The organism is Lysobacter olei (genome assembly GCF_054777355.1).
On the sequence record NZ_BAAHAT010000010.1, the window covers coordinates 1 to 50,452 of the forward strand.

Here is a 50,452-nt window from a genome sequence, read left to right on the forward strand (position 1 = left end):
GAGAGAGCGGCACCCTTGCAACCCACCCATCGAGCGATAAGCTCGCAACCTTGGACTCTACGAAGTAGCTCGTGGCCCTAACAGCGGGGGCAGGTCAATGTCTCTGGGCTGCCTGAGCGGCTGATTCTATTTATGGGAGGTGCGAACCTGCTGTACGGAGCCTATTCGGTCTCGCTACTAATTCCAGGCCGCGCCACCTCCCGAGCAGTTGCAATGCTTGTGGCAGCGAATCTGTGCTGGGCCGCCGTGTGCGGTACTTTAGCGGCGTCGTACGGCGGTTTAGCGTCGCCGCTGGGTATAGTCTGGCTAATTCTGGAAGGGGTGTTTCTCGCGGTGCTAGCCTTTCTGCAATGGCGCCATCGCCGCCAAATCGTGGCCTTCGGCTCTGCAGGGCGTTGCGTCGGAGCCTAACAGTTCGGCCAAGCCGACGCGTCTTCGCGGCGCGGCTTAACTCAGGTGTTATGGCCCCTCACGCACCTCCAGTGAGACGTCCGAAAGCGGCGAGAAACCCCAGATCGGACTCGCCAAGATTTGGCTACTCGATTGGGAGCCGCACGATGTCCTCATTTCAGCTGGTTGGTATCGATGCAGAACAGTTCGCCTCACTGTTCGACCTTTCAGATGAGCAACTTCGGCAAAGGGGCATAGTGCGGCTCGTGGCCGACAAGACTCCTGGCTTCCCGTGCCGCGTCAGCCTTGAGGACGCGAAGATCGGTGAGGAGCTCCTCCTGCTGCCATACGTCCACCAACCGGCCTCATCGCCCTATCGGGCATCCGGCCCCATCTTCGTCAGCCGTTCTCGCAAGCGGGCCAAACTTGCCGTCGGGGATGTGCCGCTATACGTAGCGCGTCGCGTGATTTCGGTTCGGGCCTACGACACACGTGACATGATGGTAAGCGCCGCTGTCTGTGATGGAACCGCCGTCGCGGCCCAGATCGATGAGTTCTTCCGTAATTCGGACATCCGCTACATTCACCTGCACAATGCCAAGCAGGGCTGCTTTTCGTGCCAGGTCAATCGAGTTTGAGAATTTCTCCGAGCGCCTCGTCGCGAACGTCAAGCAGCATGACTGCCTCGGCTAGGCTGCTATCGCGCGAGACAAGGCGAAGAATGCAAAAGGCAGTGGTGACTTCAACGTTGCCTGGGGCTTTTGTCAGGAGATGAAGGGGCACTATCTCGAACACGCCCTCCGGGAGCGATTCACTCCGGCATAGACGTTGGCACTCGACTCTTGTGTGAGCCAACCGCTTGCTGACATTCTTCGGCTAGAGGGAAAGCACCACGGTTCCTTGGTTCACATCGTCTACTGGGCCGCCCGCGATCCAAGTCCATTGAGAATCCAGCAACAAAGCTCACGCGAGTACACCGATGCCTTCAAGGCGACGGCCGTCCGACTCAGCGAGGTGCCAGGCGTGTCGGTCCAGGACGTCGCCGCGTTGCTCTACATCCATCCCTTCATGTTGTCTCGTTGGCGCAGGCCGGCGCGCTCGCAAGATAATGCGATTCGCTGTTCCTTAGGGTATCTTTTCATCGCTCAATCGAGCGAGCCTTGCCTTGGTCAACGGGGAAGTTGACGAGAACCGGGGCAGGTTCCATCACAACTGGGGGATGTGTATGTATTGGTTTGCCATTGCTGCGCTGACTATTGGTCTTGTTGCGCTTGTGCTCGGCTACCGAAAGAACAACCGCAACGTGCTGGCCGCCGCGGCTGTACTCCTGCTGGTCGCCGGCGGTGCCGAAGACTTCGTTGCCGGATTCCAGGAAGGCGCGTCAGGCGGGCAAACGGCTGTGGAAGCTACCGCCGGCCAGGTCTAAAAATTCGTCCAAGCCGGCGCCGCTTTGCGGCGCGGCTTAAATCAGGTGCAAGACCTACAAAAGGATTTACTTGAAATCATGAAAAGGCTTTCCCAATTCGCATCTGTCACGCTTGCTCTCGCCTTCGTTGCATCGGCATTCGCCAGAAGTGACGCATACAACGAGGGCTACGACTTAGGGCAGCAGATCGGCCGCTTCGTCAAGCAGTACACACCGAGTCTTGGCGTGACTTTGGCCGTGGCTGCAATTGGCTTTGCGTGCTGGCTTGTTGCCAGACGGCGCCGCTCGTGAGTAGAGCTAACAGAGCGTTCAAGTCGAAGCCGCTTTGCGGCTCGACTTCACCCTGATGTTGGGCGGCTAACAAGCAATGCTGGTGCTTGCTGCATTCCTAATCGTTGCTTTAGGTCTGGCTCACTCAGTTCTTGGTGAGCGTTTCATTCTTACCCGCCTGTTTCGGCGTTCAGATCTTCCGAAGATTCGTGGCAGCGTGGATTTCACCGTCCAGACGCTTCGATTCGCCTGGCACATCACCACCGTCGCGTGGTTTGGCCTTGCCGCGTTGGTGTTGGTTGCGAGTGAAGGACAACTCGACTCGCGAAGCGCCGTGCAGATCGTTGGCTACACCGCCATCGCCTCCGCCCTATTGCCGCTGTACGTCACCCGCGGCAAGCATCTCTCGTGGCTGGTCCTGTTCGTCATTGGCGGTCTCGCGCTTAGGTCGAGCGCCGCCTAACAAATCATTCAATTCGAAGCCGCATTTCGGCCCAACGTAGTTCAAGCGTTAGGGCTATCACTACAAGTTCCGGAGAATCGAATGAAAGCGCTTATGGTCCTATTGGTCGCCATGTCCAGCGGCGCATCCGGCACTGAGGCCCCAGGGGCTTCACCCGGCGAATCACTTCACGCAACGGTTGCGGCCTTGGACTCGGCGGTGTTTGATGCATTCAACCGCTGCAGCGACCCAGCACAACTGGAAAGGCACGCGGGATATTTTGCCGACGACGTTGAGTTCTATCACGACACGGGTGGAGTCACGTGGACCCGCGAAGAAATGCTGGCAAACACAAGGAAGTACGTATGCGGAAACTTCAGCCGGGAGCTGGTGCCTGGCACGCTCCAAGTCCACCCCATCAAAGACTTTGGAGCAATCTCGCAGGGCTCGCACCGCTTCTGCCAGTTTGCTGGCGGAAAGTGCGAGGGCTTGGCTGACTTCACCATGATCTGGCGGTATAAGGACGGGGCATGGCAGGTAACTCGCGTGCTGAGTTACGGTCATCGGACTGCTGACGGTGGGTCCTGATCGTTTGCTCAGCCCGGCCCCGCTCCGTTGCGGCATTGGGCAGCGCTGATATCCGTGCCGCCTTTCGCTTCTGCTACGCGTCGCGACTTAACACGTACTCCCAAATGCCACCCGCGCCGCTGCCTCGATACTTGTCGAAATTCTGGTGTTGACTGCCTCAGGAGGTCGCATGAAGTCTGGAAGTTGTCACTGCGGTGCCGTCCGGTTCACCGTCGAAGGCGAGATCGATCAGGCCATTGAGTGCAATTGTTCGCATTGCAGTCGAAAGGGCTTCCTGTTGTGGTTCGTCCCCCGTCCCGCACTGACCCTTGAATCAGGTGCAGATCGGCTCACCACGTACACGTTCAACAAGCACGTGATCCAGCACCAGTTCTGCTCGGTCTGTGGCGTGCAACCCTTTGGACTGGGCAGCATGCCGGATGGTACGCAGATGGCCGCTATCAACATCCGTTGCCTTGAGGACGTAGACCTTGATGCAGTCCCGCGCATCCCGGTCAATGGACGCGAGTCCTGATCGGGTCGCTGCTCGCAGTTCGCTCAAGCAACGCCGCTCGGCACGGCGGCTTGATAGCCGCCGACATCTACAAGGAAAGTACCCATGAAGGCCACAGTGCTACTTCTAAAGGCGGTCCTGGTTGCAGTGCTTTTGTTGCATGTCCCAACCTCCCTCTCGCGGCAAGTCACTGTAAATGACATGCCGGCAAGGCCTGACGACGTAAGCACCCTGGATGGGCTGATGCGTGCGTTCTATGAGGCTGTGAACATAGGTCCGGATGACGCCAGGCAATGGGACCGGGACAGGACGCTCTACGTTCCGTGGATCCGGTTCGTGGCGACGTCCGTCGACAGCAAGGGACAGGTCAAGGTTCGTAGCTGGACGCATCAGCAATACGTCGAGGCAACCGAGCCTCTGGTCGCACATGGTTTCAAAGAGTGGGAAGTTTCGAGAAAGACGCAGACCTACGGAAACATCGCGCACATCGATTCGGTCTATGCCGGTGAGGCCACTGAAGATGGAAAAGTGGAGCGTTTCCGGGGGGTGAACAGCATCGAGGCCTACTTTGATGGCACGCGATGGTGGATCAGCAGCGTCATGTGGATGTCGGAGTCACCCAATCACCCCATCCCTCCGATGTACCTTGAGAAGCATTAGCGCCGGCCTGGGGATCTAGCCGATCCTCCAGGTCGCAGTTGCGTGTCAGCGCGCCATTGTCCTGGTCTCAACTCGGGCGGCGGTAAAAATTACGGACCCTTTGAAGGAATGACATGGAAAGCCGAATGGCGTCGCGTCTCCCCTCTTACGGGCTGACGCTTGCACTGCTGGTCGCGGTCGCTCAGCTCGCCTGGGAACAGACCCATGGCGGCGTGCAAAGCCACCATCTGCTGAACCGAGACGACCTTCCAGCCATTTCCAACTTGTGGGGTTTGGTGGTGCTTCCCGCGCTGGGGTGGCTCGCGTCTGTGGTCGTTGCCTGCCGCGTTGCCTCCGGGAAAGGCGCGATTGACCAGGCGCTCGTCGCTTTCGTCGGGGCGCTGATTCTCGGCGCCTCATTGTCAGTGGCTTTTGCTGCTGGCTACGACTCGGTGACCTCAGGACTGTTCTTTGGTGCCTTGTTGGCGGGTCTGGTGCTGCGTACCTACAGGGCCGAGTATGCGTTCGGCTTCGTTTTGGGCATGACGTTCGTGTTTGGCGCGGTGCTGCCCACGATGGTCGCCACGGTGGCGGCGGCCATTTCGGCCGTGGCGCATCTGCTGGTGCGCCCCCTGGTCGCTGTGGCCGTTCGGCGCGCGCGGGCCTGAGGCTGCCCTATGTTCCGAGCGCGCACGCTCAAGATCCTCGGGCTGCTCCTGCTGGCGTATGGACTCTTGTGGCTGCCTGCGGCCTTCTGGCCGCCGTACCTGGACTCCCCGATAGGCGTGCTGTTGGCGGCGCCCCTGCTATCGGTCTACCTGTTCCATAAGGTCGGGGTCCCAGGCCTGTTGGAGCACAACGGGCTGTGTGGCTGGGGGTGGTGCGCGCCCACGACGTTCGGGTGGCTGTTCGTTGCGTTCGTTTTGCTGGTGGCGGTGTGGCTAGTGGCGTGGGGCATCGCTGCGCTGACAGCGAGCGGAACGTCACGATAAGCTCGGTGCTTATGCCGCACGGCGAGCGCCCGGCAGTTGCATCAAGCCGGAGCCGCCCGGCGCCTTCGCCCATCACTGGCGTCATCCCGCATGGACCGATTGATTCAGCCCTTGGCGTTTGGACACGAGGCGGTAGCGCTGCTTGCCGCTTGCGGATTGCCCACCTCGGATCTGGTCGATTCGCCGGAGGTGCGCCTGTTTGGCCACAGGGCGGGTCAAACCTTGACCGGGATTGTTGGCCTGGAACTCCTGGGCGAGGACGCGCTGCTCCGCTCGCTTGCCGTAGCGCCACAGGAGCGCGGCACCGGCTTGGGCGCCGCGCTGGTGTCCTTCGCTGAGAAGCAGGCGTCCGAGCGTGGCGCGCGTTCGATCTACCTGCTCACCACCACTGCCCGCGCGTTCTTTGAGCGTCTGGGCTATGCGTGCGCCACGCGGGGGGAGGCGCCCCCCGCAATGGCGGCTACTCGCCAATTCGCAGGCGTGTGCCCGTCTTCGGCGACCTTCATGGTCAAGCGACTTACTCTTCTTCGTCCGGCCCGCGGGGAGCCGTCCGGCTAGCGTCCTTTTTCTGCAGCTGCTCGCCCTGCTCGGCATCCGCCTGCGCGTATTCGCGCTTCGCCTTTTCGAAGTCCTGCTTCTGGCGCAGTTCATCGGGTTGGTAGGGCTTGTTCATATTCGCCTCCGTTGGGTTGTAGGCGTGAGCCTGCACCGGCGGGTGGCAAGGGGCCGTGAGTGTGGGGCGGCGCGGCGGGGGACCCTTGGGGCCCGGGGATCACTTGCGCCGTCGTGCCGTCGCCCGTGTCGGCAACTGCAACCCCGCCTTGACCACGTCGAACACCATCCGCGTTTCGTAGCGCCGGATGGTGCCTTCGTCCACGAACAGGCGCTCAGCGACTTCGCGGCAGTGGGCCAGGCCGGTGGTGGCCAGGATCACCAGGTAGTCCCAGTCGCCGGCCAGCACGTAGCACTGCTGCACCTCCGGCGCGGCGCGCATGCGAGCGGTAAACGCGGCGTGGCGCTTGGCGCCTTCGCGCTCCATCGCCACCAGCACCGAGGCCAGGGTGACACTGGGCAACTGGCGGGCATCCAGCACGCCGACCTGCCGCAGCAGGCCGCTGGTGCGGTAGCGGGTGATGCGTCGCTGCACGGCGCTGGCCGACAGGCCCACCGCCTCGCCCAGCGCGGTCAGGGTGGTGTCGGCGTCGCGCTGCAGCAGCTCGAGTAGACGATGGTCGAATTCGTCGAGCGAGGGCAGGGAGTCCATGCAAGATTTTTGCGTGATGGCGCATTAATTTTCAACCGACGTGCGTGGGCAGCGGCTACGCTGATGGCACTCGTCGCCTGATCGGCGCCGGGGGACGGCTCGCAGGAGCGACCGCCCCGGCGCGTTTGGCGTGCGCGAGATTCCGCCCCTGACCGCGGGCCGCCGCCATGGCGGACGGTCTGGCAACGACTTCCCCCCGAGTCCCCACTGCATGAGCCACGCCGCTTCCGCCCGCCCCGCATCACCCGCCGCCATCGCTTTCGCGCTGGGGTCGGTGTACGTGCTGTGGGGCTCCACCTATCTGGCGATCCGCTTCGCGCTGGAGAGCTACCCGCCGTTCCTGCTGGGGGCCATCCGCATGGCGCTGGCGGGCGCGATCATGTACGCGCTGCTGCGCGCGCGCGGCGAGGCCCGGCCCACCGGCCGGCAGTGGCGCACGCTGTGGGTGCTGTCGATCTGGATGGTGCTGCTGTCCAACGGCCTGGTGAACCTGGCCGAGACCGAGGTCGGGTCCGGACTGGCCGCCATTGCGGTGGCGTCGATGCCGCTGTTTGCGGGCGTGTTCGCGATGCTGCGTGGGCGCCACCCGTCGAAGATCGAGTGGGTGGGCCTGGTGGTCGGTTTCCTGGGTGTGCTGTGGCTCAACGCGGGCAGTGCGTTGTCGTCGTCGATGCTGGGGCTGGTGTGCCTGGTGATCGCGCCCATTGCGTGGGCGTGGGGCTCGATCTGGAGCCGCGACCAGGACCTGCCGGGGCCCTTCATGTCGGCGGCCGGCCAGATGCTGACGGGCAGCATCTGGATGCTGCTGGCGGCGCTGGTCACCGGTGAGCGCTTCGACGGCATGCCGTCGGGCGGCGCGACCGCGGCGCTGCTGTACCTGGTGGTGGCCGGCTCGATCTTTGGCTTCACCGCCTACATCTGGTTGCTGCATCACGTGCGGCCGGCGCTGGCGACCAGCTACGCCTACGTCAATCCGCCGATTGCGGTGCTGTTCGGCGCGCTGCTGGCGGGCGAGCGCTTCACCGCGCATGACCTGGGCGCGATGGCGGTGATCCTGGCCGGCGTGGTGATCATCACCCTGGCCAAGGCACGCGCCGCCAAGCCGGTGGAGCCGCCTGCCGAATCCGAGCCCGCGGCATGAACGCCGGCACCCGAATCGACCGCGCCGGCTTGTGGGGCGCGGTGGCGTCGTTCGTGCTGTGGGGGCTGATGCCGCTGTACTGGCACCTGCTCAAGGTGGTGCCGTCGCTGCAGATCGTGCTGCACCGGATCGTTTGGAGCGCGTTGCTGGTGTCGCTGTGGCTGGTGGTGACGCAGGGCGGCGGCTGGTGGCGCAAGGTGAAGGCGCGCCCGCGCGCCGCGGCGATGCTGGGCGTCACCAGCGTGCTCATCACCTTCAACTGGGGCCTGTACATCTGGGCGGTGAATGCCGGCCACGTGATCGAAGGCAGCCTAGGTTATTACATCAATCCGCTGGTCAACGTGGTGCTGGGCGTGCTGGTGCTGCGCGAGCGCCTGAACGTGGCGCAGTGGGTGGCCGTCGGTCTGGCCGGTGTTGGCGTGCTGTGGCTGACGTTCGCGCTGGGGCAAGTGCCATGGATCGCGCTCGGGTTGGCGCTGTCGTTCGGCGCGTATGGCCTGCTGCGCAAGATCCTCGCGGTGGATGCTGTGATCGGGCTGGGCGTGGAAGGGGCGTACCTGTTCCTGCCGGCGCTGGTGGCGCTGGTCTGGTTCGAGGTGGCGGGGCAGGGCCATTTCACCTCTGGCTGGGGGCCGGGCATCGACCTGCTGCTGGTGTTTGGTGGGGCGCTGACCGCGTTGCCGCTGATCGGTTTTGCGTTCGCGGTGCGCCGCGTGCCGTACACCATCGTCGGCATGCTGCAGTACATCTCGCCGACGCTGCAATTGGTGCTCGGCGCGCTGGTCTTCGGCGAGGCCTTCCCACGCGAGCGGATGCTGGGCTTCGCGTTGATCTGGGTGGGGTTGGCGGTGTTTGCGGTTGACGGCTGGCGGCAATCGCGGCGCCGGGCACCGCTCGCAAAGACGCCATTGGAGCAGTAGGGCCCGACGTCGCGTACAGCGCGGCGCGGGCGCGCATGACGCTGCGGCGCGGCTACCGATTCACTGGGGGCGGGGCGATCAGGTCGCCCGCAACGCCTCGGTCACCGGAATCCGCGCCGCACGCAGAGCGGGCATCAAACCGCCCAGGAAGCCGATTAAGAGTGCCCACGCCAGCCCCTGCGCGAGCAGCGCCGGGGTCACCGCGAAGTTGAACGCCACCTGCGTGAACGAGCCGGGGCTCAGCGTGGACACGCTGTAACCGTTGAACATCAGGTAGGCCAGCAACGCGCCGAGCAGGCCGCCGGCCACCGCCAGCACCAGCGCCTCGGCCATCACCGAGGCGATCACCGGCAGACGGCCAAAGCCGAGTGCGCGCAGCGTGCCGATCTCGCGCGTGCGTGCCGACACCGCCGAGTACATGGTGTTGAGCGCGCCGAACAGCGCGCCGATCGCCATGATCACGGTGATCACATTGGTCAGCAGGCCGATCAGGAAGGTCAGCGTCTCCGACTGCTTGCTGAAGTACTCCAGCTCCGGCTCCACGTCCACGGTGAGCTGCGGGTCGTTCTTCAGCCGCTCGCGGAAGCCGTCGAAGGCGGCGACGCTGGTCATCTGCGCGAGCACCGAGGAATAGCCGCTGCGGTCGAAGGCGTTCTGTACCGATTCGGTGTCGGCCCACAGTTCGGACTCGTGGCCATCGCCGTCGGATTCGAACACGCCGACGATGCGCCAGTCCGAGCCCTTGAAGCGCAGCGTGCGCCCCACGTCCAGACCGTCGAACTGGCGCTGCGCGGCCACGCCCACCACCAGCTCCTGCAGCCCGGGACGCATGCGCCGGCCCTGCACGACAGTCAGCTCGGGGCGCAGCTCGAACGCGTTGGGCTCCACGCCGCGCAACGTGACGTTGGTGCCGCCGCTCTGGCCTTTGCGCGCCACTTCGGTGATCACGATGATCTCGCCCGACGCCAGTGGCAGCCCGTCACGGCCGCGCGCGATGGCCGGGTCCTGCTTGATCAGGGTGACCAGGGCGCGGTCGAGGAAGCTGGACAGCTCCGCCGTGCTGCCGCCACGCAGGACCACCGCGCGGTCCATGCGCCCGGTGGTGCCCAGCGTGCGGGTGAGGCCGGCGGACATCGACAGCATCGCCACCAGCACCGCCACCACGCCGGCGATGCCGACCACGATCACCAGCGAGGCGCCCCAGCGTTGCGGGATGCTCTGCAGGTTCATCCACACGATCTCGCGGATCTGGCGCAGGGGGTTCATGTCAGCGCCCCGCCAGTGCATCGACAATCTTCAGCCGCATTGCATACAGCGCGGGCGGCAGACCGACCGCAGCGGTCAGCACCAGTACCGCCGCGGTCACGAACAGCCACACGCGCCGATCCGGCTGCAGCGGCGGGAACTCCGGCGGCAGGTGTGCGGTGATCACCGCAGCCAAGCCCATGCCCAGTCCCGCACCCAGCGCGCACAGCAGGAACGCTTCGGCCAGCACCAGCCACAGCACGATGCGGTCGGTGAAGCCCAGGCACTTGAGCACCGCCAACTCGGGCACGCGCTCGCGCACGGCCTGGCTCATGGTGAACCCGGTGAGGATCAGGATGGTGAAGAACACCGCGCCGGAGATGGCATTCATGATGAAGCCGATGTCGCCGAACTGGCGCAGGAAATTGAGCTGGAAGTCCTGCTCGTTCTGGGTCTTGGTCTCGTCGGCGGAATTGGCGAAGCGGCGGTCGATCTCCGCGGCGACGCGCGGCGAATCCAGCGGGTCCGCCACGCGCACGATGAACACGCCGGCCAGGCCTTTCGCGCGTTCGCTGCGTGCCTCGTCGAACTGGCCGTAGTTGAGGTACATGATGCCGGCCTGGTCCTGCCACTTCTGGTCGCGGCCGTCGAAGATGCCGACGACGCGCCACTCCCAGATGCGGCTGCCATCGGCCTTGGTCCAGATGAAGCTGTTGAGCGGCACGATGTCGCCCAGCTTCCAGCCGTATTTGTCGGCAAGGTTGCGGCCGACGATGGCGCCGTCCTGGGTGGAGACGAAGGCGCGCCACTGGTCCTCGGGCATGACCCATTCGGGGTAGGTGTCACGCAGGCGCTGCGGGATCACCGCGAACTGCGGGAAGCCCGCGCGCTCATCGCGGTACTGGCCGCCGAAGAACTGCGAGGTAGCCACGCGCTCCACGCCAGGCACCGCTTCCAGCTGCGGCATCCGCCGCATCGGCAATGGCTGGGTGAAGCTGGTCTTGGCCTGCACGATCAGCCGGTTGGCGCCGAGGAAATCCGCGCCGGAATTGAACAGCGAGTTCACCGCCTGCAGCAGCCCCAGCAGCAGGAACGCCGCAGTCAGCGAGGCCAGCGTGAACCCGGTCCGCGTCTTCTTGCGGAACAGCGAGCCCCACACCAGTGGCAGGTATTTGCGCAGCATGGGTCAGTGCCCGACATCCAGCGGCTCGTCGACCAGCGTGCCCTTGTCCAGGTGCACGGTGCGCTGGGCGTATTCGGCGGCCTTGGGGTCGTGGGTGACCATGACGATGGTCTTGCCGAAGTCGCGGTTGAGCTGCTGCAGCAGCGTCAGCACCTCGTCGGCAGTCTTGCGGTCCAGGTCGCCGGTGGGCTCGTCGCAGATCAATAGCAGCGGGTCGGACACCAGCGCGCGCGCGATGGCGACGCGCTGCTGCTGGCCGCCGGACAATTCGTTGGGCTTGTGCCTGGCGCGATCGCCCAGGCCGACCAGTTCCAAGGCCACGCTGGCGCGGCGCGCGCGCTCGGCCGTGCCCATGTCGGTCAGCAGCAGCGGCAACTCCACGTTCTTCTGCGCGGTCAGCACCGGCATCAGGTTGTAGCTCTGGAAGATGAAGCCGACGGTGTCGGCGCGCCACGCGGCCAGCGCGTCGCCGTCCAGGTCGTCGATGGCCACACCGTCCACGCGCAGCTCGCCGTCGGTGGGCGAGTCCAGCCCGCCGATCAGGTTGAGCAGGGTGGTCTTGCCCGAGCCCGACGGCCCCATCAGCGCGACGAAATCGCCATGCGGGATGTCGAGGTTGATGTGGTGCAACACCTCGATGCGTTCCTTGCCGCGCTCGTAGGTCTTGGTCAGGTCGCGGATCTGCACCAGGGGGCGCGGGTCGCCTGCCTCCATGTCCGTGTCCGCTTGTGACGACGGTGAAGTGGAATGTGCGTGCATGGGCTCACCGCTTGTCAGCGGCGGTGGTCACGCGCTGGCCATCGCGGAGCTTGGCCGGCTCCAGCGCCACCGCTTCGTCCGGCTTGAGCCCGGCGATGACGTGGCGGTCGGCGTCGCGCACTTCGGCCAGTTGCACCTCGCGCTGCGTGGCCTTGCCGTCGGCCACGACGAAAACATGGCCGGTCTTCGCGCGTTCGGCGGCCTTGGCGTCGGTGCCCTCGGGCAACACGATGGCCTTCGACGGAATCCACACACCCACCGGCTTGGGCGCATTGGCCCCGGCCTTCTCCAGGAAACTCACGCGCACGCCCATGTCCGGCACGATGCGCGGGTCCTTCTGTGCCAGCGCGATGCGCACCTTGACCGTGGCCTTGGTGCGATCTGCGGTGGGGATGATGGCGATGACCGCGCCGGGGATGCGCCAGTCCGGATACGCGTTGAGCACGGCTTCGATCGGCATGCCCGGCTGCACGCGGCCGATGTAGGCCTCGTTGACGTCGACCTGCACTTCCAGCGAATCCATGTCGACGATGGTGCCGATGCCGGTGCGGGTGAAACCGCCGCCAGCCGAAATCGGCGACACGATCTCACCCGGCTGCGCGGCCTTGGCGGTGACCACGCCAGCGAACGGCGCGCGCACCACGGTGTTGTCCACGCCAATCTCGGCCACCTGCAGCTGGCGGCCGGCGACGGTGGCGTTGCGCTGCACGCTGGCCAACTGTGCGCGCAAGGCGTCGCGCTGGGCGACGGCCTGGTCGTACTGTGCGCGCGCGACCAGCTTGTCGCGCACGAGCGCCTGCAGGCGCGTGGCTTGGGCTTCGGCTTCGCGCAGTTGCGCCTGCACCTGCGCGGCCTGGCTGCGGGCGGCGGCGAGCTGCGCGCCGGCCAGTTCGCGTTGCGCATCAGCGTCCAAGGGGTCGAGGCGGGCCAGCACCTGGCCTTCCTCCACCTTCTGGCCTTCCTCGATCAGCACCTCTCGCACCTTGCCGGTGACCTTGGACGACACCGTGGCGATGCGCCGCGCGACGATATAACCGGAGGCGTCCAGCACGGAGGCGTTGGCGGGGTCGGCGGCGTCGCGCGCCGGTGCGGTCTCGACCGGGACGGGGCGGTTCATGCCCATCGCCACCAACACACCCAGCAACACCACGCCCGTGCCGACGACCCAGGGCCACTTGCGGCGCTTGGCGCCCTTGGCGCCAGGGCGGCGCTCGATACGCAGCTGCTTGAGCATCTCTTGCGGGCGGTTCATGCGGTCGTCCGTTACGGGCATGGTGCGCAGTGTGACGGCGATCGCGTGGCGTCGCCATCCTGCCGGAAGTCAGCAGTTGCGTCGCGCATCTGCGACGGTGTCACGCCGAAGGCGGGCTGGCCTCGGCGATGACACTCTGCAGGGCACGCAGGTGGCGATCGAGTGCGGCGCGGCCGCTGTCGGTCAGCGAATACCACGTCACCGGCTTGCGGTCGGCGAAGTCGCGCCGCAGGTCGAGGTAGCCCACGTCTTCCAGCTTGCGCAGCTGCGCGCCGAGGTTGCCATCGGTGAGCTCCAGCTGCTGCTTGAAGCGGGCGAAGCTGATCTCGCCATGCCGCGCCAGCAGCACGGCGATGGCCAGCCGCACCCGGTGCTCAAGCGCGGCGTCCAAGCTGTCCAGCGCCTTCACTGCAGCGCCCCGGCCTTGCGCTGGCGCTGCGCCGACAGGCCGGCCCAGGCCAGCGACGCCGCAATCACGACGCCGCTGACGGTCCACGCATAGGGTGGGCGTGCGACCACCATCACCCCGTACGCGGCCAGCATCAGCAACCCGCTCCACAGGATCGGGCGATTGAGGTGCAGGCCAGCGTAGGCATAGGCCAGGCCGGTCACCAGCATGAAGGTGGCGACGGTGGTTTCGGCCGAGGCCCGGCCCAGCACCAGCGGCAGCGCGACGAGCAGGAACCCGACGCCGGCGATCAGCCAGTGATAGCCGTAGCGCTTGCCCAGCTCAGGGTCGTTGACGCCGGTAATGCGTGCATCGCGGGCGCCCAACCACCAGCTGAGCAGACCGCCGCCGATGCCGGCGACAAACCAGTAGGCGCCGGCACCGTGCGGGGCGAAGTCGGGCAAGGCGAAGCCGACCACCACGATCAGCGCCCACAGGAAGTAGATGGCAGGGGTGCCCACCGGGCGCTCGTGGTGGCGAACGGCGCGGGAGAGGTAGTCCAGATCCTGCTGGAGGCGGTCGGCGTGCGTCATGGCGGGCTCCTTGCGTGTGAATCGGTTGGCGAGTTAGCAGAGTACTCTGAAATGCAGGGTTGTCAATCGACCCGATAGGGGCCACGCGTCGGTGGCCGCCCAAGGGAGTCCGCTCAGCCGCAGTGGCCTAGATCTGTGCCTTCAACAGGGCGTAGGCAGCGCGCAGGCCCTGCGCCTCGCCGCCGGCGGGGCGACCGGGGCGGTCGGCGTCGTTCCAGCTGTACACGTCGAGGTGGGCCCACTTCTGCCCGGCGGGCACGAAGCGCTCCAGGTACAGCGCGGCGGTGACGCTGCCGGCCATCTTCGACGGGCCGCCGTTGGCGATGTCAGCGATGCCGCTGGTGAGGTAGCGCCAGTACGGGCGCCACAGCGGCATGCGCCACAGCGGGTCGCGCAGCTGCACGCCGGCATCGAGCCATTGCTGCGCCAACGCATCGTCGTTGCTGAACAGTGCCGGCAGGTCGGGGCCCAGCGCGATGCGCGCGGCGCCGGTGAGCGTGGCGAAGTCGAGCAGCAGCGCCGGCTTCTGCTCGCCGGCGTAGGTCAGTGCATCGCACAGCACCACGCGGCCTTCGGCGTCGGTGTTGTCGATCTCCACGCTGAGGCCGGCGCGGGTGGCGATCACTTCGCCCGGGCGGTAGCTGTTGGGGCCGACGGCATTCTCGACCGCCGGCACCAGCAGGGTCATGCGCAGGGGTAGCTTGCGCGCCATCACCAGCTCGGCCAGCGCGATCGCATGCGCGGCGCCGCCCATGTCCTTCTTCATGTTGCGCATGCCATCGGCGGGCTTGAGGTCCAGGCCGCCGGTGTCGAAGCACACGCCCTTGCCGACGATGGTGACGTGCGGGTGCGATGCATCGCCCCAGGTCAGCGCGATCAGGCGCGGCGCGCGGTGGCTGGCGCGGCCGACGGCGTGAATCGCCGGGAAGTTCTTCGCCAGCAGGTCGTCGCCGCTGATGACTTCGATCTGCGCGCCGTGGCGCTCGGCAATTTCGCAGGCCACCTGCTCCAGCTGGTCGGGGCCCATGTGCTCGGTGGGGGTGTTGATCAGGTCGCGCGTGCGCAGGCAGGCGGCGAGCACGTCAGTCAGCTCGGCGGTGTCGCCATCCAGCACCAGTTGCGCCGGCTGGCGCAGCGGCTGCTTGTAGCGGCTGAAGCGATAGCTGCCCAGGCCCCAGCCCAGCTGCAGCGCGGCGCGCTGCTCGGGCACCAGCGCGGTGGCCAGCGCCCACGCGCGCGCCGGCAGCGCAGTCGGCGCGTGGCCGTACGCGTACGGGTCCAGCGCATCGCCGACGCCGATCACCGCCCCGGCCAGCGCACCGTCGGCGCCGGGCAGGGTCAGCGCGCTGCCGGCGCTGCCGTCGAAGCCCTGCGCCTGCGTCCATGCGGCCACGTGTGCGGGCTGCGCGTCGCGCCAGGCGGCAAAGTCGGTGCGGCTGACCACGTGCAGCGGCAGGGCGGAGGCGGAAGCATCGGTGAAGCCGGTCGGCAGGGGCATGGGGTCAGCTCGTCGGTTGCGCCGCGTCCAGCCAGTCGGCCAGCGCCGCGAGGTTGGTGAATTGCAGGTCGGGTTGCACGTCGTGGCGCGTCCAGCGCCGGGACTCGCGGTTGATCCAACAGGTGCGCAGGCCGGCGCGGTGCGCGCCCACCACGTCGGCTTCGGGGTCGTCGCCCACGTGCAGCACGTGCTTCGGGTCGACGTCGAGTTGCGCGCAGGCGGCGTGGAAGATGCACGGCGAAGGCTTGGCCTTGCCATGCTCGCGGGCGCCCAACTGGAAGCGGAACAGGTGCATCAGGCCGATGCGCTCCAGGTCTGCGTTGCCGTTGCTGACCGCGGCCAGCGGCACGCGCGCAGCCATGCGGTCCAGCGCGGGCACGCTGTCGCCGTAATGCTTCACGTCGCAGCGGCCGGCGAAATAGGCCTCGTAGGCGGCGGGCATCAGTGCGACGTCATCGCCGGCCTCGGCCAGCATGCGCTCCAGCATCCACTGGCGCTGCACGGTCATGTCATGCGCCAGATGCGGACGTTCGCGATCAACCTGCTCACGCAGCTTGCGGCGCTTGGCCTGCGGCCAGCGGGCGAAGCTGCGCGGGGCGTGCCGCTTCATCCACGCGTCCAGTTGCTCCTCGGCGCGGTTGATCGCGGGGCCGATGGGCCAGAGGGTGTCGTCGAGGTCGAGGGTGATGGCAAGTACGGGGAAGCTCACCTCGTTATTTTACCCGTTGGCTCCTGGCCCTGCCGGAACCGGGGGTGACCCGTGGCCGGCGGCATTCGGGCGACTTGGCCCTTCCAAACGGAAGCGTGCCAGTGCCGTGAGGGGAGCCCCATTCAGGAGGTGCGGTGCCGGCAGGATCGGCCTGGGGCAGGGACCCTCACTCGAGCAAGCGGGCCCAGCCGTTCAAGCCCTCACTCCAGCAAGCGCGCCCAGCCCTCCAGGCCCTCGATCCGCTCCAGCACCAGCTTCACGCACACCAGCATCGGCACCGCCAGCAGCAGGCCGATGATGCCCCACAGCCAGCCAAACACCATCAGCGCCAGGATCAGCATCAGTGGCGAGATGGCCATGCGCTTGCCGAGCACGATGGGCGTGATGATCTGCCCTTCCAGCGTGTGCAGCAGCAGGTAGATGCCGGCCGGCAGCAGCGACTGCCAGACGTCGTCGAAGGTGACGAAGCCCATCAGCAGCATCACGATGATGCCGATCAGCGGCCCCACGTACGGGGCGAAGTTGAGCAGCGCGGCCATCGTGCCCCACATCAGCGCCTCCGCCATGGGCACGTCGAGCAGCATCAACGCGCCGGCGAACACCAGGCCGACCACGATGTTGATCAGGGTGATGGTCAGCACGTAGCGCGAGATCTCGTGCTCAATGGATTGCAGGATCTCCACGGTCAGCTTCTGCTGCTGGCGCCCGGGCAGCAGGGCCAACGCCTTCTTCTGCAGGTTCTGGCCGTAGACCATGAAGAAGAACGTGAGCAGTACCACCGCCAGCACCGACGCGGCCATGCGTGGCGTGGTGGTCAGGACCTTGTACGGGTCGTTGGCCTCGGTCTTGACCACTTGCACCGGCTTGCTGGTGCTCTCGCCACCGGCGGCGCGGGCGATGTTCTCGGCGGCCTTGTTGGCCTCCTGCACCGGCTTGACCATGCGTTGCAGCTTCGGCGCGACGCTGCGCATCTCGCGCGGCACCTCGCGCATCCAGTCGCCCACCGGCTCCACCAGCTGGCTGCCCAGCAGCACCGTGATGGCGATGCCGCCGCACAGCACGGCCAGTGCACCAAGGAACCGTGGGAAATGCAGCCGTTGCAGCCCGCGGATGATCGGGTTGCCGATCAGCGCGAAGAACATCGCCAGCAGGATCGGCAGCAGCAGGCCCTGCGTGGCCCACACGGTGAAGCCCACCGCCAGGGTCGCCAGGACGACCGCGGCCGTGCTGGAGCGGGGGCGCGGGGGGAGGTCGGCGTGGCTGGCGTGGGGTGTGCCCGAGCCGAGGGTGTTGGCGGACGGAGCGGCGCTATCGGAGCTGGTGGGAGCAGAAGGGGGCATGTGGTCGAGCGGCCAATCAGGCTTCAGGGGGACGCGGCGTTCCGGACGCTGCGCCGGGGGTGCCATGCACGGCGCGGGGAGCCGTATCCGTGACCGCCACAGCGGCGGTGTGCGCAGGGGCCGTCGGGCTACCCGTGACGGCTTCCGGCGAGACGGCAGCCGCTGCCTGACTGGCTTCGCTGGCGGCCTCGTCGGCGCTTTCGGCCGCGACCTGTGCGCTGCCGCTGGCCAGCATCCCCGACAGCGCGGTCAACATCTGCAGCCATTGCCCGCCGTTGCCGGCATTGCGCAGCGGACGTGCGCGACCGACCAGGAAGCCACTGACCAGCCCCGCCGTCACGATGCGCCCGGGTGTCCACGCCGTGCGCCAGGACGCCTTCAGCTGTGCCGTGTGGGCGACAACCGCGCGTTCGCGCGCTTCCAGCGCATCTTCCGCCTGGTGCACCTTTTCGATCAGTTGCTCGAATCCCATGGGCGTTGCTCAGGGCGGGGTGATGTCGACGCCACGCTGGTCCTTCACCGGGTCGCCCGCGGGGGTCTCCGGTGGCGCGACCTCGGTGGCCTGGCGCGTCGATTGCGGCGAGCCGGGGGTGGGGGTGAAATCCGCGAGCTCGCCGATGCCCAGCCGGGCCAACTGGCGGCGCGTGGCCTGCAGGCGGGTGTGCTCGAAGTAGCGGATCGCGCTCCAGGCGCCAAAACCGGTGACGAGCAGGCTGAGCCCCGCGGTGAGCAGCAGTGACCACGCCCACGGCCATCCGAGCCCGTTGCTGAGGAACACGATCAGCGTCGCCATCAGCAGCAACCATGCCGATGCGCCGAACACAATCGCCACGCCGGTGAACGCCAGCGCTCGGCCAAACGCACTGCGCGCCAACGAGATGTCGGCCAGCACCAGCGTGCGGAACGCCTTCGCCGCATCGACGGATGCCTTCAGGGTGGCCTTGCCGGTGTCGCCGATGTCGCGCAGCGCATCGTCCAGGCCGGGCGCAGGGCCCGTCCCGGAATCATTGGGCGTGTCGCGGTCGTCCCCCATCCCGCTGGCGCCCATGTTTACTTGTCGCCGCTGCGGGCCAGCTTGGCGATGATCCAGCCTGCGGCGAACGCGACGCCGAACGAGGCCAGCGGGCGCTCGCGGATCAGTTCGGCAGCGCTGTCGATCAGGTCGCGGCCCTTGTCCATCAGGGCGTCGACCTGCTCGCGCGCGGCGCCACCGGCCTGTTCGGCGGCCGCGATACCCGCCAGCGCGCTGTCGGCCAGGTCAGCGGTGACGTTGGCCTTGCCCACCTTCAACTCGGCGCCGGCCGCACTCGCGGCGTCCTTGATCGCGCTGCCGGCGTCAGCCGCGGCCTGCCGCAACTGGCCGCCAGCCTCGCTGAGGTTGGACTTCATCGAATCGGTCGCATTGGGGCTCATCCTGTCCGCTCCTTCGTGGGGTGTGGGTCAGCGCATCGGCAGGTCGCCGCGTTGGTTGCCTCGCACGACGCGCAGCACCAACTGTGCCGGGGCGCGTGTGAAGCCGGCGCGGAAGCCCGGCAAGTCGTCGAACTCGCCGGTGCTGGCCGCGACGATCCGGTCGCCGGCCTGCAGCCCATTCTGCGCCGCGCGGCTGCCGCGGGCCACCGCTTCCACCAGCACGCCCTGCTCGCCGGCCTGGCGCAGGCGCTCGGGCAGTTCGGCCAACGTGGCGCCGGCCAGGCGCTCGTCCAGTTCCGCGCCCGGCAGCGAGCGCGGGTGCTCGCGCAGCGTGGTGGTGAGCTTCACCGGCTTGCCGTCACGCAGCACGTCCAGCGTGACGCGGCTGCCCACGGCCTGCAGGCCTTCGAAGTTGCGCAGGGCATCGCGGCCGTCCACGCGCTCGCCATTGGCGGCCGTGATCACGTCACCTGCGCGCAGGCCCGCCGCCGCAGCCGCGCCGCCGCTGAAGACCCGCGTCACCACCGCGCCGCGGGTGTCGGCCACGCCCAGGCCGGTGGCCAGTTGCGCGTCCAGGTCCTGCGTGTCCATGCCCAGCGTGCCGCGGCGCACCTCGCCGGTCGCCACCAGCTGGTTCATCACGTTGCGCACGAGGCTGGTGGGGATAGCGAAGCTGAGGCCGATGTTGCCCGCCATGCTGCCGCGCGGGTTGAAGCTCGCGGTGTTGATGCCGACCAGCTCGCCGTTGAGGTTGACCAGCGCGCCGCCGGAGTTGCCCGGGTTGATCGACGCATCGGTCTGGATGAAGTTCTGGAAGCCCAGCCCGCGCAGCCCGCTGCGGCCCACTGCCGAGACGATGCCCGAGGTGACCGTCTGGCCGATGCCGAACGGGTTGCCCACCGCCACCACGAAATCGCCCACGCGCAGCGCGTTGGAATCGCCCAGCGGCAGCGCCTGCAGCTTGTCGGCGGTGATCCGCATCACCGCGATGTCGGTGTCGGCGTCGGAGCCGATGAAATCGGCCTTGAGCGTGCGCCCGTCCGCCAGCGTCACCGACACCGCATCCGCGCCTTCGATCACGTGGTGGTTGGTCAGCACCAGCCCGCGCTGCGCGTCGACGATCACGCCCGAACCCAGCGACTCGTTGATCCGCTCCTGCGTCAGCTCGGGGAACATGCGGCGGAAGATCGGGTCGGCGCCAAACGGGCTGACGCGCACGCGCTGCTTGGTGTGCACGCTGACCACGGCCGGGGTGACGCGCTCCAGCATGGGGGCCAGCGAGGGCAGGGCCTGGCCGCCGACGGCCGCCGGCAGCGCGGCGCTCATGGGGGTGGCGGCGGAAAGCGGTTCGGCCTGGGCCGGGGCCTGCAGGGCCTCGCGCAGGGCGGTGGCAGCGAAGCCGCCGAAGGCGGCGGCCAGGGAAAGGGCGAGCAGCGTCTTGGTCGAGGTTTTCATCGGCGTTGCATCGGAAGGGGGTGGGCGCGCAGCGCAATTCGCCCACGATACGGGGTTGTGGTTCAGTTTCGAGGTGAACGCTGCAATCGGGGCTGAAGCCGTCCGCTTCAAGCGGCCCGTGGGCCCGCCGGGAGCCGGGCGGGCAGCGCGACGACGGGCGGGGCCGTGCCGGCGGGACCGATCCTGTGACGCGGTGCACCACGCGTTCGTCGGATGGGAAAAATCCGCTGTCACGCTGTAACCCGCGCCGTGTCTGCATGGCAGCGAAGTCAATATGCGACTGCCATCAAAAAGCCGTTGACACCGCCCGGGGTGGGGGGTAGTTTCGACTGCCGTCGCGGCACACTACATCTTGTGGTCGTGCCGACGGGGAATCCCAGTCTTAGGGGTTCGCTTGGATCGGTAAGGCGGCCATGGGGAGTGGCGCATGAACGAAGCAAGCATGGCCTTCGGCCCTGAAAAACAGCAACAAACGCGGCGCGGATGACGCAGCCGCGGGCATGCGCGTCTGCGGGATTCCGCCGGCGCGGGAACAACAAGAAACCATGGTTGTGGACACCCTCCACAGCCACAATCACGGAGACAGGACAGGCATGAGCACCGTGCGCCTCGAGGCGGTAAAGATGGTCACCACAGCCAAAGACATCCCGATGCAGCCCGCGTCCACGGACATCTGGGACAAGAAGTACCGGCTGAAGACCAAGACCGGCGAGGCCCTGGATGCCGACATCGACGGCACCTACCAGCGCGTGGCCAAGGCGCTGGCCGAGGCCGAGCCGACCGCCGAGAAGCAGCAGTACTGGCAGGAGCGCTTCACCTGGGCGCTGCGCCGCGGTGCCATCCCCGCCGGCCGCATCACCTCCAACGCCGGCGCGCTGGAGCACAAGCCTGCGACTTCCACCATCAACTGCACCGTGTCCGGCACCATCGAGGACTCGATGGACGGCATCCTGGAGAAGGTGCATGAGGCCGGCCTGACCCTGAAGGCCGGCTGCGGCATCGGCTACGAGTTCAGCACGCTGCGCCCGCGCGGCGCGTTCGTCGCCGGCGCCGGTGCGTATACCTCCGGCCCGATGTCCTTCATGGATATCTTCGACAAGATGTGCTTCACCGTGTCCTCGGCCGGTGGCCGTCGCGGCGCGCAGATGGGCACCTTCGACGTGTCGCACCCGGACGTGAAAGACTTCATCCGCGCCAAGCGCGAGGACGGCCGCCTGCGCCAGTTCAACCTGTCGCTGCTGATCACCGACGGCTTCATGGACGCGGTGCACAACGACGCCGACTGGCCGCTGGTGTTCCCGGTCAACATCAAGGAAAAGAACGACCTGGACCTGGCCGACGCCAGCCAGGTGGTCTGGCGCGACTGGCCCGCGCACCGCAACTACATCACCCGCGATGATGGCCTGGTGGCCTGCAAGATCTACGGCCACATCCGTGCCCGCCACCTGTGGGACATGATCATGGTCTCGACGTATGACTACGCCGAGCCGGGCTTCATCCTGATCGACCGCGTCAACGAGATGAACAACAACTGGTGGTGCGAGAACATCCGCGCCACCAACCCGTGCGGCGAGCAGCCGCTGCCGCCGTACGGCGCGTGCCTGCTGGGTTCGGTCAACCTGACCAAGTTCGTGCGCAACGCGTTCACCGACCAGGCCGAGTTCGACTGGGAGGAGTACAAGGAAGTGGTGCGCGTGTTCACCCGCATGCTCGACAACGTGGTCGAAGTGAATGGCCTGCCGTTGCAGCAGCAGCGCGACGAGATCATGCGCAAGCGCCGGCACGGCATGGGCTTCCTGGGTCTGGGCAGCACCGTGACCATGCTGCAGATGAAGTACGGCTCCAAGGAGTCGTGCGAGTTCACCGAGCGCATCGCCCGCGAGATGGCCGTCGCCGGCTGGGAGATGGGCCTGGAGCTGGCCAAGGAGAAGGGCCCGGCGCCGATCATGGAAGAGCGCTTTGCCGTCACCGCCGAGATGCTGCGCAAGCGCCCGGAGATGGTGAAGGACGGCTGGAAGATCGGCCAGGAGATCCCCGGGAAGGTGCTGCACGCCAAGTACAGCCGTTACATGCAGCGCGTGGCCACGGTGGCCCCGGAGCTGGTGGACGAGCTGGCCGACGTCGGCGCGCGCTTCACCCACCACAGCTCCATCGCCCCGACCGGCACCATCTCGCTGAGCCTGGCGAACAACGCCTCCAACGGCATCGAGCCCTCGTTCGCGCACCACTACAGCCGCAACGTGATCCGCGAAGGCAAGAAGTCCAAGGAGAAGGTGGACGTCTACTCGTTCGAGCTGCTGGCTTACCGCGAGCTGGTCAACCCGAAGGCCATGCCGTTTGCCGATGACGAGGCCGCCAAGCTGCCGGACTACTTCATCGCCGCCGACGACATCACGCCCAAGGAGCACGTGGACGTGCAGGCCGCGGCGCAGAAGTGGGTGGACAGCTCGATCTCCAAGACCGCGAACGTCCCCACGGACTACCCGTACGAGGACTTCAAGGACATCTACACCTACGCCCACCAGCAGGGCCTGAAGGGGTGCACCACGTTCCGCTTCAACCCGGCCGCCTTCCAGGGCGTGCTGGTCAAGGAAGCGGACCTGGAGAACACCACCTACCGCTTCGAGCTGGAAGACGGCACGGTGCTGGAGGTCAAGGGCAACGAGCAGATCGAGTACGACGGCGAGATGCACACCGCGGCCAACCTGTTCGACGCCCTGAAGGAAGGGTATTACGGCAAGTTCTGACGTCGGCCTGGGCCGATGTCGGGCGGTTCCTGGTCCTTGCGGATCACGGTGGGGGCGGACGCATCGCCCCGCGCGGAAACCGGGCCGGTTCCGCGGTCACTTTCTTGGCCCCGCCTGCAACGCGTTTCACAGCGCGTTGCAAGCGCAGCAGGTATAGCATCGCTCCGGTAACACCCAACTTCTGTACGCATATGCCCGCAAGGAGGGCTGCATGAGCAACGGTAATGGAGTGACGGCGACCCTGAACCAGGCCGCCGAGAACGTGATGGAAACCGCCAGCAACATCGGCACCGCGATTGCGCACACCGCCGAAGGCGCCGTGGCCACGGTCAAGAAGACCGCGACCAAGGCCCGCAAGGCCGCCAAGAAGGCCGTGGGCACGGCGAAGAAGAAGCTCGCCAGCGCCAGCGCCGCCGCCAAGAAGGAAGCCAAGGTGCTGAAGGCCAAGGCCACCGGCAAGAAGACTGCGGCCAAGAAGGCCACGAAGAAGGCTGCCAAGAAGACCACGGCAAAGAAGGCCACGGCCAAGAAGGCAACGGTCAAGAAGGCGGCGAAGAAGGTCGCCAAGAAGGCCACGGCCAAGAAGGCGACGGTGAAGAAGGCCGCCAAGAAGGTAGCGAAGAAGGCCACCGCCAAGAAGGCCGCGGTCAAGAAGGCCGTGAAGAAGGTGGCCAAGAAGACCACCGCCCGCAAGGCGGCGGCCAAGAAAGTAGCGAAGAAGGCACCGGCCAAGAAGGCCGCGAAGAAGGTCGCCAAGCGTCCCGCAAAGAAGGTCGCGAAGAAGGCTGCCAAGAAGAAGTAAGCACGTCCCGGTACCGAACCTCCCCTGCATGGCAGGGGAGGCCCGGAACCCCCCACACCGCAAGACAACCGCAACACCGCATCAGGAGCAGGGCCGATGGCCGTCAAGATCGACAAGAAAATCAAGGGCTACAGCGTCGTGACGCCCGAGGACAAGGCCAAGCAGCAGGCCCAGGCGGAGGCTGCCAAGAGCGCCGCGCCGGCCACCGAGGCCCTGGCCGACAACGTCATCCAGATGCACGAGCGCATCGAGCGCCCGGAAATCCTGATCGGCAGCACCTACAAGATCAAATCGCCGCTGTTCGAGCACGCGCTGTACGTGACGATCAACGACATCGTGCTCAACGCCGGCACCGAGCACGAACTGCGCCGCCCCTTCGAGATCTTCATCAACTCGAAGAACATGGACCACTTCCAGTGGATCGTGGCGCTGACCCGCATCATGAGCGCCGTGTTCCGCAAGGGCGGCGACGTGACCTTCCTGGTGGACGAGATGAAGGCGGTGTTCGACCCGCGCGGCGGCTACTTCAAGGCCGGCGGTGTGTACATGCCGTCGCTGGTGGCCGAGCTGGGCGCGATTGTCGAAGACCACCTGAAGTCGATCGGCATGCTGCACGACCCGGAGATGAGCGCCGAGCAGCGCGCGCTGATCGCCGAGAAGCGCCGCGCGTACGAAGACCGCTCAAAAAAAAACAGTGACGTAACCGATCTGTTTCCCGAGCCGAAGGTGGCCGATGCCCCGCGCAGCGAGGACGTGGTGGTTACCGGTGAAGGCGCCTCGTTCCCGCCGTCGGCCACCATGTGCCACAAGTGCAGCCAGAAGGCCGTGGTGATCATGGACGGGTGTGCGACCTGCTTGAACTGTGGTTATAGCAAGTGCGGGTAAGGCCCGTGGCATGAAGCATTGGAAGAAAGGGCCCAGTGGGCCCTTTCTTTTTTGCGGGATGACTGCTTCTACCAAACCAGATCGTCAGGCACCTGGAACTGCGCGTAATACGCATCATCTTCGGACGTGGTGGGCGACGGCTCCGCTGCCTGCCCATGATCAACCACAATCATGCTGGCATCCCGCTCCCGCACCTTGTCCGCGGCCACGCGCGGAAGCAGCTCATAGCGATCGCCTACGCTGACGATCACCAGCGCCCCATTCGACAACTGCTTGCGTAGCTCGTCATTCACAAGCAGCGTGCGGATGGCGCCATCAGCGGTAAAGCGATACTCGCTTTCCCCCGAACGCGGCACTTTGCGGTCCTCGATGATCTGCCGTGCTTGCGCGCGCAGCTCCGCAGTGCGCGCCTGTGCCTTGCGCTCCGCTTCCAGGGCGCGATCGCGCTCCGCCTTCTCGGCCCGTGCGCGCTCGGCTTCGAGCTGGATCTCGTTGGGCGCAGCCGGCCCTTTGGCATGCCGGGCCTTGTTCTGCTCGCGCGCCACCTCGGCCACTTTGGACTTCTTGACCAGGCCCGCCTTGAGCAGCTGTTCCTGGAGCGGATTCGCCTTCGCCATGTCGCAGTTTCGTGTTCAGGGTTTCCGGCCCATGATACTCGCCGTCCCCGCCACGCGCCCTCGTCCTCGCCGCCCATGCAGCCCCTGAAGTACCTCGCCGGTTACCCGCCACACCTGCAGGCGCGCGTGCACGAACTGATCGCGCAGGGCCGGCTGGCCGCGGTGCTGGCCGACAAGTACGGCGAGGCCCACGCGGTGCGCAACGATGGCCAGCTGTACAGCTATGTCCAGGAACTGAAGGACCGGCACCTGCGCAAGGCGGTGCCGCTGGGCAAGGTGCTCTACGACGGCAAGCTGCAGGTGATGAAGCACGCGCTGGGCACGCACACGGCCATCTCGCGGGTGCATGGCGGCAAGCTCAAGGCCAGCCGCGAGATCCGCATCGCCAGTGTGTTCCGCGATGCACCCGCGGCGTTCCTGCGGATGATCGTGGTGCATGAGCTGGCGCACCTGAAGGAGGCCGAGCACAACAAGGGGTTCTACCAGCTGTGCACGCACATGGAGCCGGCCTACCACCAGCTGGAGTTTGATCTGCGGTTGTACCTGACGCAGTTGGAACTGGCCCCGCCGTCACGCGCGCCGTAACCCGGATGCTTCCCAGGCGCGATTAGCGCGCACTCACGCCAAGGCCACGCGCACCGCGGTGACCTTGTACTCGGGCGCGCCCGTCACCGAGTCCCGGGCCGGGCCGGTCACGCGGTTCAAGCTGCGGTTGGGGTCGTGGAAACTGGCGAACAGCTGCCCGGGCGATACGGCGTCGGTGATGCGCAGCGGCAGCACGGTCTCGCCGTAGCGACTCTCGACCCTTAGTGGCATGCCGTCGCGCAGGTTCAGCTGCCGCGCGTCGTACGGGTGCATGTCGAGCGTGTCCGTCGGGCGCAGCACCTGCTGCGGCGTGCGTCCGGTCATGGTGCCGACATTGAACTGGTACAGCTGGCGGCCGGTGGTGAGCAGGAACGGATACTGGGCATCGACCTGCTCGCGGGTTGGGCAATACTCGATCGGCTCCAGCTTCGCGCGCACACCGTTGGCGAAGTGCGCCTGATGCAGCACGCCGGTGCCGGGATCGTCCGCGTCCATGCACGGCCATTGCAGTCCTTGCCGGTCAAGGCGGTCGTAGCTGATGCCGGCGACCGCCGGCCACAGCTGGCGGATCTCGTCCCATACCGCCTGCGCGTTCGCATGCGCGAACTGCGTGCCGTGGCCGAGCGCGCTCGCCAGCCGGGTGATGATTTGGCTGTCGTCCAGTGCGTCGCCACGCGGGCGGAGGGCGCGACGCACGCGCTGGATGCGTCGCTCGGAATTCATGAACGTGCCGTCCTTCTCGAAACTCGACACGCTGGGCAGGAACACGTGGCCGAAGGCGCGGGCGGTCTCGTTGAGGAACAGATCCTGAACCACAACCAGCTCCAGTTGCGCCAGGGCCGCGGCGGTCTCGTGGGTTTGGGCGAGGCTGGCGAGGATGTCGAAGCCGACCACGTACAGTGCCTTCAACCGGCTGGTGCGTGCCGCATCGAGCATCTCCATCAGGTTAAGGCCGCGCGCATGCGGCGGCGCCACGCCCCAGGCTTGCTGGAAGCGCGCGCTCGCATCGGCCAGGCGCACCGCGCCGGTGAGCGTGCCGGGTTCGCAGCCCATGACCGCGGCGCCCTGCACGTTGTTCTGGCCGCGCAGCGGGTTTATGCCGGCGCCGGGCCGGCCGAGGTTGCCGGTCAGCAGCGCCAGGTTGATCAGCGCCATCACCCCCCGCGTGCCCTGCACATGCTCGGTGAGGCCGAGGCCATGCAGGCACATCGCCGGGCGCTGGCGCGCGTAGAGGCGCGCGGCGGCGCGGATCGCGTCGGCAGGCACATCGCACAGGGCGGCGGCGCGCTCGGGGGTCCACGCCGCCACGAATGCTGCGAACGAATCGCCGCCGTCGACGCGGGCGGCCATGAAGTCGCCGTCGACCAGGCCTTCGACCAGCATCACGTGGGCCATCCCATTCAGCAGTGGCACGTTGGTGCCAGGACGCAGCGCCAGGTGCACGTCGGCGATGTCAGCGAGCGCAGTGCGGCGCGGATCAATCACGATCAGCTGGGCGCCGCGCCGCACCTGCTGGCGGATGCGCGCGCCAACCACCGGGTGGTTTTCCAACGGGTTGGCACCGACCACCAGGAAGCACGCGGCCTGCTCGATGTCGTCGAAGCTGTTGGTGGCCGCACCGGTGCCGAGCATGTGCTTCAGCGCCGCCGCGCTGGGGGTGTGGCAGACGCGCGCGCAGCAGTCGACGTTGTTGGTACCAATGGCGATGCGCGCGAACTTCTGCGTCAGGTAGTTCTCCTCGTTGGTGGCGCGCGCGGAGCCGAGCACACCGACCGCGTCGGGTCCGTGCGCGGTGACGATGCGGCGCAGGCGGTCGGCGACGTGTGCGATGGCATCGTCCCAGCCGACGCTGTGCCACTGCCCGTGGTGCCGCAGCCGCGGCGTGGTGACGCGGTCGGCGGCATCGACGTAGGCGTAGGCGTAACGACCCTTGGAACACACGTGTCCCTTGTTCGCGGGTGCACCTAGCACCGGTCGGCTGGCGACGATGCGGTCGTCGGCAACCGCGATCTCCAGCTCGCAGCCGACCGCGCAATACGGGCACACCGTGCGCGTGTGCAACGTTGGAGGCGGATCGTGCCAGGCACGGGCGTCGGTGAGCGCTGCGGTGGGGCAGGTGTCGACGCAAGCGCCGCAGCCCACGCAGGCGCTTTCGGTCAGCGGCACGTCGCCCTCGGTGGCGATGCGCAGGTTGGCACCGCGGCCCAGCACATGCCAGACCGATTCGCCCTGCAGGTCATCGCAAATCCGCACGCAGCGCCGACAGCCGATGCAGCGGCTCATGTCCACGCGGATGTACGGGTGTGATGTGTCGAGCGGACCTTGCGCGGAGGCGCGTGCGGCGATGCCATGGTGCAGCAGTTCGCGATGCAGCGGTTTGTCGGGAAAACGCTGCAGCTCCGCGGGCGCTGCCCGGTCGGCGAGTTGTTCCAGCAGGTGGTGGCGGAAGCCAGCCAGCGCGGCGCTGCTGGAGCGGATCTCGCAGCCGTCGGTCAGCGGTTCATGGCAGGCGGTGCGATTGTGGAACGGCAGGCCGGATCCTGGAGACATTTCGACCGCGCACGACCAGCATTGGCCGATGGGTGCGAGCCGGGAGTCGTGGCACAGCGTCGGCAGTTCGATCCCCAACGTGGCCAAGGCTTGCAGCACGGTGAGCCCGGGCGGAAACGCGTGCTCCGCGCCATCGATCACGACCTTGAGCCGCGCGTCATCCATGGGCGCATCCTACACCTGGGTTGCCCGGTTGCCCGGTTGCCCGGTTGCGGGGTTGCGGGCGTCGGGCGTTAGCATTGCCCGGCGGCGCTAGGCTTTGGCCAGCCCCAGCCGTTCGCTCACCGCATCGGCGTAGTTGGGCCCCACCGGCACCGTGGCGCCATCGCGCAGGGTCAATGCCATGCCGCCGTTTCCCTGGCGCTGCACGCCGGTTACCAGGCCGAGCCTGACGAACGCAGAGCGGTGCACGCGCACCAGTCCGGCCGGATCGAGCTGGCGCTGCAGCGCGCTCATGGTGGCGCGGTGGATGAAGCTGCGCGTGGCGGTATGCAGCATCACGTAATCGCGTGCGGCCTCGATCCAGTCGATGCTGTCCACGGGCACGCGCTGCGAGCCGTTGCGCACCTGCACCCAGATGGCCTGCTCGTAGTGCTCCGCGGCTTCGGCCTCGGGGGGCTTGGCAGCGGCGATGTCCTGCAGGGCGCGCCGCCGCCGCGCGCGCTCGACGGCTTGGCGCAGCCGGTCGAAGCGCACCGGTTTGAGCAGGTAGTCGGTGGCGTCCACCTCGAAGGCGTCCGGCGCGAACTGCTCGAACGCAGTGACGAACACGATCTCCGGCCGCGCGTCGCTCGCTAGGTCGGCCGCCACGGCGAGCCCGCACTTCTCTGGCATCTGGATGTCGAGCAGCACCAGTTCGGGCTGCAGCGTGGCGATCTTTTCGCCCGCTTCCTGGCCGTCGCGTGCGGTGCCGACGACCTCAACATCCGGCAACTGCTGCAACAGCGCCAGCAGCCGGTCCAGCGCGAGGGGCTCGTCATCGACCAGCAGCACGCGCAGCCCGTTCATGGGGTTTCCATTGCGGTGGTTGCCTGCGCAAGCGGCAGCCGCAGGGCGGCGCGGTAGCCGCGAGGCAGCGGCGCGGCGTGCAGGGTGCCGCGCTCGCCGTGCAGCACCGCCAGACGCTGGCGGACATTGGCCAGGCCCACGCCGGTGCCGCCGCGCACGCCCGCGGCCTTGGCCGGGTCGCCGTCGTCCTCGACCAGGATGGCCAGGTCATCGCCCTCGCGCGCCACGGCAATGCGCAGGGTCACCGTGTCGCGCGTGGGCGCCACCGCGTACTTCACCGCGTTCTCCACCAGCGGCTGCAGGATGAAGCTCGGCACGCGTGCATCTTCCAGCTCGGGCGGACAGTCGAGCACTACTCGCAACCGTTCGCCGAAGCGCACGGTCTCGATGTCGAGATAGGTCTCGATGGTGGCCAACTCCTGTCCCATGGTCACGGTGCTGGCCGGATCGGTGACCAGCGTGGTACGGAGGAAGGTGGACAGTTTGGCGAGCAGCGCTTCGGCTTGGTCATTGCGCCCGGTCACCACTAGCGACGAGGTTGCATTGAGCGCGTTGAAGAGCAGGTGCGGGTTGAGCTGGTAGCGCAGCGCCGCCAGTCGAGCGGCGCTGGCGGAGGCTTCCGCCCGGGCCGCCAGCGCGCGCGCCTCGATCTCGGCCGCGCGGGCATCGGCGAGTTCGCGCTCGCGTTCGCGCACTGTGCGGTTGGCCTGGATGATGACCAGGATGGCGGCGATCAGCCCGTACAGCCAGACGAAGCCGACGACGTTGTTGAGCGTGCGGGCCAGCGTGGCGAACGGGTCGTCGCGCGCCGTCAGCCGCAGCCACCACGTGGCGAGGAAGTCCGCGACGCCGAGCAGCGCCGCGGCGGCGAGCACCGCGACAACCATGGTGGCCAATTTGGTCGCCAGCGGACGCTGCCGCACGCGCACGGCGGCCAGGTGCACCAGCGACGTGAGCGCGATGCCGACCAGGTACAGCACGCCGACGTGTTCGAGGAACGCAGGCGGCAGTTCGCCTGCGCCCAAGTAGGTGGGCAGCACGAACAGGACGCAGGACAGCGTCCAGACGCTGAAGCCCAGCCAGGCCGCCTGCCGTGTATCCGCGCTCAACCGTGCCATCGCGCCCCCTCGCTGCAACGCCTCCACCTTAGCGAAATGGCGCGGCGGAGGCGCGGTTTTCGTCGCGCCGTCCCGGGCTTTCGTCGATGCGCCCGGTCCCCGTCGACGGACGGTGCAGTCCGGTCGAAATCTGCTCGCCGCCGGTCCGGCGCGCACCTAGCATGCCCCTCCACCGGCGCCGCTGGGCGCACCCAGATACCCGAAGGAGACCCACCATGATGCGCAAGCTGCTGCTGGCCGCGATTGCGGCCACCTTGACCCAAACCGCCAGTGCCACCCCGCCCACCGACGCCGACCACGCCGCGCTGACCAGGATCGCACAGCAACTCGACGTGGTGTGGGACGAAGGCGATCCGGCCGCCGTGTCGGCGTTCTACGCCCTCGACGGCACCCTGCGGCTGGACGACCGCCCGCTGGTCGCGGGCCGCGCCGCCGTGCAGCGTTACTTCGAAAACACCATCGGGCGCCGGCCGGCCGGCGCGCGGCATGTCACCGACATCGAGCACATCGACATGCTGACGCCCGACCTGGCCTTCATCGACGTGCAGGCCCGTATCGAGCGCGAGAATCCGCAGGGTGGGCGTGAGGTGCTGGCGCGCTTCCACAACCAGACGCTGGCCACGCGGCAGGGCGGCGAGTGGTTGTTCCGTGCGGTGCGCGCACAGCGCGTGGCGCCGCCAGCGCGTGTGGCGCAGGTCCCGCAGGCGGGAGTCGCCCGATGAACACAACCACTCTGATCTGCGGTCTGCTGGGGTTGGCCGGGCTCTTCACCGCACATCCCGCCGTGGCGGAAGTGACCTTCCTGCCGGGCCTGTACGAAACCCGGGTGCAGTACCCGGACGATGGCACCGGCACGGAGACCTCGCGCGAATGCCTGACGTCCGCCGAGGCAAAGCAGGAATCGCTCGAGCGGCGCCTCGCCAAAACCGTGAGCGATTCAAGCTGTCGCTTCAGCCAACGCACCATCGTCGGAGGCAAGTTTGCGATTGCCGGCACCTGCAACAACGACGGCATGCGCTCGAGTCTCAAGCAGAGCGGTACCTACACGGCGACGTCGATGACGATAGACATGCGCATGAGTGTTGTGGTCGCGTCCGGTGCCGAGCCGGTGCAAACGCGCATGCTGATGTCCGCCCGCCGTATCGCCGCCACCTGTCCGCCCGGCAGCGACAAGGATTGAGCCCGGCACCTGGTCACCACGCCGGCCGCACACACCGCACCGGTCATCCATCGCCCGAGGAGGGCCTGATCATGCGCAATTGCATCCGCGGTCTCGTGCTGGCCGCATCGTTTTTGCTCGTGGCGTGCCACCAGGTGGACCTGGCGCGCCTGTATCTGGCCAACAACGGCACCGACGCCAAGGTCACGCAGCCATTGCCGCTGACCATGCCCTACAAGGACGTGGACGGCTGGGTACTGCTGCCGGCACGCGTGAACGGCCATGCGCCCGTGGACTTCGTGCTCGACACTGGTGCCTCGGTGGTGGCGGTGCTCGCGGACCGGCGCACGGCGCACCTCGGGCTGGACATGCGCAACGTGCGCCGCCTGGGTGCCGCCGACAACCTCGCCGCGCCAATCGGTGCGCGGCAGGATGGACTGTCGATCGATTTTGGTGGCGTCACGCTCACCGACCAGGCTGCGCTCGCCATTCCCGCCGAGTCACTGGACTGCAAGGGCCAGCGCCAGCCCGCGCCGTTCAACGGGGTGATCGGCCATGACCTGTTCCGCCGCTTTACCGTCGAGGTCAACCGCGATCGCGGCACGGTGACGCTGTACGACCCGGCGACGTACCGCTATGCGGGCCGGGGTCGGGTGGTGCCGGCGCGAATCGAGGGCCGCCAGCCCTTCGTCGATGCGCGGGTGGCGCCACCCGGCGGCGCGCCCTACGCTGCGCGCCTGCACGTGGACAGTGGTGCCGGCATCGACATGACGCTGTTCCCGGGCAGCAGTACGGCCATCGAGGCGCCGGCCGGTGGGCGCGTGCGCGAGGCCTGCTTCGTGGGCGGGCTGGCGCGCTACACGGTGGGCGCGCCGGTGCAAGTGGCGCTGGCCGGCACGTCCGCGAGCACGCCGGTTGAATACGCCCTGGGGCGGGAGGTGGTGGCGTCTGGCCAGAACGGCCGGCTGGGCGCGCGGTTCCTGTCTCGCTTCAACGTGGTGTTCGACTACGCGCGTGAGCGCCTCATTCTGGAGCCGCGGGGCCAGCACGTGGCGAAGGCGCCCTGACGTTACATCGCCTCTGGTGCCTCAAGCGGGTCGACCCGCGTGAGTGGGCGCAGGCACGAGGCCATGGGATGATGCGTCGATGAAACTGCTCCTGGTGGGATCGACGGGTCTGGTCGGCCGGCACGTGCTGGCGCAGGCGCTCGCCCATCCGCTGGTTACATCGGTGGTGACACCGGTGCGTCGGCCGGTGCCGGCGCACGCCAAACGCATGGCGCCGGTGGTGGAGTTCGACGCGCTGCCGGAAGGCGCGCCTTGGTGGCACGCCGATGCGGTGGTGTGCACGCTGGGCACCACGATGCGCGTCGCGGGTTCGCAGGCGGAATTCCGTCGTGTCGACCACGATTACCCGCTGGCGGTGGCGCGCCTGGCACATCGCCACGGCACACCGACCTTCGTGCTCAATTCCGCGCTCGGTGCCGACGCCGCATCGCGGGTGTTCTACAACCGGGTCAAGGGCGAGGTGGAACGCGACCTTGCCGCAGTAGGCTTCCAATCGCTGACGTTGGTGCGCCCCGGCCTGATCGGCGGCAAGCGCGAGCAGGTCCGCGTCGCCGAACGCGTGGGGTTGCTCGCGCTCGGTGCGCTGGGGCCGTTGCTGCCTCGACGCTGGCGGATCAATCCGGCGGAGCGCATTGCACAGCGGCTGCTGAAGGCAGCGCTCGCCGCCACACCCGGCACCCAGGTCGTAACGTCGGAGCAGATGGCCTGAGGCTGCGCAGGCGGCCGCGCCAACGCAGACGCCCAGCGACACGCGAATAACCCGCAAGAGGCAGGGTCCGTTTGCCGATGTCGCCAGTCGCCTGTGTCATGCGGACATCGTGCCCTTGCCGGCCCCCGAACCGGGGGCCGGGTAAGGGCCGTGGGTAGCACGCCGACGAAGGTGCGGCGTTAACCCGCCAGCGAGGCGTTGTCGATCACGAAGCGGTACTTCACGTCGCTCTTGATCATGCGCTCGTAGGCGTCGTTGATCTGCTGCACCGGGATCATCTCGATCTCCGACACGATGCCGTGCTCGGCGCAGAAATCCAGCATCTCCTGCGTCTCGGCGATGCCACCGATCAGCGAACCCGCAATCGCCTTGCGGCCGAAGATCAGCCCGGCCACGTTCGGGCTGGGGTGCGCGTGCTCGGGCACGCCGACCAGGCACAGCGTGCCGTCGCGCTTGAGCAGGCGGGTGTAGGCGTCCAGGTCGTGGCTGGCGGCGACGGTGTTGAGGATGAAGTCAAAGCTGCCGGTATGCGCCTTCATTTCCGCAGCGTTGCGCGACACCACCACCTCGTCCGCGCCCAGGTCATGCGCGTCCTGGCGCTTGGACTCGCTGGTGGTGAACGCCACCACGTGCGCGCCCAGCGCATGCGCCAGCTTGATGCCCATGTGGCCCAGCCCGCCGATGCCGACGATGCCGAACTTCTGCCCCGGGCCCACGTTCCAGTGGCGCAGCGGCGACCAGGTCGTGATGCCGGCGCACAGCAGCGGCGCGACCGCGGCCAGCTGCGCTTCCGGGTGGCGGATGCGCAGCACGAACTTCTCGTTGACCACGATGCGCTGCGAGTAGCCGCCCAGCGTGTGGCCCGGCGCATCGGCGGTGGCGCCGTTGTAGGTGCCGGTGAAGCCGTTCTCGCAGTACTGCTCCAGCCCTTCATCACAAGAATGGCAGTGCTGGCAGCTGTCGACCATGCAGCCCACGCCGACGGTGTCACCGACCTTGAAGCCGTTGACCGCGCTGCCGACCGCGGTGACATGGCCGACGATCTCATGGCCAGGCACGCACGGGAACAGCGTGCCGCTCCACTCCGAGCGCACGGTATGCAGGTCGGAATGGCAAACGCCGCAATAGGCGATGTCGATCTGCACGTCGTGCGCACCGGGGGCGCGGCGCTGGATATCGAGGGCTTCGAGCGGACGGTCGGCGGCGTGGGCGCCGTAGGCCTTGGTGGTCATCGGGGGGCTCCTTGGGGATGGGGGGAACGTCGCTTCAACGGAATTGCGGGCGACCTGCGGACCGACGCGGGTATCCGGCATCAGGCCTTGGATATGGTGGACGAAGGCGACGAACGCAAGCCGCCGCGCCGCGGCCTGAAACGGAAAAGCCCGGGCCGGGGCCCGGGCTTTCCGCGGTAGCTGGCTGGCGGCTCAGTTGAGCTGGCAGCTGGCCGGCTTGGTGGACGTGAACAGCCCCGAGGTCACCCACTCCGGGTGGTCGATGAACGGGTTGCGGTTGCCCTGGAAGCTGTAGATCACCTCGTTGCGCTCACGCTCGGCAGCGTCGACCGGGTCGGCCTGGTGCCAGGCCAGCAGCGTCGACAGCAGGCCCATGTACGCCGGCGAGGCGGAGGTGATGACGATCTTGCTGCGGTCGTCGGTCAGCTCCAGGTCCGGCTCGCCCTGGCCGTTGACCGGGTGCACGCCGCCTTCGTAGCGGATCGCCATGTACAGCACGGCGCGCGCGATGTCGCCCTTGCGATGGCCCCACACCTCGAACGAGCCGCTGTTGCCGTCCGGTCCCTTCACCCAGTTGGAGTTGCCCGCGTACACGCCGCTGCCGCCGCCGAAGCCGGCGTTGGCCTCGGTGGCCCGCTCGCCGCAGCCGCTGGCCAGGGTGCAGTTGGCGTACGGCTTGTTGCCGCGGTCGGCGTTGTAGGTGGTGTCGGTGAGGTACAGCATGTGGGTGTCGGTGTACGGCGCGTAGGGCAGGCCCTTGTCGCCGGTGGCGCTGCCAAAGCCCAGCGAGTTGGGCCAGGTGTGTTCGCGGTTGTAGGTGATGCCGGTACCGGTGCCCGCACGCTCGCTGCCCTTGAGGTAGCTGCGGTTACGGTAGGCGTCCAGAATGCGGCCGGCGTTGTTCGGGTCCTCATCGGCAATCTCGAGGATGTCCCAGGTGTCGGTGGTGCTGGCGCTGTACGGGTAGGCGGTGTGGCCCTTGATGGTTTCGTGCAGCGAGCAGCGCAGCTGGCTGGCGCTGCTGGTATTGACCCGCGCGTAATAGCCAGTGCCGCCGCTGCTGGCCACCGTGAAGTTGGCCACCGTGTTCTGCGCCGGCGAGGCGCCGCCGGCATCGAACACCTTGCTCGCGTTGACGGTGAAGGCGCAGGTCTCGCCACCGGCGAGGGTGGCGTTGGTGGTGATCGTGAAGCTGGTGCCGCTGGCCGGGTACGTCAGGCCGACCGCGCCGCTGGCGCTGCACTGCAGCGCGAAGGCGCCGCTGGTCAGGCCCACCGACTCGCTGAAGGTCACCGCCAAGTCGGTCGCCGGGGCGACGCCGGTGGCGCCGTTGGCCGGCGAGGTGGAGACCACGGTCGGCGCCGGGTTGGCCGAGGCGAAACTCTGGCCGTTGTTGCACGCGCCGAAGGTCTGCGTGGCCGAGGCCTTCCAGCTGAAGTTGGCGTAGGTACTGCCGCTGCCGCCCAGTTGCAGCGAGGTGCCGGCCGGGGTGGAGCCGGTCTCCGACACCGGCAGGTTGGTGCTGGTGCGGCCAGCGGCGGGGCCGCTCGAACCGGTGACCGTGCCTTCGTAGCTGATGAACTGCACCAGCTGGCCGCTGCCGTTGACCAACGCTATCGCGTCGGGCGCGCCGTTCTGGATGCCATTGCTGGGGTAGCTGACGGTGGCGATGCGCACCGTGCCGCCGCAGGTCACCAGGCTGCCGGTCGGCACCAGGTCGTTGTCATAGCTGGTGGCGGACGACGGCGTCGCGCCGTTGTACAGGTAGATGCGATAGCCACTGAGGCTCTCGCCGGCAGTGGCGACGACTTCGATCTTCTCGCCGACGTCGCCGCTGCTGGTAGCGTCGTCGTAGTGCAACTCGTTGATGAAGACGTCGGCCGAGGCGGCCAGCGGCAACGTCGCCAAGGCAAGCGCCGCGAGCAGGCGCCCGGTACGATGTGCTGTGGACATGTGAACCCTTCCCTGTTGTCGATGAAGGCGCCGACTCTAGCCGTCAAATATGACGGCTTGCGCGCGGCCCCGCGGTTCGCCGATCGAACCGTCGACCAAGGCTAGACGATGCGCACGGTCCCTATCGGGCGTTGAACGCGCCCGACCCGACATCGATGGATGTCGCCGCGTTGGTGGTCGCGTACTCAGGCCATCAAGCTGGGCGCCTCGAAGGGCAATAACGTGGCGCCCGTGCGGGTAATGGCCGGCTCGGCCTGGGCCAGGACCTCCCTCGAACCGTCCACCACCACCAGGATGCGCCCGGCCTGGATCTCGCCCTCAAACCGGCGGCGGATCGGATCAGGCAACGAGGCGCCGGCCAGTGCCGAGCCCCAGCAGCCGACCATGGCGCCCGCCAGCCCCGCCGCGGCCGCGCCGGCCAGCGTGACGCCCAGCGGCGGAATGGCGAAGGCCACCAGGCCGACGAGCAGGCCGGTGGCGCCACCGTAACCGGCGCCGCGCATGGCCGCGGGCATCATGTCGGTATCGGCTTCCTTGCGCTCGTTGGGGATCGCGCTCAACTCGATGTCCGAACGTGCCACCAGCAGCAGGTCGTGGTCCTCGACGCCCGCGTCGCGCGCGGCCGCCATCGCCGCCTGGGCACCGGCGATATCGCGCGTGCTGAACACATGCCGGGTTTTCATCGCAACCTCCTGGCTCGCGCAGGAATGCCGGGCCGGGCCGCGTGGGCCCCGCGCTCCGCTGCAAACGTGCCACGCGCATCACCGCCGGCACGTGCTCGAAAGCAAGCGTTCTCCCGCGGACGTTATGCGTGTGTGACGGCCCGCCGGGTCGCCGTCGCGCAGCGCGTGTCCGCTGTGGCGACCCTTGGCCGTTGTCCCATTTGACTGGGGGTGCCGACATGCTGCCTGTCGTTGAAGTCCAATGTCCTTATTGCGGCCAGCGCATCGACTTGCGCATCGAAGACTGCGCCGAGGAGCAGCGCTACACCGAGGACTGCCCGGTGTGCTGCAAACCGATGTACGTGGTGGTTGACATCGATGACGATGGCACGCCCATCGTGACGGTCGAATCCGAAGCCGGATCCTGAACCCGCGCATCCGGTTGACGGCCCCATTCGTAAACGTTGTGTTGTGTTCAGCGAGCGCATGAGTGGCTGAACAGGAATGGCGCGCTGCCCGCGTCACGCTTTCGGCCCGTCGCTAGCGCAGCCGCGCCGCGAAGTGGTTAATGCCGCGTGCAGCCGGCCATTGCGCCCGTGGTCATCGTTCACCTTGCGGCCGGCAAGGTTCGGAACGTTCGGCTCCCCCACCGTGCCTTCCCCCGCACGGGCCGATCACCCTCCCGTTCCGAACATGGAGATTCGATCGATGAACCGCCTTTCCCGCAAGACGCTCCTGGGCGCCGTGGCGCTCGCCACCGTCTTGACCGCGCCGCTGGCGTTGGCCCAGTCCGCGCCGGCCACCACGCCCGCGGCGGATGCCGCCGCACCGGCCGCGACCACGGCGCCCGCCAGTCCCGCTGCTTCGAGCAACCCGGCGGCCACCGGCACCGCCCCCGGCGCGACCGTGTCGGCCACCGCTCCCGCGCGCAAGACCTGGGCCGAGCTGGATACCGACAAGGACGGCAGCCTCAGCAAGGCGGAGGCCGGCGCCATGGCCGCGCTGACGGCCGTATTCGACAAGGCCGACGCCGACGCCAATGGCGCGCTGACGGGCGCGGAGTACAAGGCCTACGTGGCCGCCGCCAACAGCGGTGTTGGCAAGCAGGCCGGCGGCGCGTCCAAGAAGTAAAAGACCAAGGGCGCTGCAGGCCTGTCTTCGGGGGCGGCCGTCGCGCCGCCCCCTGTTTTGCCGAGCCACCACCATCGGCATGGAGACCGGAGGCATACTGCGCGCATGCGCAACCCCTCCACTTCGATCCGTCTGGTCGGCTTCGATGCCGATGACACCCTCTGGCGCAGCCAGGACTATTTCGACGAAGCCCAGGCTGAGTTCGAGCGACTCGTCGGCCACTACGTCGACCTGCGCGCGCGCGGTGCACAGGACCACCTCTACGAGATCGAGACGCGCAACATCGCGGTGTTCGGCTACGGCGTGAAAGGCATGGTGCTGTCGATGATCGAGGCGGCAGTCGAGATCACCGGCCAGCGCATCAGCGCCGCCGACCTGCATCGCATCGTCAACATGGGCAAGGAGCTGCTGCGCCATCCGGTGGAGTTGCTGCCGGGTATCCCCGAGGCGGTGGCGGCGATTGCCGACGAATACGACGTGGTGCTGATCACCAAGGGCGACCTGTTCCACCAGGAAGCCAAGGTGAAGCACTGCGGCCTGGCCGATCGGTTTCGCCGCATCGAGATCGTCAGCGAGAAGGACACCGCGACGTATACCCGTCTGTTCAACGAGTTCGGCGTGGCGCCGGCGCAATTCCTGATGATCGGCAATTCGCTGCGATCGGACATCGCGCCGGTGCTCGCGCTCGGGGGATGGGGCGTTCACATGCCGTACCACACCACCTGGGCGCACGAGACCGAAGCCAGTGTGCCGGCGCACGATGCCGTGCGCATGCGCCGCGTGGACGCGGCCACCGAACTGCCCGATGCGGTGCGTGCGCTGGCAGCGCATGCCACTGCCTAAGCGAAGCCTCAAGGTCTGCGGGTGAGCGGCACCAAGTGAACAGCGCGTATACGCGCCACAGCATTCAGCGCACGCTGGGGCACGGTTAAAAACCGGTTCACCGCGGTTTCTGCATCGTCGGTTCCGTGGCCACCCGCTGCGGGTGGTCCGACGAAGGAGAAGCCACCATGAGCATGCTGTCCCGCTGGATTGCCCCGGCCGTCCTGGCCACCGGCCTCGGCGTTGCCGGCCTGTCCCCCGCGCCGGCCCAGGCGCAGAGCGCCAATGACTGGGCGCGCGTGATCGTCGACGTGGCCGATGTCATCTATCGCAGCGGCCAACCCTACTATCGCTACGGGAATTACGGTTACGACGACCGGCTGGTGGTGGTGCGTGACCGCTACGGCCGCCCGACCTATTACCGCAATGTTCCGCGCGATTATCGCGCCGGCCCGCCGTATGGCCGCGCGCACGGCTACTGGCGCAACGGTCCCGGCAGCCGCGAGGCCGTTCGCTGCGACAGCCGCGGTCGCTGCACTGCGAAGTACTACGACGAGCGCTACGATCGCCGTTACGACAACCGCTACTACGGCGACAGATACGATCATCGCGATCGCTACTGGGACGGCTACCGCTGGCGTGACCGCTGAGCCACGCGACGGGCTCGCGTCCATCTATCGACGGCACCGGTCGCCCGGTGCCGTCATTGCGTCCACCGCCCCGCATCCCTTGCAAAAGGCGCACGGCTGTCTGGCGGGGCGTAGACTGCCGCCAGTGTGAAACGGGGTTGAATGCAAGGGGCCGGAGGGGCCGGATCTCACTGGATATTCATCGCTGCGCGGCCAGTATCCGCCCGTCGCTTGGCGAGGCCCGCTGCCCCACGGATGGCACCACCCCACGCGGCCCTGCCTTCAACCGGACACGAGGACACCCCTGATGCGCTCGTTCAAGCCCCTGCTTCTCGCCCTGGCCACCGCAGTGGCTGGCCTCACCGGCACCGCCGCCGCGCAGGACTACAGCATCGGCTGGGATCCGCGCAGCGGCGACGTCTGGGTCGACACCTACCTCGGTGACGTCAATCGTTATGGCAGCCGCTACCGCGACCCGTTTGTCAACGAGATGGTGCGCTACTACGGTGCCCCGCGCGATCTGGTCGTCGACCTGCTGACCACCCGTCGCTGGGCCCCGGGCGACGTGTACTACGCGTGCGCCATCGCGCAGATCCTGGGCCGGCCGTGCCGCTACGTGGCCGACTACTGGGATGAACACCACGGCAAGGGCTGGGGCGTCGTGGCCAAGGAACTGGGGATCAAGCCCGGTTCGGCCGAGTTTCATCGCCTCAAGCGCGGCTTCGTGCCGACGTATGATCGCTGGGGTCGCCCGATCACGCTGTCGGACGACCTGCGCAACGACTTCCCGGGCCGCGGCAAGGGCCCCAACACCGGGCACGCGCCTGGCAACGGCGCCAAGGGCAAGGCCCCGGTGGCGGCGGGCAAGCCCGACAACCGGGCAGGCGCTTCCGGCAAGGCCCCGGCGGCAGGCAAGGGCAATCCGCCCAGCCAGGCCAAGGGCGCGTCGGGCAAGAACGCCACGGGGAAGACTGGCCAGGGCAAGGGCCAAGGCAAGGGCAACGGCGACAAGGGCAAGGGCGGCGGCAAGGGTTAAGCTGCGCGGGTGAATACGCCCGATAACGCCCAACACGTAACGCACCGCGGCGGCTGCCATTGCCGCCGCGTGCGTTTTGAAGTCGATGCGCCGGCGGTGCTGCCGGTGCTGGAGTGCAACTGCTCGATCTGCCGCATGACCGGCTTCCTGCACCTGATCGTGCCCGCTTCGCGCTTCCGCCTGCTGCAGGGTGCCGACGCGTTGTCCGAATACACCTTCAACACCGGTACCGCGCGCCACCTGTTCTGCAGGCATTGCGGGATCAAGAGCTTCTACGTGCCACGCAGCCATCCCGACGGTTTCAGCGTCAATGCGCGCTGCCTGGACGGCGATACCGTGCAGGGCATGGACGTCACCCTGTTCGACGACAACGACCGCGAGGCGCAGACGGCTGCGTTGGCACACCTCAGCGTAAGCTGAGGTCCCGCGCGGCTCCCGCCGTGCGCAGCAACCGCCACCTCGGGCAGCGTCGGCATCACTGCACTACGAACGTTGCTGTTCCCGTGGCCGTGGTACCCCCGAACGTGGTGGTCGCCGTCAGCTGGTAGGTGCCGATCGAGCTGGGGCCCGTGCCGGATACGAACGACGCGCTCGCCTGCCCATTGCTGTCCGTCGTGCCGCTGCCGTAGACATGGTTGATGCCGTTGGGTTTGAGTGCATCGAAGTTGACGCGCACGCCCGCGACAGGCGCGCCATTGTTGAGTACGAGTGCCGTCATGGTCACCGTGGTTCCACGAACGTAGGTCGGCGCCGTGGTGCCGGCGGTGACCGTGAGGGACACCGGCACCAGGTCATTGTTGGTGATGGTGCAGGTCGCGCTGCCTCCCGATGCCAGCACCAGTCCCGTGCAGTTGGATAGCGTGGTGGCGTAACCGGCCACCGCGGGCTCCGTGATCGAATAGGTGCCGGCCGGGACGCTGAGGACGTTGCTCCCATCCGCCTCGAACGCGACCGGGGCGCCCCCGTTGACGACGAAGCTGAAGTCCGAGGCCACCCCGGTGCCGCCGTTGTCGTTCACCACGACCTTGGTGACGGTCAACGTCGCGGGCGACGTGGCCTTGGAGACCAGGAAGCTGCCCGTCGCCTCCGCACTGCGCGTGCCGCTGGTGGCCCGGGTGGTCAGCTGGTAGGTGCCGATCGAGCTGGGTCCCGTACCCGACACAAAGGTCGCGGTGGCGTTGCCGCTGCCGTCGGTGGTGGCGCTGCGATAGACGTGGTTGATGCCGTTGGGCTTGAGCGCGTCGAAGTTGACCAGCGCACCGGACACTGGCGCGCCGTCGAGCAGCAGATGGGCCGTCAGCGTGACGGTTTCTCCGGGCAGATACTCGCTCTTGGCCGCGCCCGTGGTCAACGCAAGCACGGGGTCTGGCTCGTCCCCGACGTCGGTGTTGGTGATCGTGCACGTCGCGCTGCTTCCCGCGGTCAAGGCGATGTTGCTGCAACCGGCAAGGCTCGCTGCGTAGCCGGGGTAGTTGGGCTCGGTCACGGTGTAGTTGCCGATGGGCAGGATCAGCACGTTGCTGCCATCGGATTCGAATGCAACCGCGGCGCCACCATTGACCGAGAAGCTGAAATCCGAGGGTGCCGCCGTGCCACCGTTCTCGTTTAGTACCACCTTGCGCACCGTGAGCGTTCCCTGTGGCTTATGCACGTCGAAGCTCGCCTGGCCAGTGGCCTGCTGGCCTACCGCGCTGGTCGTGGCCGTGAGTTGATAGGTGCCGATTGAGCTGGAGCCGGTGCCCGAGACGAACGAGGCGCTGGCAACGCCGCTGCCGTCGGTCGTCCCCGCGCCGTAGACGTGGTTGACGCCGTTGGGCTTGAGTGCGTCAAAGTTGACCCGCGCGCCGGACACCGGTACGCCGTTGTTGAAGACACGCGCAGTCATCGTGACCGTTCCCCCGGCAAGGTAAACCGCCTGCGTTGTCCCTGCCGCCAACTTGAGGCCCGCCGTCCCGGGGATGTCGTCGTTGGTGATCGTGCAGGTCGCGCTCTCGCCCGCGGCCAGTGTGATGCTGTCGCAGCCCTGGAAGCTCGCGGCGTAGCCGGCCACGGCGGGCTCGCTCACCGTGTAGGTTCCTGGTGCGAGGTTGACCACGTTGTTGCCGTCCGTCTCGAACGCGGCCGGCGCGCCACCGTTGATCGAAAAAGCAAAGTCCTCCGCCGTCTCCTGCCCACCGTCGTTGTTCACCACGACCTTGTTGATCGTCAGCCGGGCCGGCGCCTGAGCGGCCACGCGCAGCATCGCCGCTTCCGAGGGGACGCCCTGGTCATTGAAGATGAACACCAGGTAGTAACCCGGTGGCGTTTCGAACGGGTTGGCGGGCAAGCTCGCGCGCAGCTCGCCGCCGTCGACCTCGAATTCGAGTTCAAGGAACCGCTGGTCCATGTCCAGCGAATGCGTCACTGATCCCGACTTGACCATCGTCACGCGACGGACGGACTCGGGGGAAGGGGTGGAAATCACCACCGTGCCCGACGGGTGGGTGCTCATCGTCGCCGTGGCAATGATCGGGCGCGCGGCAGGCGTGCCGTCGGCGTTGAACAGGTACGGCGGGTAGTAGACCTCGGCATTGAGGTTGAGCTCGGGCCCGGTGGCGCCACCGCCCAGCGTCAGCACCGTGGCATCGGGCAGCAGCAGCGCGGTCGAGTGGTACAGGCGCATGCGTTGCGCGGTCGCGCCCGGGGTCCACGTGTTGGTGGTCGGGTCATACAGTTCGCTGGTGTAGCCGACGCCATTGACTGGATCGTTGTCGGCCACGCTGCCGCCGGAAAGGAACACGCGGCCATCCGCGAGCATGGTCGCGTTGGCCCAGTGCCGGCGCTGCAACGGGGGCGCCACTGCCTGGACGGTTGGCGTGGCACCGTTGATGTCGATCACGTGCGCCAAGGGGCTGGCCATTTCCAGGTCGTAGCCGCCGCCCACCTGGAGGATGCGCCCCGGTCGGAACATCACCGAAGTCGAACTGGCGCCGAGGTTGCTGCCGGGAAAACGGCCCGAACGAGTAATGGTGCCAGCCCCGTGCGGATCGACCCGATACATCGCTTCGTAACGGGTGCCGAAGATGTTGCCGTCGGGTGCCACGAAGTTGCGCGGATAGAGCCCGCCCAGATAAGCGGTCGGCGCGCCGGTGAGCAGGCGGAACGTGCCCGTGGCCGATCGCACTTCGGGGAAGTCTTCGCCACCGGTTCCGCCCTGCACGTACACCTCGCCGCTGGGCAGCGTGGTGGCCGTGGCATACCAGCGCTTGCGGAACATCTTGCCGGTGCTGACCAGGCTGTTGTCGAGCGGATTGAACAACGTGGTGTCATCGGTGGGCTGCAGCGATGCCGCGCCCTTGGCGGGGTCATAAACGTCGCCGCCCCACATCTCGATGTTGCCGTCCGGCAGCAGCAACTGCGCATTGCAGAAGATGTCGACGGCGCTTTCGTTGGGCAGGACGGTATGGGCCTGCGTGCCCAGGCCCAGTTGGGGATCCCAGACGTCGTAGACAAAATAGCCCGTGCGCACGCCGGTGGTCGTGGTCCCATAGCTGAGCACGCGCCCGTCCGGGGTCAGCACCGCATGGATGCCCACCAGCGGCCAGTCGGCCGGCGGCGAGAACGTGCCATGGACCGGGTCGCCGCTGGCCGGCAATGCGGTCAACGCCCCCGCCGGCTGCACCGTCTGGAACGCCGCAAGTGCCGCGGCATCGCCGCCGCGCACCTTGTTCGCATTGGCCGAGGTCTGCAGCGCGCCGAGGATCAACGGATCCCCGCTTGCCGCGGCCAACGCCTTGGCCTGGTCGCGCTCGCGCAGTTCCGGGGGGAGTGGCCACGTCTCCGTGAGCAGGAAGGCGCTGGCACCCGCGACCGCGGCGATCAGGGCGGTCGCCGCAACCAAAGCGAGGCGCCGCAGGCGGGGAGGGGGCTGGTCGGTCATCGGCTAGGGCCTCGGCGCCGCGAAATCCACGGTGGTCGTGTCGCCAGTGTTGCGGTTCCCCTCGCGTGGATTAACGGCGAGCGCGTCATGCGCAGGACACGCCATCGGGCCGGGGCGCACGACGCCGTACAATGGCGCCCCCATGACCGCATCTCCCGCCATCGATCCCGCGCAGTTGCGCCTGTCCGTCGCCCCGATGATGGATTGGACAGCAATTAATGTGAATCAATAAGTTAAACGAGAATGGTGCAGTATTGGCGCATCGATGGCCGCCTTTTTGGGAGTAGCCCGTCGCTACGTGTATGTGCAATGCTTCGTTCGACACCGGGGAGCCGCCTTGAACCAGCCGACCATCCAGCAGCAGGCGATCGAAGGGTTGCGCGCGGCTGACGCCCACCGTGACTATTTGGTGATCAGCCACGGCGTAGGTCGTGAGTTGCACCACAAGCTCAGCCGCACCCTGGCGGAAAAGCAACGCCACGACCATTGCACTGTCTTTTTGACAACGTGGGGTGGTGATCCCAATGGCGGTTACCGCGCGGCCCGCGCCCTCCGGCACCACTACAAGCACATCCGATTGGCGGTGCCGAGTTACTGCAAGAGCGCGGGTACGTTGATCGCCATCGCCGCCGACGAGCTTGCGATCGGAGATCTCGGCGAGCTCGGGCCGCTTGATATTCAGGTTCGCAAGGGGTCTGAGCTTCAGGAAAACAGCTCAGGGCTCGATATAATGCAGGCCCTCCAGGCTGTGACTCACCACACTCAGGACGCGTTCCACCGCCTTATGTTGGGCACTCGTGGGTTCGGCTTGTCGACCAAACTGTGTGCTGAGTTTGCAGCTACGGTGGCATCCGGCATTGCGTCGCCCTTGATTAGCCAGATCGACCCGATCCGGCTGGGCGAGATGCAGCGAGCCACCCGGGTGGCGCTGGAATATGGACAGCGACTTAACCAGTACTCGAATAATCTCCGTGAAGGCGCCCTTGAGCGCTTGATCGGCGAATACCCGGCACACGGGTTTGTGATTGATCGCAAGGAAGCCGGTGAACTGTTCCACCGAGTTCACCATCTGAACGATGCGGAGGCGGTATTCTGCGATGTGTTCTGGCCGTACGTTGAACAGCAGCGCGATGCCGATCCGATCTTGATTGAATTCAACTCCGATGGAGCAGTAGGGGCGAACGATGAAAGCGCTAATCGACAAGGTGACCAGCTCGAAGCAGCCAACGAACCGGAGCGGGTGGACGAGCCCGAAGGTGATGGAGAGCGAGAACCAGGCGCTGATCAAGATCCAGCAGCGTCAGATGGACAAGGCCTATCAATTCGCGCGCTTAGCGTCGGGAGCATCCCGTGATCGGGATCGCGTAGAGTTCGCCGAAGCCGTCTGATTCAACTTGAATCACAGGCGAAGGCCCCACTAGTGTGGGGCCTTCTCTATTGGCGGGCTCACCGGTCTAGGCAGCACTCCGCTTCCGCTGTCCGTCCCACCAGTCCGCCACGTCGCGGGTATCGAATACCTCACCAGTCCGAAGTGGCAGCAGACCTGCAGCCAGCTTGTTGCGCATGGTCTTCTTGGTGGTGCTGGGGAAGAACTCAGACTGAATTTGGTCGAGGGTCATCGTCGGCCCGTGCTTGCCGAACAGTATCCAGAAGGTGGCGAGGTCGTTGGCGCTCATGGGGCGGCCGGCTCCTTGTGTTGCTTGCGGCGGCGTTTCTGTTCCTGCAGGGCCTTGGCCAGCGTTGCCTGCCCTGTCCGGGTGGCGACTCGCAGCGTGGTGATCAGCTCTGCCAGCTGCGCATCGCCCAGGCCGCGGACGTGGGTGGTGATCTGGTGCGGCTTCGGTTGCTTCGGTGTGCGGCTCATGCCTGCACCTTGGCCATCGCGGACTTGATCGCGGTCTGCCATGCGGCCACCTCATTTCCAGCAGCGTCGAGCAGGCGAACCAGCCCACGCTCCCCGGTTGGCTCGGCGCGGCCGCCTGCGCGTAGCACGGCAAGAACTTCGGATTGCTTCGTCAGCGGATGACGGGTGGCATGATCAGCGTCCATGGGACGGGCCTCGCGTGGGGATGGTCAGTTGCCGGCCTTCCAGCCGGTGATGGAATCGTCGCGGTCGTGCGGCGGTGTCGAGCCACGGGAACCGGCGGCGCAATGCGGCCTGCAGGCGGTGGCTGTTGGCATGGCGAAGGTGGCCGGCATAGCTGGCGGCTGTGGCTTGGATGCGGCGCAGGTCGGCAGGCGTAGCGCGCATCGCGCCGTAAGCGACGTGGGAGCGTCCCCAGTCGGCCAGCGCGGCCTTGGCATGGGCGACCACGCGGCGGCGCGCCAGCGTGTGCGAGGGGCGCACCACGTAGCCCAGGAAGTCGATGCCGTCGGCCAGCGGCCGCAGCTTCTGGTCCGCCTTGAGCGACAGCCGCAAGTGCTGCCCGAGGAAGCGCTCGATATGCGCCTGCCACGTGGCCAGCTGCTCGCGGTCGTGGTGCACGATGACAAAGTCGTCGACGTAGCGCAGGTAGCGCTTGGCTTTCAGCTCGTGCTTCACGAACTGGTCCAGCGCGTCCAGGTACACGTTGGCGAAGAACTGGCTGCTCAAGTTGCCGATCGGCAGACCGCAGCCCTTGGGCGCGTTGGCCAGGCGCTTGTGAGCCGGCACCAGCGCCAGTTCTTCGGGCGTTGCGCGCACCTGCACGCCCGGCTGCATCGCCGGGTGGCGCAATAGGGCATGCGTGGCGCGGCGGACCGGCTCTGGCAGGCCGTGCCGCGCCATGACCGGCTTCAGCTGGCCATACAGCGTGGCCCGGTGGATCGAGTTGAAGAAGTTGTGGATGTCCAGCTGCAGGTAGTAGCCGCCGCCCTGGCCGCTGGCCACCTGCCGCACGAATTGCTGCAGGCGCCGCACCGCCGCGTGGCTGCCCTTGCCGCGCCGGTTGGCGTAGCTATCGTGGATGAAGCGCGGCTCCCACAGTGACTCCAGCTGCGGCACCAGCCAGTGGTGCACGACGCGATCGCCGAAGTCGGGCGCGTGGATCTCGCGGGCCTTGGGCCGGGTGGCGATGAAGCACGTGCTGGGCCGCGGCGACCAGGTGCCAGCGGCCAGCTGTGCCTGCAGCTGCAGCAGGCCGCTGCTCCACTTGGCATCGAACGCCAGCTGGTTACGGCTGGGAACCTTGCCCCGCGCCGCACGGCGCCAGGCATCGAATAAAGCGCGCAGGGTCACCTCCTGCGCGGGCACCATGACACTCACCGGCCGGCAACGACCGGACCGCACGCACGAAGGCGTTGTTGTTGTCGCGGTGGTTGTTGTTGGCGTTGCCGTTGTTGAAGTTGACGATCCACGCGTAGGACGAAGCCGACGCATCCCTGCGCTCTTGAGACCCGGCCACACAACCGTGGGGTAGCGTGGCGTCGTCATAGGTTGGCCCCCGTGGAGGCGGCGCAGGTACTCAGTGTCTGGGCACGCCCCGGCGCAGCCTTGTGCGCCGGGCTCTGGCCCCTGTGGTGCTCTTGCTGGCGCTTCCAGCCGCCGGCCTGCTTGCCAAGATCCTCGACCTGGAGGATCAGGGCCTCGAACTGGCCAAAGCTGCGGAACGCCTTCACGCGGCTGCCCAGTTGCATGGTCAGCCGCAACTCATCGATGGCCCACTGCAGCTCGGTGATCCAGTGCAGTTGCCTGCCGCGATCGCGCCACGCCCGGTTCACCAGGCGCGCCACCTGCATGGCCTGCTCGCGCAGGTCTTTGCCGGTGGCGTGGCGGTGGTTGCGGGTGAAGCCCTGCACCGCCTGCTCGATTTCCACGAGCAGGCGGTCAGCGGCTTTGGCGATCGGTGGCAGGTCGTAGGCCATGACGGTCAGATCAGAAAGGCAGAGTTACTGACCGGCCGGCAACGACCGGACCGCACGCACGAAGGCGCTGAGGTAGCCGCGGTGGCTGCTGTCGGCGAGGCCGTAGCCGAAGTAGACGAACCACGCGCAGGACGAAGCCGACGCATGGATGGTGCTCGACCAGTACCAGTCAGACTTCGTGTCCGGGAACACCTCGGTGCCGATAGCCGGGTCGTACTTGGTGTGGTCAGCGAGAGCGAACAGCTCCTCGATGGTCGGCAGACGCCAGTCCGAATGGCCGGCCAGAGCGAGCTCAGCGCAGACCTTGCCGGCCTGCTCGTGGTTGACCTCTTCCTCGGTCAGGGTGGCCTTCGACCACATCAGGTTGAGGGCGGTGTCGGTGACGGTGCCGTCACCGTTGTCGATGAAGCGGGCCGGGGCGGACACGGCGGCCTGCACAGCGGATGCAACTGCGTTCATGGGATGCTCCTGGGGAAAGATCAGATGGGCAAAGTCACTGACCGGCCGGCAACGACCGGACCGCACGCACGAAGGCGTAGCTGTAGCCGCGGGGGTCGGCGTTGGCGCCGCCGAAGTCGAAGTAGACGAACCACGCGTAGGACGAAGCCGACGCACGCAGCGTGCTGGTCCAGTACCAGTCGTTCTTCGTGTCGGGGAAGGCGTCGGTGTCGATTGCCGGGCTGCAGCGGGTGTCATCCACCAGCGTCAGCAGCTCTGCCCGGGTCGGCAGGCGCCAGTCGGTGTGGCCGGCGAGGCTCAGATCGGCGCAGGTGGCCTCGGCCATCGCGTGGTTCACGTTCTTGCTGGTGTTGGTCAACTTGGACCACATCAGCCTGTTCACCGTGTCGGTGATCGTGCCGTCGCCGTTGTCGACGAAGCGCGGGCCAGCAGGACGTCCACCGCGCAGCGCATCAATCGCGTGCAGCATGTCGTCCAGGGTGTTGGCACAGCCCAGCTCGGTGCTGATCTGGGTCAGTGCCTCGGCCATTTCATGCGGCTCGGCTGGCACCAGGTCATCGTTGCCAGGACTGATCTGCAGAACCTGCGAGGCGATCAGCTCGCCGTCGAGATGTGGGGTCAGCTGCAGCGTTTGGTCGAAGCCCGAGCGGTGGTCGGTAAGACGGATGGAAAGCGGATACATGAGGCGTCCTCGGGTCAGGTACGGTCGGTCGGGGTGATGGCGTGCACGCGCCCAGCCGGCGCCGGCGGGCGGCGATGCTTCACCCCCTCCAGCTCGGCCCGCAGGCGCTCGATCTCGTTGCGGTCGCGGCGCCACTCTTCGGCGCGCTGCAGGTACGCCTGGCGGTTGACCAGGTTGCCGGCGTGCAGCTCGGCCTCGGCCACTTCCTCGAGGAAGTCCGGGCCCGACAGGCTGGCGGTATTGCTCTCAAACATGCGGATGCTCCTATCAGGCGACGTCGGCCAGATCGCCGTCGTCGATGTCGTCGTTGGTGGAATCGGTTTGGGTGGACAGGCGGCGCTGGCGGGCGCGCCAGCTGGCCTCGTTGAAGTCCTGAACCGTCATCAGCGGCTTGGAGCAAGCGCCTGGCGCCAGCCGCTCGATCACGCCGCCGCCTG

At 67.2% G+C, this 50,452-nt stretch carries 60 protein-coding genes (1 of these 60 cut by a window edge); 28 read left to right on the top strand and 32 right to left on the bottom strand.

The window, feature by feature from the left end:
• Positions 1–557: 557 nt before the first annotated feature.
• The 11 genes from ACYVBS_RS13335 to arsN2 all read left to right on the top strand — a co-directional run bounded on the left by ACYVBS_RS13335 (position 558) and on the right by arsN2 (position 5,798).
• Positions 558–1,028 (top strand): DUF1203 domain-containing protein, encoded by a 471-nt coding sequence (locus ACYVBS_RS13335; protein WP_460824206.1) that lies wholly within the window; start codon positions 558–560, stop codon positions 1,026–1,028.
• Between the two features lie 208 nt (positions 1,029–1,236).
• A complete protein-coding gene (locus ACYVBS_RS13340) occupies positions 1,237–1,575 on the top strand; it encodes a transposase (protein ID WP_460824208.1) in 339 nt (112 codons plus the stop codon).
• Positions 1,576–1,615: 40 nt separating this feature from the next.
• Positions 1,616–1,816, top strand: coding sequence for a hypothetical protein (locus ACYVBS_RS13345; protein ID WP_460824209.1), 201 nt, complete (start codon positions 1,616–1,618; stop codon positions 1,814–1,816).
• A 78-nt stretch (positions 1,817–1,894) separates the two neighbouring features.
• On the top strand, positions 1,895–2,107 hold the full coding sequence (locus ACYVBS_RS13350; RefSeq protein ID WP_460824210.1) for a hypothetical protein: 213 nt from the start codon (positions 1,895–1,897) through the stop codon (positions 2,105–2,107).
• 196 nt (positions 2,108–2,303) lie between these two features.
• Positions 2,304–2,549: a hypothetical protein gene (locus ACYVBS_RS13355; RefSeq protein ID WP_460824211.1), complete on the top strand. Its 246-nt coding sequence runs from the start codon at positions 2,304–2,306 to the stop codon at positions 2,547–2,549.
• 81 nt (positions 2,550–2,630) lie between these two features.
• Positions 2,631–3,116: a nuclear transport factor 2 family protein gene (locus ACYVBS_RS13360; RefSeq protein ID WP_460824212.1), complete on the top strand. Its 486-nt coding sequence runs from the start codon at positions 2,631–2,633 to the stop codon at positions 3,114–3,116.
• A 169-nt stretch (positions 3,117–3,285) separates the two neighbouring features.
• Positions 3,286–3,630 (top strand): GFA family protein, encoded by a 345-nt coding sequence (locus ACYVBS_RS13365; RefSeq protein ID WP_460824213.1) that lies wholly within the window; start codon positions 3,286–3,288, stop codon positions 3,628–3,630.
• Positions 3,631–3,714: 84 nt separating this feature from the next.
• Entirely contained in the window at positions 3,715–4,269 is a 555-nt protein-coding gene (locus ACYVBS_RS13370) for a hypothetical protein (protein WP_460824214.1), read from the top strand.
• Positions 4,270–4,394: 125 nt separating this feature from the next.
• Positions 4,395–4,916 (top strand): hypothetical protein, encoded by a 522-nt coding sequence (locus ACYVBS_RS13375; protein WP_460824215.1) that lies wholly within the window; start codon positions 4,395–4,397, stop codon positions 4,914–4,916.
• Positions 4,917–4,925: 9 nt separating this feature from the next.
• Entirely contained in the window at positions 4,926–5,240 is a 315-nt protein-coding gene (locus ACYVBS_RS13380; RefSeq protein ID WP_460824216.1) for a hypothetical protein, read from the top strand.
• 90 nt (positions 5,241–5,330) lie between these two features.
• Entirely contained in the window at positions 5,331–5,798 is a 468-nt protein-coding gene (gene arsN2 / locus ACYVBS_RS13385) for an arsenic resistance N-acetyltransferase ArsN2 (protein WP_460824217.1), read from the top strand.
• Here arsN2 and ACYVBS_RS13390 read toward each other — a convergent pair.
• Both ACYVBS_RS13390 and ACYVBS_RS13395 read right to left on the bottom strand, forming a co-directional pair.
• On the bottom strand, positions 5,758–5,913 hold the full coding sequence (locus ACYVBS_RS13390; protein ID WP_460824218.1) for a hypothetical protein: 156 nt from the start codon (positions 5,911–5,913) through the stop codon (positions 5,758–5,760). The two genes, arsN2 and ACYVBS_RS13390, sit on opposite strands and share 41 nt — an antisense overlap.
• 99 nt (positions 5,914–6,012) lie before the next feature.
• Positions 6,013–6,504 (bottom strand): Lrp/AsnC family transcriptional regulator, encoded by a 492-nt coding sequence (locus ACYVBS_RS13395; protein ID WP_460824219.1) that lies wholly within the window; start codon positions 6,502–6,504, stop codon positions 6,013–6,015.
• Positions 6,505–6,715: 211 nt separating this feature from the next.
• Here ACYVBS_RS13395 and yedA point away from each other — a divergent pair, with 211 nt between their 5' ends.
• Together yedA and rarD are read left to right on the top strand one after the other, a co-directional pair.
• Positions 6,716–7,645: a drug/metabolite exporter YedA gene (gene yedA, locus ACYVBS_RS13400; RefSeq protein WP_460824220.1), complete on the top strand. Its 930-nt coding sequence runs from the start codon at positions 6,716–6,718 to the stop codon at positions 7,643–7,645.
• Positions 7,642–8,565 carry an EamA family transporter RarD gene (gene rarD / locus ACYVBS_RS13405; RefSeq protein ID WP_460824221.1) on the top strand — a complete coding sequence of 308 codons (924 nt, stop codon included), beginning with the start codon at positions 7,642–7,644 and terminating at the stop codon, positions 8,563–8,565. Before yedA ends, rarD begins: the two co-directional genes overlap by 4 nt.
• 78 nt (positions 8,566–8,643) lie before the next feature.
• Here the strand turns inward: rarD and ACYVBS_RS13410 are convergent, their stop codons facing one another.
• The 13 genes from ACYVBS_RS13410 to ACYVBS_RS13470 all read right to left on the bottom strand — a co-directional run bounded on the left by ACYVBS_RS13410 (position 8,644) and on the right by ACYVBS_RS13470 (position 20,400).
• Positions 8,644–9,831: an ABC transporter permease gene (locus ACYVBS_RS13410; protein ID WP_460824222.1), complete on the bottom strand. Its 1,188-nt coding sequence runs from the start codon at positions 9,829–9,831 to the stop codon at positions 8,644–8,646.
• Between the two features lies 1 nt (position 9,832).
• Positions 9,833–10,993 carry an ABC transporter permease gene (locus ACYVBS_RS13415; protein ID WP_460824223.1) on the bottom strand — a complete coding sequence of 387 codons (1,161 nt, stop codon included), beginning with the start codon at positions 10,991–10,993 and terminating at the stop codon, positions 9,833–9,835.
• Between the two features lie 3 nt (positions 10,994–10,996).
• Positions 10,997–11,707, bottom strand: a complete 711-nt coding sequence (locus ACYVBS_RS13420; RefSeq protein WP_460824376.1) for an ABC transporter ATP-binding protein — start codon at positions 11,705–11,707, stop codon at positions 10,997–10,999.
• A gap of 49 nt (positions 11,708–11,756) precedes the next feature.
• Entirely contained in the window at positions 11,757–13,004 is a 1,248-nt protein-coding gene (locus ACYVBS_RS13425; protein ID WP_460824224.1) for an efflux RND transporter periplasmic adaptor subunit, read from the bottom strand.
• A gap of 100 nt (positions 13,005–13,104) precedes the next feature.
• Positions 13,105–13,413 carry a transcriptional regulator gene (locus ACYVBS_RS13430; RefSeq protein WP_460824225.1) on the bottom strand — a complete coding sequence of 103 codons (309 nt, stop codon included), beginning with the start codon at positions 13,411–13,413 and terminating at the stop codon, positions 13,105–13,107.
• The gene (locus ACYVBS_RS13435; protein WP_460824226.1) at positions 13,410–13,985 is read right to left on the bottom strand and encodes a hypothetical protein; all 576 of its coding nucleotides are present in this window, start codon (positions 13,983–13,985) and stop codon (positions 13,410–13,412) included. The genes ACYVBS_RS13430 and ACYVBS_RS13435 overlap by 4 nt, the downstream gene beginning before the upstream one ends.
• A gap of 127 nt (positions 13,986–14,112) precedes the next feature.
• Positions 14,113–15,483, bottom strand: coding sequence for a leucyl aminopeptidase family protein (locus ACYVBS_RS13440; protein ID WP_460824227.1), 1,371 nt, complete (start codon positions 15,481–15,483; stop codon positions 14,113–14,115).
• A gap of 4 nt (positions 15,484–15,487) precedes the next feature.
• Positions 15,488–16,192 carry an HAD family hydrolase gene (locus tag ACYVBS_RS13445; protein ID WP_460824228.1) on the bottom strand — a complete coding sequence of 235 codons (705 nt, stop codon included), beginning with the start codon at positions 16,190–16,192 and terminating at the stop codon, positions 15,488–15,490.
• A gap of 200 nt (positions 16,193–16,392) precedes the next feature.
• Positions 16,393–17,532 carry an AI-2E family transporter gene (locus ACYVBS_RS13450; RefSeq protein WP_460824229.1) on the bottom strand — a complete coding sequence of 380 codons (1,140 nt, stop codon included), beginning with the start codon at positions 17,530–17,532 and terminating at the stop codon, positions 16,393–16,395.
• A gap of 16 nt (positions 17,533–17,548) precedes the next feature.
• Complete coding sequence (locus ACYVBS_RS13455; protein ID WP_460824230.1) at positions 17,549–18,004, bottom strand: hypothetical protein; 456 nt, start codon at positions 18,002–18,004, stop codon at positions 17,549–17,551.
• A gap of 9 nt (positions 18,005–18,013) precedes the next feature.
• Positions 18,014–18,580 carry a phage holin family protein gene (locus ACYVBS_RS13460; RefSeq protein ID WP_460824231.1) on the bottom strand — a complete coding sequence of 189 codons (567 nt, stop codon included), beginning with the start codon at positions 18,578–18,580 and terminating at the stop codon, positions 18,014–18,016.
• Positions 18,581–18,582: 2 nt separating this feature from the next.
• Positions 18,583–18,945 (bottom strand): hypothetical protein, encoded by a 363-nt coding sequence (locus ACYVBS_RS13465; RefSeq protein WP_460824232.1) that lies wholly within the window; start codon positions 18,943–18,945, stop codon positions 18,583–18,585.
• Between the two features lie 27 nt (positions 18,946–18,972).
• Positions 18,973–20,400, bottom strand: coding sequence for a Do family serine endopeptidase (locus ACYVBS_RS13470; RefSeq protein ID WP_460824234.1), 1,428 nt, complete (start codon positions 20,398–20,400; stop codon positions 18,973–18,975).
• 593 nt (positions 20,401–20,993) lie between these two features.
• On the opposite strand from ACYVBS_RS13470, the gene ACYVBS_RS13475 reads away from it, so the two are divergent.
• The 3 genes from ACYVBS_RS13475 to ACYVBS_RS13485 all read left to right on the top strand — a co-directional run bounded on the left by ACYVBS_RS13475 (position 20,994) and on the right by ACYVBS_RS13485 (position 24,834).
• Positions 20,994–23,147: an adenosylcobalamin-dependent ribonucleoside-diphosphate reductase gene (locus tag ACYVBS_RS13475; RefSeq protein WP_460824236.1), complete on the top strand. Its 2,154-nt coding sequence runs from the start codon at positions 20,994–20,996 to the stop codon at positions 23,145–23,147.
• Between the two features lie 211 nt (positions 23,148–23,358).
• A complete protein-coding gene (locus tag ACYVBS_RS13480; protein ID WP_460824237.1) occupies positions 23,359–23,949 on the top strand; it encodes a hypothetical protein in 591 nt (196 codons plus the stop codon).
• Between the two features lie 96 nt (positions 23,950–24,045).
• On the top strand, positions 24,046–24,834 hold the full coding sequence (locus tag ACYVBS_RS13485; protein ID WP_460824238.1) for a TSCPD domain-containing protein: 789 nt from the start codon (positions 24,046–24,048) through the stop codon (positions 24,832–24,834).
• Positions 24,835–24,902: 68 nt separating this feature from the next.
• Here the strand turns inward: ACYVBS_RS13485 and ACYVBS_RS13490 are convergent, their stop codons facing one another.
• Positions 24,903–25,451 (bottom strand): DUF2058 domain-containing protein, encoded by a 549-nt coding sequence (locus tag ACYVBS_RS13490; protein ID WP_460824239.1) that lies wholly within the window; start codon positions 25,449–25,451, stop codon positions 24,903–24,905.
• A gap of 75 nt (positions 25,452–25,526) precedes the next feature.
• Between ACYVBS_RS13490 and ACYVBS_RS13495 the strand changes: the two genes are divergently transcribed.
• The gene (locus ACYVBS_RS13495; protein WP_460824240.1) at positions 25,527–26,036 is read left to right on the top strand and encodes a YgjP-like metallopeptidase domain-containing protein; all 510 of its coding nucleotides are present in this window, start codon (positions 25,527–25,529) and stop codon (positions 26,034–26,036) included.
• 33 nt (positions 26,037–26,069) lie between these two features.
• Here ACYVBS_RS13495 and fdhF read toward each other — a convergent pair whose 3' ends face one another.
• From fdhF to ACYVBS_RS13510, 3 genes are all read right to left on the bottom strand, one after another.
• Positions 26,070–28,751: a formate dehydrogenase subunit alpha gene (fdhF, locus tag ACYVBS_RS13500; RefSeq protein ID WP_460824241.1), complete on the bottom strand. Its 2,682-nt coding sequence runs from the start codon at positions 28,749–28,751 to the stop codon at positions 26,070–26,072.
• An 87-nt stretch (positions 28,752–28,838) separates the two neighbouring features.
• Positions 28,839–29,594 carry a LytR/AlgR family response regulator transcription factor gene (locus ACYVBS_RS13505; RefSeq protein ID WP_460824242.1) on the bottom strand — a complete coding sequence of 252 codons (756 nt, stop codon included), beginning with the start codon at positions 29,592–29,594 and terminating at the stop codon, positions 28,839–28,841.
• Positions 29,591–30,712, bottom strand: coding sequence for a sensor histidine kinase (locus ACYVBS_RS13510; protein ID WP_460824244.1), 1,122 nt, complete (start codon positions 30,710–30,712; stop codon positions 29,591–29,593). Before ACYVBS_RS13510 ends, ACYVBS_RS13505 begins: the two co-directional genes overlap by 4 nt.
• Positions 30,713–30,927: 215 nt before the next feature.
• Between ACYVBS_RS13510 and ACYVBS_RS13515 the strand changes: the two genes are divergently transcribed.
• The 4 genes from ACYVBS_RS13515 to ACYVBS_RS13530 all read left to right on the top strand — a co-directional run bounded on the left by ACYVBS_RS13515 (position 30,928) and on the right by ACYVBS_RS13530 (position 33,647).
• Positions 30,928–31,434, top strand: coding sequence for a YybH family protein (locus ACYVBS_RS13515; RefSeq protein WP_460824245.1), 507 nt, complete (start codon positions 30,928–30,930; stop codon positions 31,432–31,434).
• Positions 31,431–31,892, top strand: a complete 462-nt coding sequence (locus ACYVBS_RS13520) for a DUF3617 domain-containing protein (protein WP_460824247.1) — start codon at positions 31,431–31,433, stop codon at positions 31,890–31,892. The genes ACYVBS_RS13515 and ACYVBS_RS13520 overlap by 4 nt, the downstream gene beginning before the upstream one ends.
• Before the next feature lie 71 nt (positions 31,893–31,963).
• A complete protein-coding gene (locus ACYVBS_RS13525) occupies positions 31,964–32,938 on the top strand; it encodes an aspartyl protease family protein (RefSeq protein WP_460824249.1) in 975 nt (324 codons plus the stop codon).
• Between the two features lie 79 nt (positions 32,939–33,017).
• Positions 33,018–33,647 carry a Rossmann-fold NAD(P)-binding domain-containing protein gene (locus tag ACYVBS_RS13530; protein WP_460824250.1) on the top strand — a complete coding sequence of 210 codons (630 nt, stop codon included), beginning with the start codon at positions 33,018–33,020 and terminating at the stop codon, positions 33,645–33,647.
• A 179-nt stretch (positions 33,648–33,826) separates the two neighbouring features.
• Here ACYVBS_RS13530 and ACYVBS_RS13535 read toward each other — a convergent pair whose 3' ends face one another.
• The 3 genes from ACYVBS_RS13535 to ACYVBS_RS13545 form a co-directional block, all read right to left on the bottom strand.
• On the bottom strand, positions 33,827–34,879 hold the full coding sequence (locus tag ACYVBS_RS13535; RefSeq protein ID WP_460824251.1) for an NAD(P)-dependent alcohol dehydrogenase: 1,053 nt from the start codon (positions 34,877–34,879) through the stop codon (positions 33,827–33,829).
• Between the two features lie 192 nt (positions 34,880–35,071).
• Entirely contained in the window at positions 35,072–36,832 is a 1,761-nt protein-coding gene (locus tag ACYVBS_RS13540) for an endonuclease (protein WP_460824253.1), read from the bottom strand.
• 185 nt (positions 36,833–37,017) lie between these two features.
• Positions 37,018–37,515 (bottom strand): hypothetical protein, encoded by a 498-nt coding sequence (locus ACYVBS_RS13545; RefSeq protein WP_460824254.1) that lies wholly within the window; start codon positions 37,513–37,515, stop codon positions 37,018–37,020.
• Positions 37,516–37,733: 218 nt separating this feature from the next.
• Between ACYVBS_RS13545 and ACYVBS_RS13550 the strand changes: the two genes are divergently transcribed.
• From ACYVBS_RS13550 to ACYVBS_RS13575, 6 genes are all read left to right on the top strand, one after another.
• Positions 37,734–37,922, top strand: a complete 189-nt coding sequence (locus tag ACYVBS_RS13550; protein WP_460824256.1) for a CPXCG motif-containing cysteine-rich protein — start codon at positions 37,734–37,736, stop codon at positions 37,920–37,922.
• Between the two features lie 280 nt (positions 37,923–38,202).
• The gene (locus tag ACYVBS_RS13555) at positions 38,203–38,625 is read left to right on the top strand and encodes an EF-hand domain-containing protein (protein WP_460824257.1); all 423 of its coding nucleotides are present in this window, start codon (positions 38,203–38,205) and stop codon (positions 38,623–38,625) included.
• Between the two features lie 105 nt (positions 38,626–38,730).
• Positions 38,731–39,468 (top strand): HAD family hydrolase, encoded by a 738-nt coding sequence (locus ACYVBS_RS13560; RefSeq protein WP_460824258.1) that lies wholly within the window; start codon positions 38,731–38,733, stop codon positions 39,466–39,468.
• A 167-nt stretch (positions 39,469–39,635) separates the two neighbouring features.
• Positions 39,636–40,097 (top strand): hypothetical protein, encoded by a 462-nt coding sequence (locus ACYVBS_RS13565; RefSeq protein ID WP_460824259.1) that lies wholly within the window; start codon positions 39,636–39,638, stop codon positions 40,095–40,097.
• A 286-nt stretch (positions 40,098–40,383) separates the two neighbouring features.
• A complete protein-coding gene (locus tag ACYVBS_RS13570) occupies positions 40,384–41,112 on the top strand; it encodes a hypothetical protein (protein WP_460824261.1) in 729 nt (242 codons plus the stop codon).
• 9 nt (positions 41,113–41,121) lie between these two features.
• A complete protein-coding gene (locus ACYVBS_RS13575) occupies positions 41,122–41,532 on the top strand; it encodes a GFA family protein (RefSeq protein ID WP_460824262.1) in 411 nt (136 codons plus the stop codon).
• Between the two features lie 55 nt (positions 41,533–41,587).
• Here ACYVBS_RS13575 and ACYVBS_RS13580 read toward each other — a convergent pair whose 3' ends face one another.
• On the bottom strand, positions 41,588–45,031 hold the full coding sequence (locus tag ACYVBS_RS13580; RefSeq protein ID WP_460824263.1) for a galactose oxidase-like domain-containing protein: 3,444 nt from the start codon (positions 45,029–45,031) through the stop codon (positions 41,588–41,590).
• Between the two features lie 337 nt (positions 45,032–45,368).
• Between ACYVBS_RS13580 and ACYVBS_RS13585 the strand changes: the two genes are divergently transcribed.
• Positions 45,369–46,385 (top strand): SDH family Clp fold serine proteinase, encoded by a 1,017-nt coding sequence (locus tag ACYVBS_RS13585; protein WP_460824264.1) that lies wholly within the window; start codon positions 45,369–45,371, stop codon positions 46,383–46,385.
• Positions 46,386–46,485: 100 nt separating this feature from the next.
• Here ACYVBS_RS13585 and ACYVBS_RS13590 read toward each other — a convergent pair whose 3' ends face one another.
• From ACYVBS_RS13590 to ACYVBS_RS13630, 9 genes are all read right to left on the bottom strand, one after another.
• Positions 46,486–46,707 carry a hypothetical protein gene (locus tag ACYVBS_RS13590; RefSeq protein ID WP_460824265.1) on the bottom strand — a complete coding sequence of 74 codons (222 nt, stop codon included), beginning with the start codon at positions 46,705–46,707 and terminating at the stop codon, positions 46,486–46,488.
• Positions 46,704–46,895, bottom strand: coding sequence for a hypothetical protein (locus ACYVBS_RS13595; RefSeq protein ID WP_460824266.1), 192 nt, complete (start codon positions 46,893–46,895; stop codon positions 46,704–46,706). The genes ACYVBS_RS13590 and ACYVBS_RS13595 overlap by 4 nt, the downstream gene beginning before the upstream one ends.
• Positions 46,892–47,080, bottom strand: a complete 189-nt coding sequence (locus ACYVBS_RS13600) for a hypothetical protein (RefSeq protein WP_460824267.1) — start codon at positions 47,078–47,080, stop codon at positions 46,892–46,894. Before ACYVBS_RS13600 ends, ACYVBS_RS13595 begins: the two co-directional genes overlap by 4 nt.
• A complete protein-coding gene (locus ACYVBS_RS13605) occupies positions 47,070–48,266 on the bottom strand; it encodes an RNA-directed DNA polymerase (RefSeq protein WP_460824268.1) in 1,197 nt (398 codons plus the stop codon). Before ACYVBS_RS13605 ends, ACYVBS_RS13600 begins: the two co-directional genes overlap by 11 nt.
• A 173-nt stretch (positions 48,267–48,439) precedes the next feature.
• A complete protein-coding gene (locus ACYVBS_RS13610; protein ID WP_460824269.1) occupies positions 48,440–48,874 on the bottom strand; it encodes a four helix bundle protein in 435 nt (144 codons plus the stop codon).
• 24 nt (positions 48,875–48,898) lie between these two features.
• Positions 48,899–49,333, bottom strand: coding sequence for an Lcl C-terminal domain-containing protein (locus tag ACYVBS_RS13615; RefSeq protein WP_460824270.1), 435 nt, complete (start codon positions 49,331–49,333; stop codon positions 48,899–48,901).
• A 34-nt stretch (positions 49,334–49,367) separates the two neighbouring features.
• Positions 49,368–50,015 carry an Lcl C-terminal domain-containing protein gene (locus ACYVBS_RS13620; protein WP_460824271.1) on the bottom strand — a complete coding sequence of 216 codons (648 nt, stop codon included), beginning with the start codon at positions 50,013–50,015 and terminating at the stop codon, positions 49,368–49,370.
• A gap of 14 nt (positions 50,016–50,029) precedes the next feature.
• Positions 50,030–50,269, bottom strand: coding sequence for a hypothetical protein (locus tag ACYVBS_RS13625; RefSeq protein WP_460824272.1), 240 nt, complete (start codon positions 50,267–50,269; stop codon positions 50,030–50,032).
• Positions 50,270–50,282: 13 nt separating this feature from the next.
• On the bottom strand, positions 50,283–50,452 hold the final stretch of the coding sequence (locus ACYVBS_RS13630) for a hypothetical protein (RefSeq protein WP_460824273.1). The gene runs 523 nt beyond the window's last position; the window shows 170 of its 693 coding nt (coding positions 524–693); the start codon falls outside the window, past its right edge — the gene reads right to left on this strand; its stop codon occupies positions 50,283–50,285.

What these genes read in the sequence shown, in the direction of transcription:
- ACYVBS_RS13335 (WP_460824206.1), top strand. Translation starts at nt 558, where the DNA reads ATGTCCTCATTTCAGCTGGTTGGTATCGATGCAGAACAGTTCGCCTCA.
- ACYVBS_RS13345 (WP_460824209.1), top strand. Translation starts at nt 1,616, where the DNA reads ATGTATTGGTTTGCCATTGCTGCGCTGACTATTGGTCTTGTTGCGCTT.
- ACYVBS_RS13350 (WP_460824210.1), top strand. Translation starts at nt 1,895, where the DNA reads ATGAAAAGGCTTTCCCAATTCGCATCTGTCACGCTTGCTCTCGCCTTC.
- ACYVBS_RS13360 (WP_460824212.1), top strand. Translation starts at nt 2,631, where the DNA reads ATGAAAGCGCTTATGGTCCTATTGGTCGCCATGTCCAGCGGCGCATCC.
- ACYVBS_RS13365 (WP_460824213.1), top strand. Translation starts at nt 3,286, where the DNA reads ATGAAGTCTGGAAGTTGTCACTGCGGTGCCGTCCGGTTCACCGTCGAA.
- ACYVBS_RS13370 (WP_460824214.1), top strand. Translation starts at nt 3,715, where the DNA reads ATGAAGGCCACAGTGCTACTTCTAAAGGCGGTCCTGGTTGCAGTGCTT.
- ACYVBS_RS13375 (WP_460824215.1), top strand. Translation starts at nt 4,395, where the DNA reads ATGGCGTCGCGTCTCCCCTCTTACGGGCTGACGCTTGCACTGCTGGTC.
- ACYVBS_RS13380 (WP_460824216.1), top strand. Translation starts at nt 4,926, where the DNA reads ATGTTCCGAGCGCGCACGCTCAAGATCCTCGGGCTGCTCCTGCTGGCG.
- arsN2 (WP_460824217.1), top strand. Translation starts at nt 5,331, where the DNA reads ATGGACCGATTGATTCAGCCCTTGGCGTTTGGACACGAGGCGGTAGCG.
- ACYVBS_RS13390 (WP_460824218.1), bottom strand. Translation starts at nt 5,913, where the DNA reads ATGAACAAGCCCTACCAACCCGATGAACTGCGCCAGAAGCAGGACTTC.
- ACYVBS_RS13395 (WP_460824219.1), bottom strand. Translation starts at nt 6,504, where the DNA reads ATGGACTCCCTGCCCTCGCTCGACGAATTCGACCATCGTCTACTCGAG.
- yedA (WP_460824220.1), top strand. Translation starts at nt 6,716, where the DNA reads ATGAGCCACGCCGCTTCCGCCCGCCCCGCATCACCCGCCGCCATCGCT.
- rarD (WP_460824221.1), top strand. Translation starts at nt 7,642, where the DNA reads ATGAACGCCGGCACCCGAATCGACCGCGCCGGCTTGTGGGGCGCGGTG.
- ACYVBS_RS13410 (WP_460824222.1), bottom strand. Translation starts at nt 9,831, where the DNA reads ATGAACCCCCTGCGCCAGATCCGCGAGATCGTGTGGATGAACCTGCAG.
- ACYVBS_RS13415 (WP_460824223.1), bottom strand. Translation starts at nt 10,993, where the DNA reads ATGCTGCGCAAATACCTGCCACTGGTGTGGGGCTCGCTGTTCCGCAAG.
- ACYVBS_RS13420 (WP_460824376.1), bottom strand. Translation starts at nt 11,707, where the DNA reads ATGGAGGCAGGCGACCCGCGCCCCCTGGTGCAGATCCGCGACCTGACC.
- ACYVBS_RS13425 (WP_460824224.1), bottom strand. Translation starts at nt 13,004, where the DNA reads ATGAACCGCCCGCAAGAGATGCTCAAGCAGCTGCGTATCGAGCGCCGC.
- ACYVBS_RS13435 (WP_460824226.1), bottom strand. Translation starts at nt 13,985, where the DNA reads ATGACGCACGCCGACCGCCTCCAGCAGGATCTGGACTACCTCTCCCGC.
- ACYVBS_RS13440 (WP_460824227.1), bottom strand. Translation starts at nt 15,483, where the DNA reads ATGCCCCTGCCGACCGGCTTCACCGATGCTTCCGCCTCCGCCCTGCCG.
- ACYVBS_RS13450 (WP_460824229.1), bottom strand. Translation starts at nt 17,532, where the DNA reads ATGCCCCCTTCTGCTCCCACCAGCTCCGATAGCGCCGCTCCGTCCGCC.
- ACYVBS_RS13455 (WP_460824230.1), bottom strand. Translation starts at nt 18,004, where the DNA reads ATGGGATTCGAGCAACTGATCGAAAAGGTGCACCAGGCGGAAGATGCG.
- ACYVBS_RS13460 (WP_460824231.1), bottom strand. Translation starts at nt 18,580, where the DNA reads ATGGGCGCCAGCGGGATGGGGGACGACCGCGACACGCCCAATGATTCC.
- ACYVBS_RS13465 (WP_460824232.1), bottom strand. Translation starts at nt 18,945, where the DNA reads ATGAGCCCCAATGCGACCGATTCGATGAAGTCCAACCTCAGCGAGGCT.
- ACYVBS_RS13470 (WP_460824234.1), bottom strand. Translation starts at nt 20,400, where the DNA reads ATGAAAACCTCGACCAAGACGCTGCTCGCCCTTTCCCTGGCCGCCGCC.
- ACYVBS_RS13475 (WP_460824236.1), top strand. Translation starts at nt 20,994, where the DNA reads ATGAGCACCGTGCGCCTCGAGGCGGTAAAGATGGTCACCACAGCCAAA.
- ACYVBS_RS13480 (WP_460824237.1), top strand. Translation starts at nt 23,359, where the DNA reads ATGAGCAACGGTAATGGAGTGACGGCGACCCTGAACCAGGCCGCCGAG.
- ACYVBS_RS13485 (WP_460824238.1), top strand. Translation starts at nt 24,046, where the DNA reads ATGGCCGTCAAGATCGACAAGAAAATCAAGGGCTACAGCGTCGTGACG.
- ACYVBS_RS13490 (WP_460824239.1), bottom strand. Translation starts at nt 25,451, where the DNA reads ATGGCGAAGGCGAATCCGCTCCAGGAACAGCTGCTCAAGGCGGGCCTG.
- ACYVBS_RS13495 (WP_460824240.1), top strand. Translation starts at nt 25,527, where the DNA reads ATGCAGCCCCTGAAGTACCTCGCCGGTTACCCGCCACACCTGCAGGCG.
- fdhF (WP_460824241.1), bottom strand. Translation starts at nt 28,751, where the DNA reads ATGGATGACGCGCGGCTCAAGGTCGTGATCGATGGCGCGGAGCACGCG.
- ACYVBS_RS13505 (WP_460824242.1), bottom strand. Translation starts at nt 29,594, where the DNA reads ATGAACGGGCTGCGCGTGCTGCTGGTCGATGACGAGCCCCTCGCGCTG.
- ACYVBS_RS13510 (WP_460824244.1), bottom strand. Translation starts at nt 30,712, where the DNA reads ATGGCACGGTTGAGCGCGGATACACGGCAGGCGGCCTGGCTGGGCTTC.
- ACYVBS_RS13515 (WP_460824245.1), top strand. Translation starts at nt 30,928, where the DNA reads ATGATGCGCAAGCTGCTGCTGGCCGCGATTGCGGCCACCTTGACCCAA.
- ACYVBS_RS13520 (WP_460824247.1), top strand. Translation starts at nt 31,431, where the DNA reads ATGAACACAACCACTCTGATCTGCGGTCTGCTGGGGTTGGCCGGGCTC.
- ACYVBS_RS13525 (WP_460824249.1), top strand. Translation starts at nt 31,964, where the DNA reads ATGCGCAATTGCATCCGCGGTCTCGTGCTGGCCGCATCGTTTTTGCTC.
- ACYVBS_RS13530 (WP_460824250.1), top strand. Translation starts at nt 33,018, where the DNA reads ATGAAACTGCTCCTGGTGGGATCGACGGGTCTGGTCGGCCGGCACGTG.
- ACYVBS_RS13535 (WP_460824251.1), bottom strand. Translation starts at nt 34,879, where the DNA reads ATGACCACCAAGGCCTACGGCGCCCACGCCGCCGACCGTCCGCTCGAA.
- ACYVBS_RS13540 (WP_460824253.1), bottom strand. Translation starts at nt 36,832, where the DNA reads ATGTCCACAGCACATCGTACCGGGCGCCTGCTCGCGGCGCTTGCCTTG.
- ACYVBS_RS13545 (WP_460824254.1), bottom strand. Translation starts at nt 37,515, where the DNA reads ATGAAAACCCGGCATGTGTTCAGCACGCGCGATATCGCCGGTGCCCAG.
- ACYVBS_RS13550 (WP_460824256.1), top strand. Translation starts at nt 37,734, where the DNA reads ATGCTGCCTGTCGTTGAAGTCCAATGTCCTTATTGCGGCCAGCGCATC.
- ACYVBS_RS13555 (WP_460824257.1), top strand. Translation starts at nt 38,203, where the DNA reads ATGAACCGCCTTTCCCGCAAGACGCTCCTGGGCGCCGTGGCGCTCGCC.
- ACYVBS_RS13560 (WP_460824258.1), top strand. Translation starts at nt 38,731, where the DNA reads ATGCGCAACCCCTCCACTTCGATCCGTCTGGTCGGCTTCGATGCCGAT.
- ACYVBS_RS13565 (WP_460824259.1), top strand. Translation starts at nt 39,636, where the DNA reads ATGAGCATGCTGTCCCGCTGGATTGCCCCGGCCGTCCTGGCCACCGGC.
- ACYVBS_RS13570 (WP_460824261.1), top strand. Translation starts at nt 40,384, where the DNA reads ATGCGCTCGTTCAAGCCCCTGCTTCTCGCCCTGGCCACCGCAGTGGCT.
- ACYVBS_RS13580 (WP_460824263.1), bottom strand. Translation starts at nt 45,031, where the DNA reads ATGACCGACCAGCCCCCTCCCCGCCTGCGGCGCCTCGCTTTGGTTGCG.
- ACYVBS_RS13590 (WP_460824265.1), bottom strand. Translation starts at nt 46,707, where the DNA reads ATGAGCGCCAACGACCTCGCCACCTTCTGGATACTGTTCGGCAAGCAC.
- ACYVBS_RS13595 (WP_460824266.1), bottom strand. Translation starts at nt 46,895, where the DNA reads ATGAGCCGCACACCGAAGCAACCGAAGCCGCACCAGATCACCACCCAC.
- ACYVBS_RS13600 (WP_460824267.1), bottom strand. Translation starts at nt 47,080, where the DNA reads ATGGACGCTGATCATGCCACCCGTCATCCGCTGACGAAGCAATCCGAA.
- ACYVBS_RS13605 (WP_460824268.1), bottom strand. Translation starts at nt 48,266, where the DNA reads ATGGTGCCCGCGCAGGAGGTGACCCTGCGCGCTTTATTCGATGCCTGG.
- ACYVBS_RS13610 (WP_460824269.1), bottom strand. Translation starts at nt 48,874, where the DNA reads ATGGCCTACGACCTGCCACCGATCGCCAAAGCCGCTGACCGCCTGCTC.
- ACYVBS_RS13615 (WP_460824270.1), bottom strand. Translation starts at nt 49,333, where the DNA reads ATGAACGCAGTTGCATCCGCTGTGCAGGCCGCCGTGTCCGCCCCGGCC.
- ACYVBS_RS13620 (WP_460824271.1), bottom strand. Translation starts at nt 50,015, where the DNA reads ATGTATCCGCTTTCCATCCGTCTTACCGACCACCGCTCGGGCTTCGAC.
- ACYVBS_RS13625 (WP_460824272.1), bottom strand. Translation starts at nt 50,269, where the DNA reads ATGTTTGAGAGCAATACCGCCAGCCTGTCGGGCCCGGACTTCCTCGAG.